The 56,310-nt window shown below is 53.5% G+C and carries 55 protein-coding genes and 5 tRNA genes (1 of these 60 only partly in view); 23 read left to right on the top strand and 37 right to left on the bottom strand.

Annotation, left to right across the window (positions count from 1 at the left end):
* Nucleotides 1–1,209, bottom strand: partial view of a beta-ketoacyl-ACP synthase I gene (gene fabB / locus AC2FC2_RS15345; protein ID WP_209638817.1) — the 5' portion only. Its footprint begins 6 nt before the window's first position; the window shows 1,209 of its 1,215 coding nt (coding positions 1–1,209); the start codon lies at nt 1,207–1,209; its stop codon lies beyond the left edge, outside the window.
* Between the two features lie 170 nt (nt 1,210–1,379).
* Between fabB and mnmC the strand changes: the two genes are divergently transcribed.
* Complete coding sequence (mnmC, locus tag AC2FC2_RS15340; RefSeq protein ID WP_490659477.1) at nt 1,380–3,401, top strand: bifunctional tRNA (5-methylaminomethyl-2-thiouridine)(34)-methyltransferase MnmC2/FAD-dependent 5-carboxymethylaminomethyl-2-thiouridine(34) oxidoreductase MnmC1; 2,022 nt, start codon at nt 1,380–1,382, stop codon at nt 3,399–3,401.
* 49 nt (nt 3,402–3,450) lie between these two features.
* On the opposite strand, the gene AC2FC2_RS15335 is transcribed toward mnmC, so the two are convergent.
* From AC2FC2_RS15335 to prmB, 6 genes are all read right to left on the bottom strand, one after another.
* Entirely contained in the window at nt 3,451–3,732 is a 282-nt protein-coding gene (locus AC2FC2_RS15335; protein WP_209638813.1) for a YfcL family protein, read from the bottom strand.
* A 94-nt stretch (nt 3,733–3,826) separates the two neighbouring features.
* Nucleotides 3,827–4,375 carry an elongation factor P hydroxylase gene (locus tag AC2FC2_RS15330; protein ID WP_265555586.1) on the bottom strand — a complete coding sequence of 183 codons (549 nt, stop codon included), beginning with the start codon at nt 4,373–4,375 and terminating at the stop codon, nt 3,827–3,829.
* Between the two features lie 62 nt (nt 4,376–4,437).
* Nucleotides 4,438–5,238 carry a sulfite exporter TauE/SafE family protein gene (locus AC2FC2_RS15325; protein WP_209638809.1) on the bottom strand — a complete coding sequence of 267 codons (801 nt, stop codon included), beginning with the start codon at nt 5,236–5,238 and terminating at the stop codon, nt 4,438–4,440.
* A 202-nt stretch (nt 5,239–5,440) separates the two neighbouring features.
* Nucleotides 5,441–6,268, bottom strand: a complete 828-nt coding sequence (gene mepA / locus AC2FC2_RS15320) for a penicillin-insensitive murein endopeptidase (protein ID WP_209638807.1) — start codon at nt 6,266–6,268, stop codon at nt 5,441–5,443.
* Between the two features lie 5 nt (nt 6,269–6,273).
* Entirely contained in the window at nt 6,274–7,359 is a 1,086-nt protein-coding gene (aroC, locus tag AC2FC2_RS15315) for a chorismate synthase (protein ID WP_209638805.1), read from the bottom strand.
* A gap of 62 nt (nt 7,360–7,421) precedes the next feature.
* Nucleotides 7,422–8,354: a 50S ribosomal protein L3 N(5)-glutamine methyltransferase gene (gene prmB, locus AC2FC2_RS15310; RefSeq protein ID WP_209638803.1), complete on the bottom strand. Its 933-nt coding sequence runs from the start codon at nt 8,352–8,354 to the stop codon at nt 7,422–7,424.
* A gap of 170 nt (nt 8,355–8,524) precedes the next feature.
* Here prmB and smrB point away from each other — a divergent pair, with 170 nt between their 5' ends.
* Nucleotides 8,525–9,055: an endonuclease SmrB gene (smrB, locus tag AC2FC2_RS15305; RefSeq protein ID WP_037423626.1), complete on the top strand. Its 531-nt coding sequence runs from the start codon at nt 8,525–8,527 to the stop codon at nt 9,053–9,055.
* A gap of 65 nt (nt 9,056–9,120) precedes the next feature.
* Here the strand turns inward: smrB and sixA are convergent, their stop codons facing one another.
* From sixA to AC2FC2_RS15285, 4 genes are all read right to left on the bottom strand, one after another.
* The gene (sixA, locus tag AC2FC2_RS15300; RefSeq protein ID WP_209638801.1) at nt 9,121–9,603 is read right to left on the bottom strand and encodes a phosphohistidine phosphatase SixA; all 483 of its coding nucleotides are present in this window, start codon (nt 9,601–9,603) and stop codon (nt 9,121–9,123) included.
* Between the two features lie 406 nt (nt 9,604–10,009).
* A complete protein-coding gene (gene fadJ, locus AC2FC2_RS15295) occupies nt 10,010–12,175 on the bottom strand; it encodes a fatty acid oxidation complex subunit alpha FadJ (protein ID WP_490659476.1) in 2,166 nt (721 codons plus the stop codon).
* A complete protein-coding gene (gene fadI, locus AC2FC2_RS15290) occupies nt 12,175–13,485 on the bottom strand; it encodes an acetyl-CoA C-acyltransferase FadI (RefSeq protein ID WP_209638796.1) in 1,311 nt (436 codons plus the stop codon). The genes fadJ and fadI overlap by 1 nt, the downstream gene beginning before the upstream one ends.
* Before the next feature lie 194 nt (nt 13,486–13,679).
* Nucleotides 13,680–13,976: a YfcZ/YiiS family protein gene (locus tag AC2FC2_RS15285; RefSeq protein ID WP_209638794.1), complete on the bottom strand. Its 297-nt coding sequence runs from the start codon at nt 13,974–13,976 to the stop codon at nt 13,680–13,682.
* Nucleotides 13,977–14,383: 407 nt separating this feature from the next.
* Here AC2FC2_RS15285 and fadL point away from each other — a divergent pair, with 407 nt between their 5' ends.
* Nucleotides 14,384–15,706 (top strand): long-chain fatty acid transporter FadL, encoded by a 1,323-nt coding sequence (gene fadL, locus AC2FC2_RS15280; RefSeq protein WP_490659475.1) that lies wholly within the window; start codon nt 14,384–14,386, stop codon nt 15,704–15,706.
* A gap of 125 nt (nt 15,707–15,831) precedes the next feature.
* On the opposite strand, the gene mlaA is transcribed toward fadL, so the two are convergent.
* The 10 genes from mlaA to ccmA form a co-directional block, all read right to left on the bottom strand.
* Nucleotides 15,832–16,590, bottom strand: a complete 759-nt coding sequence (mlaA, locus tag AC2FC2_RS15275; protein ID WP_209638790.1) for a phospholipid-binding lipoprotein MlaA — start codon at nt 16,588–16,590, stop codon at nt 15,832–15,834.
* Between the two features lie 35 nt (nt 16,591–16,625).
* Nucleotides 16,626–17,837: a c-type cytochrome biogenesis protein CcmI gene (gene ccmI, locus AC2FC2_RS15270; protein WP_490659474.1), complete on the bottom strand. Its 1,212-nt coding sequence runs from the start codon at nt 17,835–17,837 to the stop codon at nt 16,626–16,628.
* Nucleotides 17,837–18,310 carry a cytochrome c-type biogenesis protein gene (locus AC2FC2_RS15265; RefSeq protein ID WP_209638786.1) on the bottom strand — a complete coding sequence of 158 codons (474 nt, stop codon included), beginning with the start codon at nt 18,308–18,310 and terminating at the stop codon, nt 17,837–17,839. The genes ccmI and AC2FC2_RS15265 overlap by 1 nt, the downstream gene beginning before the upstream one ends.
* Nucleotides 18,307–18,858 carry a DsbE family thiol:disulfide interchange protein gene (locus AC2FC2_RS15260; RefSeq protein ID WP_209638784.1) on the bottom strand — a complete coding sequence of 184 codons (552 nt, stop codon included), beginning with the start codon at nt 18,856–18,858 and terminating at the stop codon, nt 18,307–18,309. Before AC2FC2_RS15260 ends, AC2FC2_RS15265 begins: the two co-directional genes overlap by 4 nt.
* Nucleotides 18,855–20,825, bottom strand: coding sequence for a heme lyase CcmF/NrfE family subunit (locus tag AC2FC2_RS15255; protein WP_209638782.1), 1,971 nt, complete (start codon nt 20,823–20,825; stop codon nt 18,855–18,857). Before AC2FC2_RS15255 ends, AC2FC2_RS15260 begins: the two co-directional genes overlap by 4 nt.
* Nucleotides 20,822–21,316, bottom strand: a complete 495-nt coding sequence (gene ccmE / locus AC2FC2_RS15250) for a cytochrome c maturation protein CcmE (protein WP_037423650.1) — start codon at nt 21,314–21,316, stop codon at nt 20,822–20,824. The genes AC2FC2_RS15255 and ccmE overlap by 4 nt, the downstream gene beginning before the upstream one ends.
* A complete protein-coding gene (gene ccmD, locus AC2FC2_RS15245; RefSeq protein WP_209638780.1) occupies nt 21,313–21,549 on the bottom strand; it encodes a heme exporter protein CcmD in 237 nt (78 codons plus the stop codon). The genes ccmE and ccmD overlap by 4 nt, the downstream gene beginning before the upstream one ends.
* Nucleotides 21,546–22,283: a heme ABC transporter permease gene (locus AC2FC2_RS15240; RefSeq protein ID WP_209638778.1), complete on the bottom strand. Its 738-nt coding sequence runs from the start codon at nt 22,281–22,283 to the stop codon at nt 21,546–21,548. The genes ccmD and AC2FC2_RS15240 overlap by 4 nt, the downstream gene beginning before the upstream one ends.
* Before the next feature lie 118 nt (nt 22,284–22,401).
* Nucleotides 22,402–23,061, bottom strand: coding sequence for a heme exporter protein CcmB (gene ccmB, locus AC2FC2_RS15235; RefSeq protein ID WP_209638776.1), 660 nt, complete (start codon nt 23,059–23,061; stop codon nt 22,402–22,404).
* Nucleotides 23,061–23,693, bottom strand: coding sequence for a cytochrome c biogenesis heme-transporting ATPase CcmA (ccmA, locus tag AC2FC2_RS15230; RefSeq protein WP_209638774.1), 633 nt, complete (start codon nt 23,691–23,693; stop codon nt 23,061–23,063). Before ccmA ends, ccmB begins: the two co-directional genes overlap by 1 nt.
* A gap of 251 nt (nt 23,694–23,944) precedes the next feature.
* On the opposite strand from ccmA, the gene AC2FC2_RS15225 reads away from it, so the two are divergent.
* Nucleotides 23,945–24,874: a formate/nitrite transporter family protein gene (locus AC2FC2_RS15225; RefSeq protein WP_490659473.1), complete on the top strand. Its 930-nt coding sequence runs from the start codon at nt 23,945–23,947 to the stop codon at nt 24,872–24,874.
* Nucleotides 24,875–25,004: 130 nt separating this feature from the next.
* Nucleotides 25,005–25,079: transfer RNA gene (locus AC2FC2_RS15220), tRNA-Arg, on the top strand.
* A 211-nt stretch (nt 25,080–25,290) separates the two neighbouring features.
* Here AC2FC2_RS15220 and AC2FC2_RS15215 read toward each other — a convergent pair.
* The gene (locus AC2FC2_RS15215; RefSeq protein ID WP_404759193.1) at nt 25,291–25,722 is read right to left on the bottom strand and encodes a DoxX family protein; all 432 of its coding nucleotides are present in this window, start codon (nt 25,720–25,722) and stop codon (nt 25,291–25,293) included.
* A 334-nt stretch (nt 25,723–26,056) separates the two neighbouring features.
* Between AC2FC2_RS15215 and AC2FC2_RS15210 the strand changes: the two genes are divergently transcribed.
* The gene (locus tag AC2FC2_RS15210; protein WP_209638770.1) at nt 26,057–26,596 is read left to right on the top strand and encodes a DUF2058 domain-containing protein; all 540 of its coding nucleotides are present in this window, start codon (nt 26,057–26,059) and stop codon (nt 26,594–26,596) included.
* Between the two features lie 192 nt (nt 26,597–26,788).
* Nucleotides 26,789–27,718 (top strand): DNA-binding transcriptional regulator DsdC, encoded by a 930-nt coding sequence (gene dsdC, locus AC2FC2_RS15205; protein ID WP_490659472.1) that lies wholly within the window; start codon nt 26,789–26,791, stop codon nt 27,716–27,718.
* Between the two features lie 27 nt (nt 27,719–27,745).
* On the opposite strand, the gene AC2FC2_RS15200 is transcribed toward dsdC, so the two are convergent.
* Together AC2FC2_RS15200 and AC2FC2_RS15195 are read right to left on the bottom strand one after the other, a co-directional pair.
* Nucleotides 27,746–28,045 carry a hypothetical protein gene (locus AC2FC2_RS15200; RefSeq protein ID WP_209638766.1) on the bottom strand — a complete coding sequence of 100 codons (300 nt, stop codon included), beginning with the start codon at nt 28,043–28,045 and terminating at the stop codon, nt 27,746–27,748.
* A 111-nt stretch (nt 28,046–28,156) separates the two neighbouring features.
* Nucleotides 28,157–28,447: a hypothetical protein gene (locus AC2FC2_RS15195; RefSeq protein WP_490659471.1), complete on the bottom strand. Its 291-nt coding sequence runs from the start codon at nt 28,445–28,447 to the stop codon at nt 28,157–28,159.
* A 412-nt stretch (nt 28,448–28,859) separates the two neighbouring features.
* Here AC2FC2_RS15195 and AC2FC2_RS15190 point away from each other — a divergent pair, with 412 nt between their 5' ends.
* Nucleotides 28,860–30,011: a porin gene (locus tag AC2FC2_RS15190; RefSeq protein ID WP_209638764.1), complete on the top strand. Its 1,152-nt coding sequence runs from the start codon at nt 28,860–28,862 to the stop codon at nt 30,009–30,011.
* Nucleotides 30,012–30,068: 57 nt separating this feature from the next.
* On the opposite strand, the gene mltB is transcribed toward AC2FC2_RS15190, so the two are convergent.
* Complete coding sequence (gene mltB / locus AC2FC2_RS15185) at nt 30,069–31,154, bottom strand: lytic murein transglycosylase B (RefSeq protein WP_209638762.1); 1,086 nt, start codon at nt 31,152–31,154, stop codon at nt 30,069–30,071.
* Between the two features lie 293 nt (nt 31,155–31,447).
* On the opposite strand from mltB, the gene AC2FC2_RS15180 reads away from it, so the two are divergent.
* The 3 genes from AC2FC2_RS15180 to ypdK all read left to right on the top strand — a co-directional run bounded on the left by AC2FC2_RS15180 (nt 31,448) and on the right by ypdK (nt 33,040).
* On the top strand, nt 31,448–31,894 hold the full coding sequence (locus AC2FC2_RS15180) for a DUF805 domain-containing protein (RefSeq protein WP_490659470.1): 447 nt from the start codon (nt 31,448–31,450) through the stop codon (nt 31,892–31,894).
* Between the two features lie 71 nt (nt 31,895–31,965).
* A complete protein-coding gene (locus AC2FC2_RS15175; RefSeq protein WP_265555555.1) occupies nt 31,966–32,406 on the top strand; it encodes a type II toxin-antitoxin system HicB family antitoxin in 441 nt (146 codons plus the stop codon).
* 559 nt (nt 32,407–32,965) lie between these two features.
* Entirely contained in the window at nt 32,966–33,040 is a 75-nt protein-coding gene (gene ypdK / locus AC2FC2_RS15170) for a membrane protein YpdK (RefSeq protein WP_104410986.1), read from the top strand.
* Nucleotides 33,041–33,106: 66 nt separating this feature from the next.
* Here the strand turns inward: ypdK and AC2FC2_RS15165 are convergent, their stop codons facing one another.
* The 3 genes from AC2FC2_RS15165 to AC2FC2_RS15155 form a co-directional block, all read right to left on the bottom strand.
* On the bottom strand, nt 33,107–33,631 hold the full coding sequence (locus AC2FC2_RS15165; protein WP_404759189.1) for a cytochrome b: 525 nt from the start codon (nt 33,629–33,631) through the stop codon (nt 33,107–33,109).
* Between the two features lie 111 nt (nt 33,632–33,742).
* Complete coding sequence (gene alaC / locus AC2FC2_RS15160; RefSeq protein ID WP_404759188.1) at nt 33,743–34,978, bottom strand: alanine transaminase; 1,236 nt, start codon at nt 34,976–34,978, stop codon at nt 33,743–33,745.
* Between the two features lie 120 nt (nt 34,979–35,098).
* Entirely contained in the window at nt 35,099–35,638 is a 540-nt protein-coding gene (locus AC2FC2_RS15155; protein ID WP_265555550.1) for a GNAT family N-acetyltransferase, read from the bottom strand.
* Nucleotides 35,639–35,826: 188 nt separating this feature from the next.
* On the opposite strand from AC2FC2_RS15155, the gene AC2FC2_RS15150 reads away from it, so the two are divergent.
* From AC2FC2_RS15150 to AC2FC2_RS15140, 3 genes are all read left to right on the top strand, one after another.
* Nucleotides 35,827–37,071, top strand: coding sequence for a DUF1479 domain-containing protein (locus tag AC2FC2_RS15150; protein ID WP_404759187.1), 1,245 nt, complete (start codon nt 35,827–35,829; stop codon nt 37,069–37,071).
* A 110-nt stretch (nt 37,072–37,181) separates the two neighbouring features.
* Nucleotides 37,182–38,873, top strand: a complete 1,692-nt coding sequence (locus AC2FC2_RS15145; protein WP_245210056.1) for a sensor histidine kinase — start codon at nt 37,182–37,184, stop codon at nt 38,871–38,873.
* Nucleotides 38,870–39,604, top strand: coding sequence for a LytR/AlgR family response regulator transcription factor (locus AC2FC2_RS15140; RefSeq protein ID WP_209638747.1), 735 nt, complete (start codon nt 38,870–38,872; stop codon nt 39,602–39,604). The genes AC2FC2_RS15145 and AC2FC2_RS15140 overlap by 4 nt, the downstream gene beginning before the upstream one ends.
* A 10-nt stretch (nt 39,605–39,614) precedes the next feature.
* Here AC2FC2_RS15140 and AC2FC2_RS15135 read toward each other — a convergent pair whose 3' ends face one another.
* Nucleotides 39,615–39,947, bottom strand: coding sequence for a DUF2502 domain-containing protein (locus tag AC2FC2_RS15135; protein WP_209638745.1), 333 nt, complete (start codon nt 39,945–39,947; stop codon nt 39,615–39,617).
* 397 nt (nt 39,948–40,344) lie between these two features.
* On the opposite strand from AC2FC2_RS15135, the gene AC2FC2_RS15130 reads away from it, so the two are divergent.
* Nucleotides 40,345–41,571, top strand: coding sequence for an L-lactate MFS transporter (locus AC2FC2_RS15130; protein ID WP_265555544.1), 1,227 nt, complete (start codon nt 40,345–40,347; stop codon nt 41,569–41,571).
* A 64-nt stretch (nt 41,572–41,635) separates the two neighbouring features.
* Here the strand turns inward: AC2FC2_RS15130 and glk are convergent, their stop codons facing one another.
* A complete protein-coding gene (gene glk / locus AC2FC2_RS15125) occupies nt 41,636–42,601 on the bottom strand; it encodes a glucokinase (protein ID WP_265555751.1) in 966 nt (321 codons plus the stop codon).
* Between the two features lie 340 nt (nt 42,602–42,941).
* Here glk and AC2FC2_RS15120 point away from each other — a divergent pair, with 340 nt between their 5' ends.
* Entirely contained in the window at nt 42,942–44,189 is a 1,248-nt protein-coding gene (locus tag AC2FC2_RS15120) for an ion channel protein (RefSeq protein WP_490659469.1), read from the top strand.
* Here AC2FC2_RS15120 and AC2FC2_RS15115 read toward each other — a convergent pair.
* Together AC2FC2_RS15115 and AC2FC2_RS15110 are read right to left on the bottom strand one after the other, a co-directional pair.
* On the bottom strand, nt 44,186–44,878 hold the full coding sequence (locus AC2FC2_RS15115; protein WP_209638739.1) for an aspartate/glutamate racemase family protein: 693 nt from the start codon (nt 44,876–44,878) through the stop codon (nt 44,186–44,188). The two genes, AC2FC2_RS15120 and AC2FC2_RS15115, sit on opposite strands and share 4 nt — an antisense overlap.
* A 68-nt stretch (nt 44,879–44,946) precedes the next feature.
* The gene (locus AC2FC2_RS15110) at nt 44,947–45,399 is read right to left on the bottom strand and encodes a multidrug/biocide efflux PACE transporter (RefSeq protein ID WP_209638737.1); all 453 of its coding nucleotides are present in this window, start codon (nt 45,397–45,399) and stop codon (nt 44,947–44,949) included.
* A 157-nt stretch (nt 45,400–45,556) separates the two neighbouring features.
* On the opposite strand from AC2FC2_RS15110, the gene AC2FC2_RS15105 reads away from it, so the two are divergent.
* Entirely contained in the window at nt 45,557–46,447 is an 891-nt protein-coding gene (locus AC2FC2_RS15105; RefSeq protein WP_209638735.1) for a LysR family transcriptional regulator, read from the top strand.
* Here AC2FC2_RS15105 and AC2FC2_RS15100 read toward each other — a convergent pair.
* Entirely contained in the window at nt 46,423–48,084 is a 1,662-nt protein-coding gene (locus AC2FC2_RS15100) for an alpha-keto acid decarboxylase family protein (protein ID WP_490659468.1), read from the bottom strand. The genes AC2FC2_RS15105 and AC2FC2_RS15100 overlap by 25 nt on opposite strands.
* Nucleotides 48,085–48,325: 241 nt before the next feature.
* On the opposite strand from AC2FC2_RS15100, the gene mgrA reads away from it, so the two are divergent.
* The gene (gene mgrA, locus AC2FC2_RS15095) at nt 48,326–49,315 is read left to right on the top strand and encodes an L-glyceraldehyde 3-phosphate reductase (protein ID WP_265555535.1); all 990 of its coding nucleotides are present in this window, start codon (nt 48,326–48,328) and stop codon (nt 49,313–49,315) included.
* Nucleotides 49,316–49,545: 230 nt separating this feature from the next.
* A complete protein-coding gene (locus AC2FC2_RS15090) occupies nt 49,546–49,956 on the top strand; it encodes a DUF2502 domain-containing protein (RefSeq protein ID WP_490659467.1) in 411 nt (136 codons plus the stop codon).
* A gap of 164 nt (nt 49,957–50,120) precedes the next feature.
* Here the strand turns inward: AC2FC2_RS15090 and AC2FC2_RS15085 are convergent, their stop codons facing one another.
* Nucleotides 50,121–51,353: an Nramp family divalent metal transporter gene (locus AC2FC2_RS15085; protein WP_209638728.1), complete on the bottom strand. Its 1,233-nt coding sequence runs from the start codon at nt 51,351–51,353 to the stop codon at nt 50,121–50,123.
* Nucleotides 51,354–51,731: 378 nt separating this feature from the next.
* On the opposite strand from AC2FC2_RS15085, the gene AC2FC2_RS15080 reads away from it, so the two are divergent.
* A complete protein-coding gene (locus tag AC2FC2_RS15080) occupies nt 51,732–52,919 on the top strand; it encodes a NupC/NupG family nucleoside CNT transporter (protein WP_037423734.1) in 1,188 nt (395 codons plus the stop codon).
* A gap of 117 nt (nt 52,920–53,036) precedes the next feature.
* On the opposite strand, the gene AC2FC2_RS15075 is transcribed toward AC2FC2_RS15080, so the two are convergent.
* Nucleotides 53,037–53,112 (bottom strand) — tRNA-Ala (locus AC2FC2_RS15075).
* Nucleotides 53,113–53,172: 60 nt separating this feature from the next.
* A tRNA-Ala gene (locus tag AC2FC2_RS15070) sits at nt 53,173–53,248 on the bottom strand.
* A 307-nt stretch (nt 53,249–53,555) separates the two neighbouring features.
* Here AC2FC2_RS15070 and AC2FC2_RS15065 point away from each other — a divergent pair.
* Entirely contained in the window at nt 53,556–54,341 is a 786-nt protein-coding gene (locus tag AC2FC2_RS15065) for a formate/nitrite transporter family protein (protein ID WP_404759183.1), read from the top strand.
* 68 nt (nt 54,342–54,409) lie between these two features.
* Here the strand turns inward: AC2FC2_RS15065 and gltX are convergent, their stop codons facing one another.
* On the bottom strand, nt 54,410–55,825 hold the full coding sequence (gene gltX / locus AC2FC2_RS15060; RefSeq protein ID WP_209638724.1) for a glutamate--tRNA ligase: 1,416 nt from the start codon (nt 55,823–55,825) through the stop codon (nt 54,410–54,412).
* 292 nt (nt 55,826–56,117) lie between these two features.
* Here gltX and AC2FC2_RS15055 point away from each other — a divergent pair.
* Both AC2FC2_RS15055 and AC2FC2_RS15050 read left to right on the top strand, forming a co-directional pair.
* Nucleotides 56,118–56,193: transfer RNA gene (locus AC2FC2_RS15055), tRNA-Val, on the top strand.
* Between the two features lie 40 nt (nt 56,194–56,233).
* Nucleotides 56,234–56,309: transfer RNA gene (locus AC2FC2_RS15050), tRNA-Val, on the top strand.
* Nucleotide 56,310 lies beyond the last annotated feature (1 nt).

The following is a 56,310-nucleotide window of genomic DNA, read 5'->3' as shown; positions in this document are numbered from 1 at the left end:
CTGCAGTTTACGCATCACCAGCGTGGCGTTAGTACCACCGAAACCGAAGCTGTTAGACATAACAGTGGTCAGCTCACGTTGAGTCGGCTGAGTCACAATGTTCATGCCTACGGCTTTCTCATCCAGGTTTTCGATATTGATACTTGGCGCAATAAAGCCGTGCTCAACCATCAACAGGCTGTAGATCGCTTCCTGCACGCCAGCGGCGCCCAGTGAGTGACCGGTCATGGCCTTGGTGGACGAAATTGCCGGGGTGTTATCGCCAAACACTTCGCGGATAGCGCCCAATTCTTTCACGTCGCCAACCGGCGTTGAAGTGCCGTGCACGTTCATGTAGTCGATTGGCGTATCAACGCCCTGCATCGCCATCTTCATGCAACGCACTGCGCCTTCGCCAGATGGAGCTACCATGTCTGCGCCGTCGGACGTTGCACCGTAGCCGATGATTTCAGCATAAATGTGCGCGCCACGTGCCAGAGCGTGTTCCAGTTCTTCTACCACGACCATACCGCCGCCGCCTGCAATGACGAAACCATCGCGCGCTGCGTCATAAGTACGGGAGGCTTTTTCTGGGGTGTCGTTGTAGCTGGTGGACAGTGCGCCCATCGCATCAAACTCACAGGCCATTTCCCAGCACAGTTCTTCACCGCCGCCGGCAAAGACAACGTCCTGCTTACCCAGTTGGATCAGTTCAACCGCGTGGCCAATGCAGTGTGCAGAGGTTGCGCAGGCAGAGCTGATGGAGTAGTTAACGCCACGAATTTTGAAGGGGGTTGCCAGGCAGGCAGAAACGCCTGAAGCCATCGCCTTGGTCACCATATAAGGGCCAACGCCACGCAGGCCTTTGGCGCGCATACCGTCAGATCCAGCAACCTGGTTGCGCGGTGAACCGCCACCTGAGCCAACCACCAGACCGGTGCGATCGTTGGAAACCTGATCGGCAGCCAGACCGGAGTCTTTAATGGCTTCTTCCATGGAAAGATAGGCATAAACGGACGCATCACTCATAAAGCGCATGACTTTACGGTCGATCAGACCCGTGGTGTCCAGTTTAACATCGCCCCATACGTGACTACGCATGCCGGAATCTTTCAGCTCCTGGGAGAACGTGATCCCAGAACGACCTTCCTGCAGGCTCGCCAGGACCTCCTGTTGGTTGTTACCAATGCTGGAGACGATTCCCAGGCCAGTAATCACTGCACGTTTCATTCAATACCTCTTCCACAATTTTACATTCGGGATTTTGCATCGCACTTTAGCGTACAGATGTACGCCGAACAAGTCCGATCAGCGTTTTTCAGCTTTATTCTTATCCAGTTTGCGCCATAGCGCCAGCGCCGTTAGAATCCCGTCACCCCTTGAGTTATGAGCAACTAACCGTGAGCCACGCCCCGATCCAAACCGCAGCGTTATCCTGGAATGAACAGGGTACACCTGTTTCGAAACAGTTTGATGACGTCTACTTTTCTAATCAGGATGGGCTGGAAGAAACCCGCTACGTATTTCTCAAGGGCAACCAACTCCCTCAACGTTTTAGCTGCCACCCCCGCCCCCTGTTTCTTGTGGCGGAAACGGGCTTTGGCACCGGGCTTAATTTTCTCACCTTGTGGCAGGCTTTTGCCAGCTTCCGTGAGACAACGCCTAACGCCACGTTGCAACGGCTGCACTTTATCAGTTTTGAAAAATTCCCTCTCGTGCAGGCCGACCTCGCCGCTGCGCACGCACGCTGGCCGGAGCTGGCTCCCTTTGCCGATGAGTTACGCGCCCAATGGCCATTGCCGCTGCCGGGCTGCCACCGTCTATTGCTGGCGGAAGGCCGCATTACGCTCGATCTGTGGTTCGGCGACGTTAACGCGTTATTACCGCACGTCGACCCCAGCATGAACCGCCAAATCGATGCCTGGTTCCTCGACGGCTTTGCGCCGGCGAAAAATCCGGACATGTGGACGGAACAGCTGTTCGCCGCGATGGCTCGTTTCGCCAGGCCTGGCGGCAGCCTTGCCACTTTCACCGCCGCAGGCTTTGTGCGACGCGGATTGCAACAGGCCGGATTTGAAGTAATAAAGAGCAAAGGCTTCGGCCAAAAACGTGAAATGCTGATTGGCACGCTGCCTGAAGATGCCACCACCATCACGCATCCTTTCCCTTGGTCACTCCGCCCGGCGGCGGACAGTACCGACGACATTGCGATCGTCGGTGGTGGTATCGCCAGCGCATTAACCGCACTTGCGTTGTTACGCCGCGGTGCGAAGGTCAGGCTGTATTGTGCCGATCCTCACCCCGCCGAGGGGGCTTCCGGCAACCGACAGGGCGCGCTTTACCCCCTGCTGAATGGCCGTGGGGACGCGTTGGAAAACTTCTTCAGCGCGGCTTTCCCTTTTGCCCGCCGCCAGTACGATGCGTTAGTGCAACAAGGTGTCGAGTTTGACCATCAATGGTGTGGCGTCAGTCAGTTGGCCTTTGACGAGAAGAGTGCCGGGAAAATTGCAAAAATGCAGGCGGTTGAATGGCCTCCGGCGCTGGCAATGCCCGCCGATCGCGCCACGCTCAGCGCATTGTGTGGTATCGACAGCGGTTTTGGCGGCATTAACTACCCGCAAGGCGGTTGGTTGTGCCCTGCCGAACTGACACGCAATGCCCTTGCGCTGGCACAACGTCAGGGGCTGGGCTGCCATTATGGGTTTACGCTCAGGACGCTGACAGCCACTGAGACCGGTTGGCAACTCAGCTTCAGCAACGGTGAAAGCCGGCAGCATGCAACAGTGATTTTGGCCAACGGCCACCGCCTTTCTGAACTGGCGCAAGGTGAAGCCCTGCCGGTTTATGCCGTACGCGGTCAGGTATCCCATATTCCCACAACCCCGGCGCTAAGCGAATTGAAGCAGGTGTTGTGTTACGACGGCTACCTGACCCCGGTCAACGCCAATAACCAACAGCACTGTATAGGCGCCAGCTACCAGCGTGGCGAAACCGCCACCGAATATCGCGAAGAAGAACAGCAGGACAATCGCGCTCGTCTGTTACGCTGCCTGCCGGACCAGGCCTGGCCACGAGAGGTAGACGTCAGCGGTCGTCAGGCCCGTTGCGGCGTACGTAGCGCCACGCGCGATCATTTACCGATGATCGGTGCAGTACCGGATTATCAAGCCACGTTGGCGCAGTATCAGGATCTCCAGCGCCAGCATCAACGCGGCGAAGTTATCGCCAATGCTCCGGTTTATCCGAATCTGTTTATGATTGGCGCATTAGGCTCACGTGGGCTGTGCTCGGCGCCGCTGGCGGCTGAAATTTTGGCAGCGCAGCTGTTCGACGAACCCTTGCCAGGCAGCGCAAACATGTTGGCAGCATTGAATCCGAACCGGATGTGGGTAAGAAAACTACTGAAGGGACGTGCGGTTTAATCGCAGTTTTACAGGGCGCTGTTATGTGAACTGCGCCCTGCAAACGGGCTCAGGCGGTCGGCAATGCCGTTTGGTACAGGTTTTCCCACATGCCATACACCAATGCCTGGTCCGGTGGGGACAGCTCGCCGGCAGCGATGGCTTTATGCAGGCTGCCTTCCACCTGTGCCTTCAGCGCTTCGGCGGTGTGTTCACCCTGTTCTTCCACCTCGGCAACCGCCAACGTCAGATGACCGCGCAGGTAGCCACCGGCAAACAGTTCATCATCGCTGGCGTGCTCTACCATGTCATCAATCAGCGCCAAAATGCGCGCTTCGAATTCTGCGATCATCAAATTTCCTCTATTACCCTGCATCTTTCAAACCGCCACGTTGTCGGCTGCGGCTTGAAAGCTATTGGGTATCTATTTCCAGTTAAATATACAGTCAGTTGAGATCTTCCGGATAGGGGAAAAGCTCAGCCGTCAGCGGTGGCGTATTGTAAAACGATTGTAACGCCTGAATAAAGCGCGCAGGTCTTGTGGGTATTCCCTGCTCTAAGAGCAGCAGCACCCGCTCGCGTACCTTACGCTGGAAGGCGATGCGATCCGGTTCACAGTCGCCGTTCAGGTTGTCACAACTGACGTTGAACGGGAAACCGGCCGCGACGCAGAACATCCACTCCAGCGACTGCGGTTTAATTTCTACCGCTTCGAATTCACTTTGCGTCTGCGCATCTCGCCCGTCCGGGCAGTACCAGTAACCGAAATCGACCTGTTTGCGGCGCTGTTCACCGGCAATACACCAGTGTGAAATTTCATGCATGCCGCTGGCATAATAGCCGTGAGCAAAGACAATACGGTTGTACGGCAATTCGTCATCGGCTGGCAGGTAGATGGGTTCATCGTCACCTTTAACCAGCCGGGTGTTGTAGTCATCACTGAAGCACTGATTAAAAATCTCAATCAGTTGGGAATATTGGTGTGTATCAGACATAAAAGACTCAAATAACCACAAATTTAAAGTGGTAATTATACCCTAACCGCGCTTTTGGCATACTACATATGCAACGCCAGCCACTGGTGAATTTCTGTACCGTGATTGTCGTACAGCAACTTACAGCTCATCACCAGCGAAACGATGACGATCATCGGGCGGATCAGCTTTTGCCCACGGGTCATGACCATATGTGCCCCGAGACGGGCGCCCAGCACCTGCCCCACCAACATCACCAGGCCTATCCCCCACAGCACTTTGCCACCGATGATAAACAACACCAGGCTGCCAAAGTTGGACGTGAAGTTCAGTACCTTGGCGTGTGCGGTAGATTTGGCCAGGTTAAAGCCACACAGCGTCACATAGGCCAACGCGTAAAATGAACCGGCACCGGGCCCAAAAAAGCCATCGTAAAAACCCACGCAGCCACCGGCCACCAGGCCGAACGGCAAGGCGCTCAAACGGCGCTGCCGATCGTTTTCCCCCAGACGCGGAGTCAGCAGGAAGTAAAGACCGATACCGATCACCAATAACGGCAGCATTTGCCGCAGCAAATCGGCGCGCATGTGCTGCACCAGGATCGCCCCGGCGACGGAGCCGATCAGCGCCAACAGAATAGTCAGTTTTTGATCGTTAAGATCAACGGCTCGTCGGCGGATGAAGTACAGGCTGGCGGATAAAGAACCACCCACCGACTGCAACTTGTTGGTCGCCAGCGCCTGCGCCGGGGGAACGCCCACCGCCAGCAGTGCCGGCACGGTCAACAGCCCACCACCACCGGCAATGGAATCGATAAAGCCTGCCAGCAATGCCACCACAAACAAAACCCCGAGCATCTCGGGGCCAACGACGAACCACTCCATTTATATCCCTCTGACTTGAAGCCGCATCTGTGTTGATTGCACTTACTCACCCGAATCACTTACTGACGTGAGACCATCGGGATATATGAGCCTCTTCCCTGAGGCTCACCCTTCGGGCCAGCGTAAACACTGTTCAAATCGGTTCCCGACCGATTTGTCATTCCCTTACTGCCTTGATGCAACTCCAATGACTTTGGATATATTATTCCGCAGCGAAATGGTTATTCAGCAAGGCCTGACAGGTAGGCGGTAATGGCGGCGGCACCGGTTTACCCGGTTTGGCGCTTGGCTGGTGCGGGACGAACCAGCTTGCTAGTTCTGCACCACAGCCGTCACCCGGTGGCGGCGTATCCTGTTCTTTACACTCCAGGCTGCCTGCCGGGCAACGCAGCCGCACATGCATGTGCGCACGGTGACCGAACCACGGGCGCACCTTGTGCAACCAATCGCGATCGGCACCGGCATCCAAACACAGGCGCTGCTTGATCGCCGGGTTGACGAAGATCCGCGTCACTTCCTGATCTTGAGCCGCCATTTTGATCAGTGATTCAATCTGCGGCTGCCACTGGCGTGCAACCACCTGCTTGCCGTCGCTGGAAACCAAATCGATGGGCTGCGGTTTCAACAGTTGTTGTGCACTCCAACGCTGGCGCGGCAGCTGTAACCAGATATCGACATCAAGGCCGGATTGATGACTGGCATGGCCGCTACTGAAGCGCCCGCCAGCCGGCATTGCCATATCACCGATCAACACCGTACCGAGGTTTTTTTGGTTCGCCTTATTGCTCAGACGTTGAATAAACGCCAGCAGATCAGGGTGACCGAAATAACGACGTTGATCGGGGCGCATCACCTGATAATCCGGTGAATTCAACGGCAACGGTTGGGCACCGATGATACAACCGTTGGCAAAACCCCCCACGGCCTGTGGTGCGCCGGCCACCGGGTGATCAATTTTCTGCCAAGGCGTCAACGCCATGGCAGAGCCCGATGCCATCAGGGCAACGATACCTAACATCCAGTTTTTCATGGTGATTACCAGCGAGGAACGTTAGAAACCACATCACCGTTCTGCGCACGCTGGCGCAATAGGTGATCCATCAGCACAATCGCCATCATCGCTTCGGCGATCGGTACCGCACGGATGCCTACGCAAGGATCGTGACGGCCACGGGTAACCATTTCCACGGCTTCGCCCTGGCGATTGATGGTTTTACCCGGCACCATGATGCTGGAAGTCGGTTTCAATGCCAGGTGGGCAATCACCGCCTGGCCGCTGCTGATACCGCCGAGAATACCGCCCGCATGGTTGCTCTGGAAACCTTCCGGGGTGATTTCATCGCGGTTTTCACTGCCACGCTTGGTCACGACGGCAAAGCCGTCACCAATTTCTACGCCTTTCACCGCATTGATGCTCATTAGCGCATGCGCCAGATCTGCATCGAGGCGGTCAAAAACGGGCTCGCCGAGGCCAACCGGCACATTTTCGGCAATGACGCTGACCTTGGCGCCAATCGAATCGCCCTCTTTCTTCAGCGCACGCATCAGTTCGTCCAACGCTTCCAGCTTGTCCGGATCCGGACAGAAGAACGGGTTCTGTTCGACCTGTTCCCAGTCTTTCAGCTCGCAAACTACGTCGCCGATTTGAGCTAAATAACCGCGCACCTGCACGCCGAATTTCTGCTGCAGGTATTTCTTGGCAATCGCCCCTGCCGCAACGCGCATTGCGGTTTCACGCGCCGAAGAACGGCCGCCGCCACGATAGTCGCGCACGCCGTATTTTTGTTCGTAGGTGTAGTCTGCATGTCCCGGGCGGAACACGTCTTTGATTGCACCGTAGTCCTGCGAACGCTGGTCGGTGTTTTCAATCATCAGCCCAATACTGGTACCGGTGGTCACGCCTTCAAACACGCCAGAAAGAATACGCACCTGATCCGGCTCGCGGCGTTGGGTGGTATAACGCGAGGTGCCCGGACGGCGACGGTCCAGATCGTGCTGCAAATCAGCTTCGGTAAGCGGAATGCCTGGCGGCACACCGTCTACGATACATCCCAGCGCCACGCCGTGAGATTCACCAAATGTGGTGACGCGGAAAATCTGCCCAATACTGTTTCCTGCCATCGCGGCTCCTTACCCTTAATTATTATCTTTGTGGGGCCCGCCAAAGCAGGCCCGAAGAATGCTTAGCTGCGGTAGAGGCTGAAATGTTCTTTGCAATCCACCAATTGCTGCTTGGTCAGCATAAACACGCCGTCACCGCCGTTTTCAAACTCCAGCCAGGTGAACGGAATGTCTGGATACTGTTCCATCAGATGTACCATGCTGTTACCCACTTCACAAATCAGCACGCCGTCGTCGCTCAGGTAATCCGGTGCACAGGCCAGAATACGACGCACCAGCTTCAGGCCGTCGCTGCCCGCCGCCAGACCCAGCTCAGGTTCAAAGCGGAACTCCTGCGGCAGATCGGACATGTCTTCTGCATCGACGTACGGTGGGTTGGTGACAATCAGATCGTACTGGATCGCGGGAACGTCGCGGAACAGATCGGAACGGATTGGGGTCACTTGCTGTTCAACACCGAGCGCCTGAATATTGCGTTCGGTCACTGCCAGCACGTCGGCGGAGATGTCTACTGCGTCCACTTCCGCTTCCGGGAAAGCGTAGCCGCAGGCAATGGCGATACAGCCGCTGCCGGTACACATGTCGAGAATATGGCTCGGCGGGTGCGGGATCAGTGCGCTAAAGCGATCGTTGATCAGTTCGCCAATCGGGGAACGCGGTACCAGCACGCGCTCATCGACATAAAATTCCAGATCGCAGAACCAGGCTTTGTTAGTCAGATAGGCGACTGGGATACGCTCGTTGACGCGGCGGATCACGCGCTCAACGATGCGGTGGCGCTCGCTGGAGGTTAAACGTGCGGTGTGCATGTCCTCAGGAATATCCAGTGGCAGGAACAGGCTTGGCAGCACCAATTGCACCGCTTCGTCCCACGGATTGTCGGTTCCGTGACCATAGTAGATATCGGCGGCATTAAAACGGCTTACCGTCCAACGCAGCATATCTTGAATGGTGTGCAGTTCACTCACTGCTTCCTCGACGAAAATTTTGTCCAATTTGCCCTCCGGCAGGCACTGTGATTCATGATTTAGCCGCATAGTTTGCCATGAAGCCCGCGACAAATCACGCTAACCGCTTGCGCTTTTCAATTTGGCGCGAATTTTGCGTCGACAGATACCCGTGACACGGTAAACTACCGCGATAAATGATTTCCGGTGAATAAAAAATGAAGAACAAGCACCCTCTGAGTAAAGATGAATTGCAGCTCTTCAGAGAGTCAGTAGTAGACGCAAAGAAGCTGCGTCAGGACACCATTGTCCACCGTAAACCCAAACCAAAAACCAAACAGATTGCGCCGCAGCGCCTGCTGCAGGAACAAGTCGACGCCAGCTACTATTTTTCGGATGAATACCAACCACAGTTGGAAGAGGAAGGCCCAACACGCTACGTGCGTCCGGGATACAGTGCGTTTGAACTCAAGAAGCTCCGCCGTGGCGATTATTCGCCAGAGCTGTTTCTCGATCTGCACGGGCTGACCCAGATGCAAGCCAAGCAGGAACTGGGGGCGCTGATCGCCGCTTGCAAGCGCGAACACGTACACTGTGCCTGCGTCATGCACGGCCACGGCAAGCATATTCTGAAACAACAAACCCCACTGTGGTTGGCTCAGCATCCCGACGTGCTGGTGTTCCATCAGGCCCCCAAAGAATGGGGCGGTACCGCAGCGATTTTATTGCTGGTCGAACTGGCCGAGTAAACAGCAGAAATGACAAAGGGCGATGGTAACATCGCCCTTTCGTTTTGGAGCCGGCATGCGGCGCCCTACACTTTAGCCATCACCTGCGATGGGCTGACTTGCCATTCAAACTTACCGTAGCTGCCATCTGCCGCCAGATCAACGTTGGCGATCGCAGAGGTCGCGAACATTGGCGGGCATTCTCCCGGGCAAAGTTCAGCCACCAGGTAACCCACGAGCGGTAAGTGAGAGACGATAAGCACGGCGTTGATCCCCTGCTGCGCCAGCACCTGCAAATAACTGCCCACCAGGCTGGCATCCCCACCCGGCGTCAGCTCGGGCAACACTTCTTCGCTTGCCGGCAACGTTAAAGCTTCCCGTACCGTAGCCAGCGTCTGCTCTGCCCGCAGATAAGGGCTGACCAGCACGCGTTCAATATCCACAGACTTGGTGTTTAACCAGGCCGCCATCTGACGTGACTCATCACGGCCACAAACAGTAAGAGGTCTTACCGAATCGCTGGCCGCATCGAGTGCCGCCTCTCCGTGACGCATAATCAAAACTTGCATATTGCACCGCTGTTGTTGACAAAATAACGCTATACAGAAACGCCGAGCGTGCTGTATCGCCGAGTTTTACAACCCTAAAGCAAAAGCTTTGAAACGATAACGCGCCGTCTCTTTATGGCGGCCGGGCATTTTGCCTGAAAGTTCACGTAAAGAAAACGCTGTTTTTTACATCAATGGCGCCTTGATACGGATTTGACGCTCACATAACAACCAATTCAACAGGTTAAATTTCAACCTTCTTAGCATGAATTTTATTGATGGCGGCCAGTTTTTCACCGCCATCAGGCTACGTTACCCCGTCCTCATCTCCCTGTATAGAGTCCGGAATTGCCGGTATTCCAAGGAGTGATAACGATCACAATGCATCCTTGATCCTACTCTAGTACAAATCACATCACCGCGCCGCTCACGTGCCCTGCGGATAGAAGCGTTCACCCTGCTGCGCCATGCGTTGCAAGCGTTCGCAAGGTGCAAAATGTTCACCGTACTGGCGCTGCAGGTACTCCAGCGTTTTAACCACCTTATCGGCACCAAGCTGGTCCATATAGCGGAAGGGGCCCCCCAGGAACGGCGGGAAACCAATACCGAAGACGGCACCAATATCACCATCACGCGCACTGCGGATCACGCCCTCATCCAAACAACGCGCCGCTTCATTGAGCATCATCATCACGCAGCGTTGGGCAATAACCGCCTGCTGCAAATGTGACTTAGGCGTAATACCCAATAAAATATACACTGACGTATCGGCACGTTTATTCCGCTGCCGTTGCTGGCCTTCACTCGGATACAGATAAAAACCACGGGCATTTTTGCGCCCTTTGCGCCCATCTTTCAGTACGGCATCAAAGGCAGCGGGTGCAGAAAAGCGAGGTCCCAACTGTTCAACCAGCACCGGGATGATTTTGGTGCCAACGTCAATGCCGACTTCATCAAGCAGCGTTATCGGACCGACCGGGAAACCAAAGTCCACTAAGGCTTTGTCCAACGCCTCAATCGGCTCACCCTCCAGCAGACAACGTGCAGCTTCATTTATATAAGGCGCCAAAATACGGTTAACGTAGAAACCTGCGCGATCGGCAACCACAATCGCCGTCTTGCCCTGCTTGTGTGCCAACGCCACAGTGGTGGCAATCGTTTCTTCGCTGGTTGTAGCGTGCGGGATAACCTCAACCAACGGCATTTTGTCCACCGGGCTGAAATAGTGCAGCCCAATCACCTGCTCTGGACGCTGTGCCTTGGCAGCGATCTGGCCAATAGGCAGCGATGACGTATTGGAGGCAAAAATGGTGTGAGCGGCAGCGTGCTGTTCTATTTCCGCCACCATCTGTTGCTTCAGGGCAAGATCTTCAAATACGGCTTCGATCACCACGTCCACCCGCTCAAAGCCGGTGTAATCCGTCGAACCGGAGATCAACATCATCTGTTTTTGCCGCTCTGCCGGACGCATACGCTTGTTACGTACCCGCTTGCTGAGCACATCCCAACTGTATTTCAACGCGTGGTTAATACCCGTTTCATTAACGTCTTTAATGCGTACCGGCAGGCCACCGCGCGTGGCTGTGACGCAGGCAATGCCTCCCCCCATCAAACCACCGCCTAAAATACCAATCCGGTGAAGGGCATGAGGTAGCGCATTGGCACCCCGCTCTTTCTTCAATGCCGTGGATGCAAAGAACAAACTGCGTAACGCTGCCGATTGCGGCGTCATGGCTAACTCACCAAAGGCCCGGGCCTCGGCCTCATAACCGCTGGCGCTGCCGTGATCCAGACCGGTGCGCACCACCTGAATGATCCGTTCCGCCGCCGGATAATTGCCGTGGGTTTTCGCCAATGTTTTTTTACGCACGATGCTGAACAGCAAACTCTTGCCCAGCGGGCCATTGAGCAGCCGTTCCTGCCAGGGTAAATCGCGTTTGGTTCGCCAACCCAGCTTCGCCAGTTCAATCGCGGTCTGCAACAAAATGGATTGGGGTACGGCATCGTCAACCAGCCCCATGCGCAGCGCCTGACGCGCACGAATATGTTTGCCGGTCAAGATCATATCCAGCGCCTTACTGGCGCCGATCAGACGTGGCAAGCGCTGAGTGCCGCCCGACCCCGGCAGTAACCCCAGCTGCACTTCCGGCAGGCCAAGTGCCGTTTTATCGTCCAATGAACAAACGCGGCTGTGGCAAGCCAACGCCAGCTCGAGTCCACCACCGAGGCAAGCACCATGAATGGCCGCCACGACCGGGACCTGGAACGCAGCAATCTGCGCCAGTGTGCTTTGTCCTTTTTTTGCCAACGCCTCTGCTTCTTTGGCCGTTGTACAAGCGGCAATCATGGTGATGTCCGCACCGGCAATAAACGAATCAGGTTTGCCTGAAATGATCACCAGCCCTTCCAGGGCCGGATGTTGCTGTGCACGAATCAGAACATCATTGACCTGATCAATAAACTCCGCCTTCAGCGTATTCACCCGCTCGTCTGGGACATCGATAGTAATCACACCAATGTTGTCTGGACGTAACGTCAGCTGAAAGGCCGAGGGTTTGGCGCGCTGTTCGTGCAATGCGTTTTCAAAACTCATTATTCCACCTCTACGATCATTGCTGCCCCTAACCCCCCAGCCGCGCAGGCCGTGGTCAACCCCAGCCCGCCACCGCGGCGCTTCAGCTCGTGCAGCGTTTGGGTGATCATGCGCGCGCCGGTAGCGGCAAACGGGTGGCCGTAGGCTATCGAGCCACCCAATACGTTAAACTTGTCCATATCCACTTCACCAATCGCCCGGCTGCGCCCCAGTTTTTTCTGGGCAAACTCGTCACTGGCAAACATTTTCAGGTTCGCCAATGTCTGCGCAGCAAACGCTTCGTGCATGTCGATGAGTTGCAGATCGGCCAAGCCGATGCCAGCGCGATCCAACGCCAGCGGCGTGGCGTAGGACGGCCCAAGCAGCATGTCTTCCCATACGTCGATAGCGGCAAAAGCAAAACTGCGTAGATAGCCCAAGGGTTGCAGGCCCAGCTCTTTTGCACGCGACTCGCTCATCATCAACACGGCGGCTGCACCGTCAGTCAACGGCGTGCTGTTCGCGGCAGTGACGCTGCCATGCTTACGGTCAAAGGCCGGTTTTAGTTTCGCGTAGGAAGCCAGGCTGGAGTCTTTACGGACGTTATTGTCTTCAGCAATCTGTGTGCGATACGGCGGTACGTAGGCGGTCATCACTTCATCATGCAACAGCCCTTGCTCCCAGGCTTTGGCCGCCAATTGGTGAGAACGGTGCGCCAGCGCGTCCTGCTCTTCCCGGGTGATACCGTGGCTTTTCGCCATTTGCTCGGCAGTATCGCCCATGCGCAAGCCGGTTGAGTATTCAGCCACTGCCGGCGGTACTGGCATCAGATCGCGGAATTTCAATCGGCTGAACAACTTGAGACGCTGTGACAGGGTGCGTGCTTTGTTGACGTCCACCAGCGTACGCGCCAGCGCTTTGCTGACGCCAATAGGCAATACCGAAGAGGAATCAGCGCCGCCGGCAATACCAATACTGATACTGCCCGCCATAATGCTTTCCGCCACGTTGGCAATCGCCTGGAAACTGGTGGCGCACGCGCGCGACACGCTGTACGCATCGGTATGCACACTCATGCCGGTGCCCAACACGATTTCACGCGCAATGTTCGGCGCTTCTGGCATTTGTACGACCTGGCCGAACACCAATTGTTCGATCAGGGCCGGATCAATCCCGCTGCGGGCCAACAGTTCGCTCACCGCCGTTTTACCCAAATCCACCGCAGGAATACCGTGATAAGCGGTTGCCTGCTTGGCAAAGGGGGTACGCAGTCCATTTACAATAGCAATACGGTCACCGTGACGGGTCACCAACGGCAGTGCCTTACTCATAAACGCTCCTGAAGAAAATAACGTCAGCGCAACGGCCAAAAAAAGAGGTCTGACCTGATGAGGTCATTGTTAACCAAATGTTTACATTTGGCAAACCGTCAGAAGTGAAAACTGAGAGCAGGAGCAACTTTCTACAGAGGGATAAAGGGAAAGGCAGCGGTGCGGGTTTGCCCCACACCGTTTTACAGCAGTGATTAACGCAGGCCGAGCTGGAAAATCAGGGTTTCAGCCTGGCAGGCAAAGGTGAAATCCGCCGCCAGTTCCACGCCACCGTCAACCGGTTTAATGCTACTGCTGATGTCACAAGGATCAGATTCCACGTTGCGGGCTTTTTCGGTCAACACGGCCAGCATTTTCTCCGCATCCTGCTGATTAGCAAATACCTGGCTGTAGGAAGCGGTGCAATCCGTATTGTCCATCACGGTACCCACATCGACACAGCAACAGGCGGCCGTTTCCTGGGCACTACATTTATTCAGCGAATTTGACATGGTTGATTCTCCTCAGGGACCGCCATCACGCGAGTCCAAATTGCCATTTAGCGAATGGCGCAAAGATACAAGATTCTGCGCTTATTTTACTCTGCGGCGAAACCGATCACTAGCACTTACTTTTTATGGGTGTTTTAAGTGATGGAAATCACAAACGAAAATCGTTGTCTGCTAAGGAATGGTAAGAATTTTGTTATGTAGGGGTGGTTTTTTGTTAGCCAGATCTCTCTTTTGATATCAATTTGGAAATATTTAAAAAACAATGTTGCAACATTCTCACAGGTCGGACCTATAATTCAGCCACTGGTCTGATTTGTCTGAATGAGATCGGACCCTACAATCGCGCGCTTCCTTGTTACTTTATGTAACATGTTTAAATAATAAACACATAAAATGAGGTTTTGGTCATGAGCCAGAAAAACCTATTTACTAAATCAGCTCTCGCAGCTGCAGTGGCAATTATTTCTTCAAACGTGTCTGCCGCCGGATTCCAGCTGAATGAGTTCTCATCAGCTGGTTTAGGACGTGCGTATTCTGGCGAAGGCGCCATGGCAGATACCGCGGCTTCTGCCAGCCGCAACCCGGCCCTCCTGATGATGTACACCCGCCCAGAGCTCTCTATCGGTGCGGTGTTTATCGATCCGGACGTAGATATTTCAGGCAAGTCACCTTCTGGTGCCAGCCTGGATGCAAAAAACATCGCTCCAACAGCCTGGGTGCCAAACCTGCACTACGTTCAGCCGATTAACGATCAGTTTGCCGTGGGCGGCTCGGTAACGAGCAACTATGGCTTGGCTACCGAATTTAACGACGGTTACACCGCAGGTGCTTACGGCGGTAAAACCGACCTGACCACCGTGAACCTGAACCTGAGCGGTGCTTATCGCCTCAATCAACACTTCAGCTTCGGCCTGGGCTTCGATGCCGTTTATGCCAAAGCCAAACTCGAGCGTTATGCTGGCGAACTGCCGAAACTGATCGCTGGTTCTGGCCAATTGCCACCTCAGTTAGCAGGCCCGGTTTCACAAATCCCGGCAGATACCCAAATATCTCATCTGAAGGGTGACAAATGGGGTTATGGCTGGAACGCCGGTATCCTGTACGAAGTGGATGAAAACAACCGTTACGGTTTCACCTACCGCTCTGAAGTGAAAATTAAGTTCGACGGTGATTACAAAAGCAGCCTGCCATCCGCCTATAACCCACTCTTGGGGGCTCTCGGCCTGCCTATGGGCACCAATGGCAGCACCATCCCAGGCTCTTTGGACCTGAACCTGCCGGAAATGTGGGAAATCTCAGGTTATAACAAAGTTGCACCTCAGTGGGCGGTCCACTACAGCATGGCTTACACCAGCTGGAGCCAGTTCCAGGAGCTGAAGGCTACCGGCAACGGCGGTCAGACCCTGTTTGAGAAACATGAAGGCTTCAGAGACTCTTACCGTATTGCCTTGGGTACCAGCTACTTCTACGACGACAACTGGACCTTCCGTACCGGTATCGCCTTCGATGACAGCCCGGTGCCCGCGCAAAACCGTTCTATCTCAATTCCGGATCAGGACCGTCTGTGGCTGAGCGCAGGTACCACCTACGCGTTCAACAAAGACGCCTCGGTTGACGTCGGCATTTCCTACATGCACGGCCAGAAAGTGACCATCAAAGAAGGCCCATACACCTTCGACTCCGTGGGCAAGGCCTGGTTGTACGGTGCTAACTTCAACTATCGCTTCTAATACTATCGATACTGTCGATACAGAAGCCAAAAGCGCCCTTCGGGGCGCTTTTTTATTGCCGGTTATCCGCGCGTATAAAAAAACCCGCCAGGGGCGGGTTTTTTCATTCCATTCGCTAACCGAGGTTATTGCGAGTCTATCTCGTCCAGGTCGCCCTGAATCGCTTGAGCATTCGGGTTGATTTCCGGTTTCAATGACCCACCGTTCGCCAGGAAGTCGTTCCGCTGGAAATAAGCTTCACGCACCATCAAGTACGGATCAGAAGAGTTGCGCAACAGGCCATCTGAATCCAACAGCTCGGCGCGGGTTTCAATCCCTTCGATGACCCATTTGCCTGCTGACATCCAGAAGGTCAGGTAGCTCAGCACGGGATAAACCGTATCCGCCCAGTCGCCACCCTCTTCACGCAAGGTGAAACTGCCGTAGCCCGGTAACATCACATAAGGGCCATAGCCAACACCATAGTGCCCTAAGGTGCTGCCGAAACGGTTCGGCTCTTCGCGCGCCAGTTTCGGGTTAGCCATCCCTGCAACGTCGATCAAACCGCCCATCCCCAAAAGGGTGTTGAGGAAGAAACGGTTAAAGTGGATCATCCCCTTGTAGGGATCGCCTTTCAGGAAGGAGTTTACCATGCTGGCCGGCTCTTCCAGGTTGGACGTGAAATTGCTGATGCCATTACGCGCAGGCATCGGCAAATAGTTGCGCCATGCCACTGCGACAGGACGCAGAACGTACGGATCCAGGACGTTATAGTTAAAGTTGAACATCGTCCGGTTAAATCCTTCCAGAGGATCGGATCGCCCTTGTGGTTCATCTTGTGGCGTGCTGGCACAGCCCACCAATAATACCGTTGTGAAAGCCAGCCCAGTCAGGCGAAAGTTCATATTCTTCTCCATGAAAACGCGTTCGGTCTTTTTATTCAGGGGACCTGCTTGTTTATCTGAACGTCAATCTGCTCTTTACCGCTGAAATTCTGCAGCGCGCTTTCACCGAACCAGTCACCCGCCTGCGGCGTGGCCAGACCATCCTGAGAAATTCGTACCCGCACCTTGACCTGATGCTGGGCCGAAAGCAGCCGTTCAGGCATCATGGCGTTACTGTCATCCAACGAAAACGACAGTGGGAAGCGGCTTAAAGGCAGTTGTTTTACTGCAACCGGCACCGGATTGGTGCCATCGGTCACCGAGATTACCAGCGTACCCTGCTGCGGCAAAGCGTTAGTCGCCTGCGGCGATAACGTCACGTTAACAGCAAGTTTAACAGTTTCTCCGCCCGCCTGGGTTTTTGCTTGTTCAATGCTGCGCTTTATCACTTCAGCACGTTGATCGTTAGCCGGCAGCAGCTTCAACATCACCTGCCAGGCACCGATCGCCTGTTTGAAATCCCCTTGCTCGAAGGCGTTAAACGCCAACAGGCTCAGCACCCGCAAATTGGTATGATCTTCGGCGATCATCTTGCGCAGCATCTGTGTGGCTTGCTTGTTATCCTCTGGATCATTGGATCGCGTCAAGACTTCTGCGTAACCGAGGCGCACTTCCAGACTATTCGGATCCAGTTGATAAGCATGCGCAAATGCTTGGGTCGCCGTGGTCGCATTATTCAGCGCCATGCCGACACGCCCCAACATCATCCAGTCATTGATATTGCGATCGTCCTGCTGCAACGCAGTACGTAGGCCCAATCCAAGACGGGCGATCTCTTCCATACTTAGCGGCTGGGCGCGTTCATTGGCAACGCGCGCGCGCAGTTCTGGCATTTGGGTTTCCACCTGTTGCCAGTCCAGCACCTGCGCCAATCCGCCGGTTTTCAGATAAAAACCCACAGTGACCACAACCAGCAGCACAACACCCGGCACCAAAGCCCAACGGTTGATCGGCTTGGCCTGCGTTTCTTGCTGGCCAGGTATGTCGTTCAGCAGGTTTTGCTGCAACTCCTTCACCAACTCCGGGCGCTCTGCAACCACGCCCTGCTCTTCGTCCTGCTCAAGCTCGTGCAGGCGATCCTGGTAAAATGCCTTGTTCAACGCATCCCGGCTCGCGGCCGTGTTTTTGCCGCTGTGGCGCATTGCCGGCACCACCAGCAACGCCGCAGCGCCAACCAGCAACACAATAATAATCAGCCAAAAAGCCATTAGGGTTTCTTCCTGTCAGTCTCTTTCAGCAGCGCCGCCAGACGCTGTTGCTCTTGCTCGGAGAATTCATCGCTCGCATTAGCGGTACCGGCACGGCGATGGCGAGTGCGCAGTATCACCACCGCCCCGCCAATCAGTACGAACAGCAACGGGCCAACCCACAAGATCAACGTCGCCGGGGTCACCGGGGGCTCGTAGGTAACAAAATTGCCGTAGCGCGCGACCATGTAATCGATGATCTGCTGCTTATTCTGTCCCTGCATCATCAATTCGTACACTTTGGTACGCATGTCTGCCGCGATGATGGCGTTAGAGTCGGCAATGCTGTTGTTCTGGCATTTCGGGCAGCGCAGTTGTTCTGTCAGTTCACGGTATTGCTGTTCCTGCTCCACCGATGTGAACTGATAGGTATCGATAGCCGCTGCTGCGCTCCAGCTCAGCAATGCGGCAAATACCAAGACAATCAGCTTCATGCCTCACCCCCGTACTTTCTGTACAGTGGTAATACTTCCTGCTGCCACACGCGTTCGTTCATATCCCCAGCGTGGCGATAGCGAATAATGCCTTGTCCGTCGATCAAGAACGTTTCCGGTGCACCGTACACCCCCAAATCCAGCCCCAGCATGCCATCCCCGTCATACAGGCTCAGCGCGTAAGGGTTGCCCAGCGAGTTCAACCAAGTGACTGCTTTGCTACGATCATCTTTGTAGTTCAATCCCACTACGCGGATGCCACGCGTGGCCAGGGTATTGAGATATTGGTGCTCGGCGCGGCAGGTTGGGCACCAGGTCGCCCAGACGTTTAGCAACATCGGTTTACCGTTGCGCAGCACGGCCTGATCGTAGGTCTTGCCGGGTTGATCGAGGGATTCCAGCTTGAAGGCCGGTACAGGTTTGCCGATCAACGCCGATTCCAGCATCGTCGGGTCTTCACCACCGGCGTTACGCGTCAACTGCACCATAAATGCCGCCACTAACAGCAAGAACAGGATTAACGGAATAAACAGCAGTTTACGGTTCATGCCTGCTCCTCCAGTTTGCCTTCACGCTTGAGTTTCTTGCTCATACGATAGCGTGGATCGAGTATGCACAGGATGCCGCCCAGCGCCATAAACACCCCACCGAACCAGATCCAGCGTACGAAAGGTTTGTAGTACAACCGCACGGCCCAAGAGCCGTCGTCCAGCTCCTCACCCAATGCCGCATACAGATCGCGGCTAAAACCGCCGTCAATCGCCGCTTCGGTCATCATGCTGCGTGCCACACTGTAGTAGCGCTTTTCTGCGTGCAGAGTCGCTTCCGGCTTGCCGTTTCGGGTGACATCGATGATGCCAACACCACCGCTGTAGTTCGGTCCGCGAATATCATGCACGTCACGGAATACAAAGTGATAGTTATGAATGTCTACGCTGTCGCCGGCCTTCATGCGCACATCGCGTTCCACACTGTAGTTCTGGCTAAATGCGATGCCGATCACCGTCACCGCGACACCAAGGTGGCCCAACACCATGCCCCAGTGGCTACGGGAAAGATGGCGCAGGCCGCGCCAGAACCCGTGACGATGCGTCGCACGTTCGTGCAACTCCATCAGCGTCAGAATAATCACCCAAACCGCCATGATCAGCCCTACCACCGTCATCCCGGCAATGCTGTCTTGCAACAGCCACGGCAACAGAATGGACAGCACCAGCGTAATCACCAGCGCTACGCTCAGACGGCGCCACAGCTTGGTCGGCTCATCACGGCGCCAGCGCACCAAAGGCCCGATGCCCATTAACAGCGCCATCGGCGCCATTAGCCAGGTGAACATGGTATTAAAGAAGGGCTCGCCAATTGAGATGCTACCCAGCCCCAACTGTTTGTGCACCAGCGGTAACAACGTACCCAACAGCACCACCAGCATGGCGGCGATCAACAGCACATTGTTACCTAACAGGAAGGTTTCACGCGAGAAGGTTTCGTGCTGCACCCGGCTACGCACTTGCCCGCCCTTGACCGCATACAGCAGTAAAGAACCACCGATTACGATGACCAGATAGGCGAGGATAAACATGCCACGCGCCGGATCGGACGCAAAGGAGTGCACCGAAACCAACACGCCTGAACGCACCAGGAAGGTCCCCAGCAGGCACAGCGAGAAAGCGGTAATGGCCAGCAATACCGTCCAGGCCTTGAAGGTACCGCGCTTCTCAGTCACTGCCAGTGAATGCATGAGCGCCGTACCGGCCAACCACGGCATAAATGACGCGTTTTCGACCGGATCCCAGAACCACCAGCCCCCCCAGCCCAGCTCGTAGTACGCCCAGGCAGAACCCAGCACGATTCCCATGGTGAGGAACACCCAGGCCGCCGTAGTCCAGGGGCGTGACCAGCGTGCCCAGGCGGTATCGAGCCGGCCGGCCATCAATGAAGCGATGGCAAACGCGAACGCCACCGAGAAACCGACATACCCCATGTACAACAACGGGGGATGGAAAATCAGACCGATATCCTGCAGCAGCGGATTGAGATCGCTGCCGTCGATCGGGAAGTTCGGCAGTGTGCGGGTGAACGGATTGGACGTCATGATGATAAACAACAGGAAACCTGCGGTGATCATGCCCATCACAGACAACACGCGCGCCACGGCATCCTGTGGCATCGAACGGCTGCACAATGCCACGGCCAGCGACCAGCAGCTCAGCAACAGCACCCACAGTAACAGCGACCCCTCATGGGCGCCCCAGGTAGCGGCAATGCGGTAATACACCGGCAATTGGGTGTTAGAGTTGGCGGCCACATAGGCCACGGTAAAGTCATTGACGACAAAAGCATATACCAGGCAGATGAAAGCCATCGCAATGGCGGCAAACATACCGTAGGTCAACGGGCGGGCGACCGCCATCATGCGACGGTCCTGACGCGCAGCGCCCCATTGTGGATAAATACTCAGCAGGAGCGAGATCGCTAATGCCAGGCACAGCAGAAAACTTCCCGTTTCCGGCATCATGATTTAGCGCCCTCATTCTGCGGAGCCGCATAGGTCGACGCCGGTCCTTTATGGTTTTCTTTCATTGCATCAGCCACTTCCGGCGGTGTGTATTTTTCATCATGTTTCGCCAGCACTTCACGGGCATTGACCACGTTGCCTTCACCCAGCACACCTTGTGCCACCACACCCTGCCCTTCGCGGAACAGGTCCGGCAGGATGCCGGTGTAGGTGACATCAATCGCGCCACGTGCATCGTAGACTTTGAAGCTGACCTGTAATGTTTTCTGATCGCGCTTCACCGATCCTGGCATCACCATGCCACCGATACGCAGGCGTTGCCCCACTTCCGGTTTTTCATGATTTTCGCCCTTGCCCAGCAGAATTTCACTCGGGGTATAAAACAGATCGATGTTGGAACGCAGCGCATACAGCATCAGGGTTGCAGTAAGCGCGACGCCGATCAGCACTACAATCGCCAGGTACAGGCGACTTTTACGACGTGGATTCACAATGATTTCTCCCGCGAGTTAGCGGATTTTTGTTTCGACTGCTGCGACTGACGAATCCGTCGTTCGCGCGCCTGACGACGGCCAATCTCACCCAGCAATTGCCGGCGCTGCCAGAAGGTGTGGACGACCAGGCCCAACAACGAGAGCAGCGTAATAGACACCGCCAGCCAGACGTAAAAGGCATACCCCCCCATAGCGAAGAACGCCTGCCAGCTCGTAAATGCGGCATTCATGATTGGCGCTCCTTATTGATCAGGCTGGCAACCCACGGACGCTGACGTTCCTGAGACAGGATCAGATTACGCAAACGCATCAGCGTGAGGGTGATAAAGAAAAGCAGGTAACCGAGGATTGCCCAGCGCAGCGGGGTTCGCATGCTTGGCGCTATACTCTGTTGCATATTAGTCGAACCCTGATGAAGCGTATTCCACCATTCGACAGAGAAATGAATAATCGGGATATTCACCACCCCGACCAGCACCAAAATGCCCGCGGCGCGGCCTGCCAGACGCCGGTCTTCGAAGGCGTTGTACAGCGCAATAATGCCGATATAAAGGAACAGCAGCACCAACTCGGACGTCAGACGCGCATCCCACACCCACCAGGTCCCCCACATCGGCTTACCCCAGGCAGAGCCGGTGACCAGGGCAATAAAAGTAAATACCGCCCCCACGGGCGCCATCGCAGCGACAACGGTATCCGACATTTTCATCTGCCACACCAGACCGATAAAGGCGGCAACGGCCATCGAACCGTAGATCCCCATCGACCACATGGCAGCCGGCACATGGATATACATGATGCGGAAGCTATCACCCTGCTGATAGTCCTTCGGGGCGAAGCCAAAGCCCCATACCCAACCCAGCAGCAGACAGGCTGCACCGGCTAGCCCCAGCCAGGGGATAAAACGTCCACAGACGTGATACAGCCGTTCAGGCTGGGCAAATTGATGTAACCATTTCCACATTGTCGTCATTGCTCACGGTAAATTTATACGGTGGCCGCCCCGTCTACCGAGGCGACGAAAATTACTTGTGCGGTGGAACACGCTCTTTGTGGCGTTAACCCGCGTTTCAATAAGTTAGCTAGTGCACGCTCACTCGCAGCGCTGCTGCGGTGGCAAAAGGCGCCAGCGTGATGCTGCCCGCCAACATCGCCCCCAGAATTGCCAGGTAACCGTCTATTGGCATGCCCATAGAGGCGGCGTCGATGGCGGCGGTGGAAAATATCAGCACCGGTATATACAGTGGCAATACCAGCAGACTCAGCAGCACGCCACCTTTGCGTAACCCAACGGTCAACGCCACGCCGATAGCACCAATCAAGCTTAGCGTCGGCGTACCCAGCAACAGCGTCAACGCAACCGCCTGCCAGGTATTTATGTTCAACGACAGCAACAAGGCCACCAGCGGCGACAGGATTAATAAGGGCAAACCGGTGACGACCCAGTGAGCACACACTTTGCCTAACACCGTCATTGGCAGCGGCGTCGGCAACAGCAGAAGTTGCTCTAGCGAACCATCAAGAAAGTCATCGCGGAACAAGCGCTCCAACGACAACAACGCCGCCAACAACGCAGCGACCCAAATTATCCCCGGCGAAATGCGCGCCAGCAGCTGTGGTTCTGGCCCAATACCTAACGGAAACAGCGTGATAACGATCAGGAAGAACCACAGTGGATTGACGATTTCCGACCCTTTGCGAAAGGCAATCTTCAGCTCACGGCGCAATACAGTCAGAAACATCAAAAGTTCTCCACGCGGTTTTCCGTCAGGCTGATTTTCCTTACAGCCTGTGTCGCGCCAGCCAAATCCTGATGCGTAGTCAACAATACCATGCCGCCCTGCTGCGCATGTTGCTCAAAAAGGCTAATCAATTCAGCCACGCCTTGCTTATCGATTGCCGTTAGTGGCTCATCCAGGATCCAAAGTGGGCTGTCGCTGAGCCACAGGCGAGCCAACGCAACCCGGCGCTGCTGCCCAGCGGAAAGCTGCGCCACCGGTAAATCTTCATAGCCCACCAATCCCACTTGCTCCAACGCCTGCCAAATCGCCTGGCGATCGGGTGACGTGCGCACTGCCTGGTAAAACTGCAGGTTCTCAAAAGGGGTCAACATGGTTTTAATCCCCGGCTGATGGCCGAGAAACAGTAAATCCTGATGGTAGCGTTCGCGCTGGCGTAACGTATTTTGTCCGTGCCAGCAGACCTCTCCGCTATCTGGCCGAGCCAAACCGGCCAAAATGCGTAACAGGCTGGTCTTACCCGCACCGTTTGGCCCTTCAACCTGAATAATATCGCCCGGCGTTACCCTAAAGCTTAACGCGCTAAACAGGGTGCGTTCATCTCGGACGCAACTCAGATTTTTAGCTTCCAGCATCGGGAGAACTCATATTTTTCTTTGGGATAGCGATCATAGCATAAGCCATCTGCGGCACGTACCCCGCGACAGGCCGCTCAGCTACTCCAATAGGGGTAATATTGCGTACCAGATCAAGAATGCGTAGAAAAAAACGGCGGCGTTAAAGTCTTGTTACTTTTTTCTGCCATTTGCAGCATGGCTTTCGCGGGAGCGCTGGGCCAACTACGCTTAATGCGTGGCCTTGGCAGCATCAATGGAGAGAGCAGATAATGAGCGACCAACACCCTCACCCGCAGGCAGATACGGATAATGACGTGCAAGTCGAAAGCAAGGAGCATGAGCAGGGCAAGAGCGAAATCGAGATAAAAGAAGAGAATTTACCTTCACGCGCGGCGGCAGTGCATGAGCAGATCCGCATGGAAGGTGAGAAAGAGCTGGAACGCGACGGGTGGGCGTTGCTGTGGTCAGCGGTGGCGGCCGGGCTGTCGATGGGCGCCTCGTTGATGGCGAAAGGCATTTTTCACGCCCGCTTGCCGGACGACCCCAGCCGCTTCTTTATCGAAAATATTGGCTACACCTTTGGCTTTATCATCGTGATCATGGCGCGTCAGCAGTTGTTTACCGAGAATACCGTGACCGCCGTACTGCCGATCATGCATAAACCGACACCGAGAAATATCATCATCCTGCTTCGCCTGTGGGGTGTCGTGTTGCTGGGTAACCTGATTGGCACCGGGCTGGCGTCGCTGGCATTTATCCATATGCCGATTTTTGATGAAAATACCCGGAACGCCTTCGTTAGCCTGTCTGAAGAGGTCATGCAAAACTCACCGTCGGAAATGTTCGCTAACGGCATTCTGGCCGGTTGGATCATTGCAACCATGGTGTGGATGTTTCCGTCCGCTGGCGCAGCCAAGATTTGGGTGATCGTACTCATGACCTACCTGGTGGCGATTTGCGATCTCACCCATATCGTGGTCGGATCGGTAGAGATCCTTTATCTGGTGTTTAGCGGCATCATTCCGTGGCACGATTTTATCTACCCGTTCGCTATCCCTACGCTAGCAGGCAACATTATTGGCGGCACCTTTATCTTTGCGTTAATCAGTCATGCGCAGATCCGCAACGACATGAGTGACAAAAACAAGGCTGTGCGGCTAAAGGCAGAAAAACAAACCGACAAGGCAAGAAAACCGTGATCGCGATCAGCGCAGCAGGCAAAATTCAACGCATATTGGCGATGTAATGAGCAAACGCACCGCTAAGCGCTTATTCTGCGGGTAAAAAAAGGTATACTGCCCCGGCAGCCTCAGGTTGCCAGCCCGCAGCGTCCCCGTAGTTAAACGGATATAACAAGCCCCTCCTAAGGGCTAGTTACTGGTTCGATTCCAGTCGGGGACACCATTCCGATGCCGAACAAAATCTACTTTACTCAAAAAACAATGAGTTAACCAACTCACTTTGTCTTCTATACTCTACCGGATTCTACCCACAGCCACGCTTAATTGTCGGTACAAAAGTTGGTATGGCAGGTTCGAGTTACGCCACACAGCCATAAATCACGTTAAATGGAAAACTCAGCGTGTTTCATTAGAAAACACGCTGAGAGAGAAAATCAGCGATATACCGGGTTACTCATAACGGAATAACGGCCACTGCCGTACAGCGCAATCACAACGGCTGCCATGAAGTAATACACGATATCTTCAATCGCCCACGCGCCGACCGGTGACAGCGCGAAAGTTTGGTGGATACCGACCATCAACCACGCAACAACCATAGTGGCTGCGGCTGACAGCGCTGCAAGACGGGTGAAAATGCCCAGCATAATCATGATCGGGGCAATGACTTCCCCGATGATCACACCATACGCCACGAACGCCGGGACTCCATAGCCTGCCAGCATGCCTTCAATCCCGGCGAGGCCATCGTGCACCTTGTGCCAGCCATGGAAAATCAGCAGACCGTAGGTGATTCTCAGCAGTAAAATGGCCAGATCAGGTTTGTTCAGCGCAGTGGTAAAGCGGATATAAAGTTGCCTCATCATTATCACTCCCGAAGACGTTTTCTTGTTTCTATAAAGTAATTGCTAATCGCTAAACGAGTGGAGAATTATTCTCATTTGGGTTGATCTGGGTTAAGTTTTGTCCAGTTAATCCAGTGGCATAAAGGGATTTGAGGGGCATTGAAACGAAAACATTGCATTGCAGCATTCTACAACGGCACCCGCCACAGTCATTTCAGTGGCATTGGTCCTGAAGCCTTCGAAAGGCCTCTCCAGGGTTACCAGGATAACGCATGACCCGGTTTCAGAATCTGGCACAGTGTCGACTATTAAAGGTATAATCCCAGACACGATTTAATCGATTTTAGAAACGAACATGACAAAACTCACATTACAAGAGCAGATGCTTAAAGCTGGACTCGTCAGCAGCAAGAAGCTAGAAAAAGTGCAAAGAACGGCTAAAAAGTCACGCGTCCAGGCTCGTGAGGCGAGAGAAGCCGTAGAATTAAACAAGAAGACGCAAATCGAGCGTGACAAACAGTTAAGTGAGCAACAAAAACAAGCGGCCTTATCGAAAGAGTATAAAGCGCAGATTAAACAACTCATTGAAATGAACAGAATCGTTATTTCAAAGGGTGATATTAGCTATAACTTCACAGATAATAATCTGATCAAAAATATCTCTGTAGATAAGGCGACTCAAACCCAATTGATCAATGGTCGCCTCGCCATTGCCCGCCTGATTACTGACAATAACAGTGAGGGTGAGTATGCGATTATACCTGCGGTCGTAGCCAATAAAATCGCACAACGGGATGCGAGCTACATTGTATTAAGCGCTGAACTCACTCAGGAAGCGCAAGACGAGGAAGATCCTTACGCTGATTTTGTTGTCCCTGATGATTTGATGTGGTAACCAAGCTCCTTAGGGCAATGGACTGTCATCCTTGCCCGCCCCCTTCCGTACCGTTGAATTTTCTGCATAAAAAACACGTCATAAAAAATATTACCCCCACATGCCAGCGTGGCTAAAAAACACGTCAATTCGTATTTTAGTTACCTTCATTAAAATGTTACCATTATTACATCACGTGAATGGAGTAATAACATGTTCCCCAATAAGAAGTATTCAAAAAGAGCAAGTCCACTGACGAGCTATCAATTTTCTCGCTTGCATACTTTTGAATGTGTTGCCCGCCACTTATCCTTTTCATTGGCGGCAGAGGAACTTTCAATTACCCCCAGCGCTGTAAGTCATAGAATTAACCTGTTAGAAAAAGAACTGGGTTTTCTTTTATTTCAACGATTTCATCGCAGAATTACGCTAACACCTGAAGGCGAGCGTATGCAGTGGTCGTTAAGCCATTCCTTCGACGCCCTAACCCAAGAAATTCTTGATATTAGAAACCGTGAATTGACGGGCACCTTGACCATTTACTCGCATCCTTCGATTGTACAATGTTTACTGATACCCAGAATCAGCGATTTTACTGCTCAGTATCCCACCATTCATTTAAACATTCTCACCGGCCAAGAAAATATCAATCTGGCCAATCGAGGCGTTGATTTAGCGCTGTATTTCGGTCGCCTGCCATCGGGCAAGCAACTGGACGAAGCCTTTATGCACGAGTCTATGGTCCCAATCTGCACTGCGCAATACGCCCAAAAGCATAATCTCTACAATGCGCCTGAAAACCTGGCCGATTGCACTCTGCTGCACGACCGATACAACTCGGGTGAAGACGAGTGGCTAACCTGGTCACAACATTTTGAACTGGGGTTGGATACTGACAGCAAAAGCATGGAATTCGATCGCTCAGATCTGGCCGTGCTGGCGGCAACGCATCATCTTGGCGTCGCAATGGGCCGGCTTAATCTGGTGCAAGACTGGATTAAAAGCGGAGAGCTGATTATTCCGTTTACCGATATGACTCTGCCTTGCGAACATTGTTATTTTATTTCAACCACCACCGAACGCCAGTGGCCGAAGATCATCGCTTTCAAACAGTGGATGATGAAGATAGCACCTCTGGCCTGATGGCCGGAGGTATGAGCAGAGTGCGTATTACCATTTCTTTGGAACATAGGAAAAATCCAGCGCACAGCTGTACAAACGCCCTGACTTCGAATAATAAATATGCTTACGGTTGTTATCCCATGCTACAGAGTCATTATTAGTAAAGGTTATTATTTCCACCGGCATCTGATTAGGCAATCGCCCTCGCCGGGTGTTTTCCATCACAAAAAAATCACCGTTATCACTTAAGGTTATTAAAGGATAACCCCAGGCATATTTGGATATTTGCAGAGTAATAGTGAATTGGCTTTCGCAGATCATTTGGTAGCTGTGAATATCAACATCCATAATTTATATTTTTTTGGTACTATCCTTCTGTCAACATGGAAAAAAAGAATATGACACATCCTCACCACGAATAAAAAATGGCGATATGTGAACCTGATAAACACGTAGTCTTTATTCTTTATAGACGACTATTTCCTGGTACATTTTAATCACCTCACTATCACTGTCCACGTCACCGGTATATTCCGTCTGCTGTGCCACGTGAATAACCTTCCAACCACGCTTAGCTAAGTCAGGAATAGTGAACTGACCGACTCCGTGGCAAGTAAAAGTCGTATCATCGCTCAACCTTAACTTGCCAATACTCGCATAATCATATGACTGCGAATGGCAGACGTGAGACTCCGCCGCCATTAGCGGCAATGAAAAAAGCCCTATCAACAGTGCGAAATAAAATCTCATAGCGTTCTAAACGTCCCTTGTTAGCTCGGTAAATTTTGTAAAATAAAACGAAAAAACCACGTATTAAACTGTCTCTGGCCGCAATGAAATTACACGGCATATGGCATTCTCTGACAAGTGAAAAATATAATGCTTTGTGTTAGCTGAGTTCATCCGAACGCTGTCCCCCTAACCGGTCGATACGTTGAAGCCCGCCATAACGCCGGTTTCTTGCACGCCCGCCCTTGCAGGTGATTAAAAACAAATCAAATAATTAGCAAGAAAAGTAACTTTTTGTGATCAAAATCGTGTTAAATATGCGCCCGCTTTTACAAAACCAAGAAAAGCGATGAAAACGCTCAGGAAATTTACTGAGCCAATCACTGATACCCGAAGGTCCAGTGAGAGTGGCAAGCATACACAGGGATATAAAATGACATACACATTGCGCGCATTAACCCAGGCCGTTGCTCTGGGACTGATCGTGGGTAGTACTTCTTTTGCTGCCCAAGCTGAAATCACTTTGCTGAAGCAGGACCCGCAGGCGGGCGATCCGCTGAGCCGTCTTAACTTTACGGTCGGTGGCAGTATCCGTCCGCAGTTCAACAATATGACCGGCGATGGCGATAAGGGCTCTTACAAGCGTAACGGGTTCGACGGAGGCACCCGCTTCCGCTTTGCCGCTGATTACTACCTGTTCGATGACATTAGCTGGATCAGCTATTACGAGCTGGGCGTGAACATTCCTGCACTCTTCAACTGGGATAATCACTATGCCGATGGTGCCAACAACACCAGCCGCCGCATGCTATATACCGGTCTGAAAAGTAAAACCTGGGGACAATTGACCTTTGGTCAGCAAAACAGCGTGTACTATGACGTAGTCGGCGCCAAAACCGATATCTGGGACTATGACATGCTGGCCCAGGCTCCGGGGAACGGCATCAACGGCGATTACGACGGTTCTTACCGCTCACGCAAAATGCTGAAGTACAAAAATACCTTCGGTGACGCGGACGTTTATGCGTCCTATCTGTTCAGCGACAACGAATATCTGCCGGGTAATGGCCTGCGCTACAAGCGTGAAGGCGGCGGTTCATTGGGTGTGGATTACCACCTGACGCCGGATCTGACCTGGGGCACCGCGTGGAACTATACCCGTGCAGAGATGCGCGATCCCGCTACCCACACCACCAAAGATTATGACCAAAACATTCTGGGTACTGCGCTGAGCTGGAAACCAGATAACTGGACACTGACCTTCGGCGGCGGTTGGTACAACAACTTCCTGACCACCAAGAAAGCCAACGTTAACGACTACTTCGCCGGTGACGCTTGGGGCATTGAGTATCTGGCCGGTTACACCCTACCTGTGGGGCAATATGCGGTGAAATCCGTGATGCCATACTTTATGGGTGACCGCCTGCAGTACGTGAGTGGCCGCGATTATCAGCGTATCGATAACGGCCTGGGCGTTACCGTACAGTTTGATTACGGCTTCCGCGTCGATGTGGAACACGTGCTGACGTCAAGCACCGACAATCTCGGTGATATGACACTGGTACGCCTGCGTTACGATTTCTAATCCCTACCGACGTAAAAAAGGCCGCTTCAGCGGCCTTTTTCATCAGTGCTCACGAGTTTAGAACCCGCCGCGCGCCGAACGGCCCACCGCCTCTCCCAACTGCCACACAGCCATCGCATAGTGGGTGCTGTGGTTATAGCGGGTAATGGTGTAGAAGTTAGGTAATCCATACCAATACTGATAGCCGGTGCCAATATCCAGACGCAGCAGGCTGGCCTCTTGGTTATCGCCCAAGGAACCCTGTGGAGTCAGGCCTGCCGCTGCCAGGCTGGCAACGGAGTAACGCGTTTTAAACCCATTTTCCAACCCTGGCGCCTGGCCGTTAGCCTGCACCGCAACAGGTTCGCCCTTGGCCCAGCCGTGTGCTTTAAAGTAGTTAGCCACACTGCCAATCGCATCCACCGGATCCCACAAGTTAATGTGACCATCACCGTTAAAGTCTACAGCGTAACTTTTGAATGAGGATGGCATAAACTGGCCGTACCCCATCGCTCCGGCAAATGAACCACGTAGATCCAGCGGATCATCCCCTTCAGTGCGTGACATCAGCAGGAAGGTTTCCAGCTCGCCGGCAAAATAATCGGCACGGCGGGGATAGTCGAAGGCCAAGGTAGCCAGCGCATCAATAATACGGGTTTTACCCATCACGCGGCCCCAGCGGGTTTCAACACCGATAATACCGACAATGATTTCGGGTGGTACGCCATAGACCTGATAAGCACGCTGCAGCGCATCCTGATACTGGTTCCAGAACTGCACGCCATTTTGCACGTTATCCGGCGTAATAAATTTATTGCGATAGCGCAGCCAGGAGCCGTTCGGTCCTGAAGGTGCCTGTGTGGATGGCGTTGGCGCCTGGCGATCCATCAACCGCAACACGGAATCCAGTCGCTTGGCTTGGGCCAGTACATCATGCAGCTGTTGACGATCAAAACCGTGTTCCTGAACCATTTTATCGATAAAACGGGCCGTATTGGGGTTATTGGCAAAATCACCGCCCAGTGGCTGACCGGAATGCGCTGGCGTCAGCAGGAACCCACCTTTCACCGTGCTGTCCTGAGGCGTAGCTGGGGTCGGCTTCGGCCCGCTGCTACAGGCAGTGAGTAAGGTAAGCAGGGGGAGAAGAGCAACTAAATGACGCATCGGATATCCATATAAGCCAGGCCAGTGATAAGTGGTGATTATGTTAATCCATTGTCTGGTGCGAACAAACTGGATTATGTCGCTCATCACAAGGCGGTAAGCCAAAATAGCCAAAAACGTGATTTGAAGCACAGAAGCAAAGAATTAGTTAGGGTAAGCAACTATTCCGTCGAAACGTAAACCTTGATTAAATGAGAACAATTATCATATTGACACGCCACAGCGCATCACTACACTGCCCCTCTTTTTGGCTGCAACCCTGTCAGCAATGACGGATACAACGGAATGTTATTTTGGATTCTCTCGGACAGATCGCTAAAAATGTCTTTAAACGCCGCATAGCACGCAAGGCGTATGTTTTCTCCGTGATGGCGTTCGCCGCGGGCCTGGCACTGTTGTTATACCTGTCACCTTATCTCGATCAAAATCTCTTCCGAAATTACGCGCACAGTGATATCAGCACGTTTTTTGCGGTGTTTGTCTACCTGCTGTGCATTATGCTGTGGTCACTGTGTTGGATAGGTTTAACCCTTTGGCTGGTAGCCCGCACCGCATTTCGCCTTAATGACATAGGTACACCTGGTTGGCCTCTGGCGTTAGCCCTGTATCTGCTCAGCGTGGTGAATAATTATTACCCCGGCCCGGTGACGCGCTGGCTCATCGTTATTAGCCTGATTGGCCTATTATGCGCGTTGTTGTTACCTACGGGATTATGCACGCGTAAACCGATGAAGGCCTGACCATCGCCACTGGCTATCTGCACGCCGAGCGGTCACAATGCCGCATCACTTCGCGCCAAACAGGAAATACCATGTCTTGCCACTACCCCGCCCATTACAGCTTTGATAACGATAGCGATGCCTGGCAGATCCACTTTCGTGATTTTCCTGAACAACAGGCCGCCTGCTATAAGCGTGAAGATGTAGAGCTTGAAGCCCAGGAAAGCCTGTTGATTGCCATCAAGCTGGAAATGGAAGAGGGCCGACCGGTACCTCCCCCTTCCCGCGCCTTACCGGAAGAATTAGCGATCCATGTGCCCGTATTGGTCAAACTCAAACTCGAACTGCATAACATTATGCTGTCCACCAGCGCCTCTAAAGCCTCTCTGGCACGTCAATTAGGGTTTAACGCTGGGCAGATGGATCGCCTGCTGGACGTCGCCTACGCCTCAAAAGTGGAAGCGCTGGAGCAAGCCCTCTACCTGTTAGGATATGAAGTCCAAACCTCGGTAGCAGAGATTCGCCAGCAATAAGATAAATATTTTTTGCGGGGGCTAAATATTCTTCATTTTTCGCCGATGTGTTCATTACCGAACCATCAAGAGCAAAAGTGAAGGCTAAAAATGGAGTGGAGTCGCCGTAATATTTGGACCGTTATTCTGCTGTCGTGCCTTGTCTTCTGGGTCATCTTGTTGACGGGCGCAAACGCCGTCGCCTGATCCCTTTTCATAACATCACAGCAAACATAATCATAAAGCCCGTTTCAACGGGCTATTCCCTTCTTTTACCTGATAAAAAAGGTAAATAAAAATCGTTTCAAAACAGTAACCATTGGTTAATAAACCGTCAAAAAGTGTGATCAAAAACACAGTATTGTAATCATGCTCATATTGGGAGTACATTAGCCCCGATCCTGTCGTGGTTCATGTTTTACCTCACGGACGTTGAAACACGACAACCGGATAATCTGTGGCCAAGGACGTTGTTCTTCATGTTGAAGGATCCGCCTAATCGCCACAAAGTATCCACAAAATACTCAGCACAACAATCGGGATCATTGGCTTGCGAGGGACTCCAAAAGGGAGTTGTTCAGTGAAATATTTTGTTATGGGCGTTTCATTCATGTTGGTTACATGGATTGGCACCTTTATGCTGATGGTTGCATAACCAAGGCATGACCAGGAACATAGATAAAGGGGCGCATAAGCGCCCCTTTGTTGTTTCTGCACGCGGCTATTTTCCCGGCATCATGCGGCGCAAGGTGTCATCCTTGCGCAGATAATGGTGGTATAGCGCCGCCAGCGTATGTGCGCCAATAATAAAATAGCCGGTATTGGCGAGCGTTTCGTGCGTGCTTTTAATCACGCTACGCAGCACCGGATTCGGTGTGACGACTTGCGGAACTTGCCAGCCCAGCAACACCCACTCTTTACCCCCATAAGCCAGCGTCAGAACACCCAGCACCGGTAAGGCCAGGAATAGCACATAAAGCAGCACGTGGAAAATCTTGGCCCCCCACTCCTGCCATTCCTCAAGGGGTGGCGTGGTCGGCGGTGTGGCATAACGCCGACGCAATCCAAGCCGGATGAACATCAACAAGAAGACCATCAGGCCAAAGTTAAAATGCAGATTTTTGACCAGTGACGCCATATCATCCGGTACCGAATCTTTCAGCAGCATGGCTGAGTAAGTGAGGATCACCATCAATAACGTCAGCCAGTGCAAAACAATCTGTGATTTCGCGTAACGTTTGCCCATACACTCGTCCTGATAAATAAAGAAAATCTTATTGAAGGATAGTGGGTAAATGATGAAGAAAACCTTAGCAGAAAGAAAAAAGGCCGGAGCGAATGCACCGGCCTAGAGGAATTATTTGGTTGCCGTCGGGCTACTTTTGGCTGGCTTAATCAGCCCGTCAGCCCGGAACATGGCTTTGATACCGCGCACGGCCTGGCGGATACGGTCCTGGTTTTCGATCAGCGCGAAACGCACGTGGGTATCACCGTAGTCACCAAAACCGATGCCTGGCGATACGCAGACCTTGGCTTCCGCCAGCAGACGCTTGGCAAACTCCAGTGAACCAAGGTGCGCATAAGGCTCTGGGATTTTTGCCCAAACGTACATTGAGGCTTTCGGGTTCTCCACCATCCAGCCCGCTTCATGCAGCCCTTTTACCAGCACATTACGGCGTTGACGATATTGCTCTGCAATATCCAACACGCATTGCTGATCGCCTTCCAGTGCCGCAATAGCCGCTACCTGTAAGGGGGTGAAGGTGCCATAGTCATGATAACTCTTGATACGCGCCAGCGCGTTGACCAGCTCAGGATTACCGACCATGAAACCAATTCGCCAGCCTGCCATATTGTAGCTTTTCGACAGCGTGAAAAACTCCACCGCAATGTCCTTGGCACCAGGAACCTGCATAATGGATGGCGCTTTCCAGCCGTCATACACGATGTCGGCATAGGCCAGATCGTGGATCACCAGTACATTGTATTGTTTAGCCAGCGCAACTACGCGCTCAAAAAAGTCCAGCTCTACGCATTGCGCCGTCGGATTCGATGGGAAGCCGAGGATCATCATTTTCGGGCGCGGAATGGTTTCGCGTATGGCACGCTCCAGCTCACCAAAGAAATCCACACCGTCCACCAGCGGTACCGAACGCACCTGGGCACCGGCAATCACCGCACCGTAAATGTGGATCGGGTAGCTTGGATTTGGTACCAGCACGGTGTCGCCGTGATCGAGCGTCGCCAACATCAGGTGCGCCAGCCCTTCTTTTGACCCTATGGTGACAATGGCTTCGCTTTCGGGGTCGATCTCCACCTGGTAGCGATCGGCGTACCAGCGTGAAATAGCACGGCGTAAACGCGGGATGCCGCGCGAGGTGGAATAACCGTGGGTGTCGTCACGTTGTGCAACGGTGCAGAGTTTTTCCACAATGTGCGGCGGCGTTGGCCCGTCGGGGTTGCCCATGCTGAAATCGATAATATCCTCGCCGCGACGGCGTGCGGCCATCTTCAGTTCGGCGGTGATGTTAAATACATAAGGGGGGAGACGTTCAATACGCGTGAAACGGCGTTGCGGACTATTATCAGCCATAGATACCTCGAAGAGACGTTAGCGCCCGGACCATCCGAGCGACGCTGGCCAACCTAAGATTGACCGGATATTGAACATATCTCAGCCTTGGCAGGCTTGTCGATACCCGGCACAACATTTTTATTTGACGCCCCTAAACTCCGACACCAATAACCCGAACTGCCAGTCATCGCGCCATTGCCCCGCCAACTGGTAGTTATCGCGCAACGTGCCCTCCAACAGAAAGCCACAGGATTCCAGCAGTCGGCGCGAGGCAATATTGCCCTCGGTCACCGTGGCTGTCAGCTTATGAAAATCGCAGGCGTTAAAAGCAAAATCCAGCACTGCCCGCAGAGATTCCTTGCCATAACCCTTACCCTGCGCGAGCGGCAGGCTGCCATATCCCACTTCTGCCTGCCGGTAGGGGTGCCATTGTGGGCGAAAACCGGTCATACCAACCGCGTCTTCACTGGCCTTTTCTCTCATCACCAGGCACAGCCACTGCTCCCCATATTTGTCCCAGGCGGGGAGTCGGGCCTCAAAACGCGTGCGAATTTCTGCTTCACTGAGCGGGTCGGCAATATAACGAATCACCTCTGGATCCTGATACAGACGCAGGAACAGCGGCCAATCGTCGGCAGTGATTGACTCCAGGATCAAACGTTCAGTGACCAGTTTCATTGTTTCTATCTCCTAAAAACATAAACCTCCGAAAAACGAAAATGAGGAAGTTACGAATGAAAGATATCCCTTTATTTTCCCCTATTAAATCCAGATAATCATTAACGTTAAAACAACAAAACCATAACGCCTTACCCGCTCCCCTACAACCGTTCGTCGTTGCCTGCTGGCAGCGAGAGGAGAACACCATGGCTTCTTTACGCATTGACGATATTCCAAGCGCGATTAAAAGCGTCAAACAGCAACTGCGGCAAGCATTACCAAATTACCGAGAGACTTTCCTGGCGCTGGAGGACAATATCCGCCAGCAAGTCGAGAAAATCCGCCAGGAATTGGCGGCGGGTGAGAACCCGGTTCCGCAAATCGATGCCGAAGATATCCTGCAACAACGCGTCAGCGAACAGCAAAAAAAACTGATTAAACAGCGTGGCGCGTGCGCTATCCGTGGCGTATTTCCCCGTGACAAAGCCGCGGCCTGGAACCGTGAAATCGGTCACTACCTCGATCGCAACAATTTCGTCGAACGCTTGAAAGGCGCGGCCGAAGACAACTATTTCGGCAAACTCGCTGCCAGCAAGCCGCAGATTTACGGTATTTACTGGTCAAAACCGCAGGTAGAAGCGCGCCAGGACGCACGCATGCACGCGGTACAAGTATTCCTCAACAGCCTGTGGGAAACCGAAAGCAACGGTAGACAACATTTTGATCCAACGCGCGTCACGACCTATGCCGATCGTACTCGTCGCCGTCCGCCAAACTCTTCATCGCTGGGCCTGTCGCCGCACGTAGACAGCGGCACCATTGAGCGTTGGCTGGATGAGAACTTCCGCTATGTCTATCGTCACGTGTTCTCCGGCAATTGGCAATCGTATGACCCGTTCGCCGCCGATGGCCGTACTGAAGTGCGTGAGATCGCCTCTCCGGCTGTGTGTTCGATGTTCCGTACCTTTCAGGGATGGACGGCATTGACGCCACAGCGAACCAACGCAGGCACACTGAATCTGGTCCCCATCGCCAACGCCATGGCCTATGTGCTGCTGCGTGCGCTGCAAGATGACGTCGCCGATGACGATCTGTGCGATGCCGCGCCTGGCCGCGCACTGTCAATCTCGGAAAAATGGCATCCCCTTTTATTAAGTGGGATTTCCCCTATTCCTGATTTAGAGCCCGGCGACACCGTTTTTTGGCATTGCGACGTCATCCATGCGGTAGAAAACGAACATAACGGCGAGTTCGACAGCAACGTGATGTACATCGCCGCCGCGCCAGGTTGCGAGAAAAACGATGCCTACCTGCAACGCCAGCTGCCCAGTTTTATCTCGGGCAGAACACCGCCGGATTTTGCGCCAGATGATTTCGAAGTGGATTTCATTGGCCGTGCCACCGTCGATTTACTGACGCCGCTCGGCAAGGAACAGTTAGGCATCAAGTAACGTTCCCCCCCGTGGTGCGCCGCTCGGCCGCCACGGGGTCACTAGGCTGTGATATACTTCCCTCCCTATTCCCACCGCAACGAGAGCCTGTCGTGCACCCTTTTTTTGAAATGCTGCTAGCGGTGTTTGACCGCGCCGCGTTGATGCTAATTTGCCTGTTCTTCCTCACCCGCACCCGGCTGTTCCGCCAATTGCTGCAAAAAGAGGACCATACGCCGCTTGAGCTGGGCATGGTTACCGCCATTTTCTCGCTGTTTGCGCTGTTCAGTACTTACTCCGGTGTCAATGTTGAAGGCTCGCTGGTCAACGTGCGGGTGATTGCCATTATGGCTGGCGGCATTTTGTTCGGGCCTTGGGTGGGGGTCATCACCGGCATCATCGCCGGGGTGCACCGCTACCTGATCGATATCGACGGCATTACCTCCATTCCTTGCCTGATCACCAGCATTATTGCCGGTATCAGCGCCGGTTATATCAATCTGAAGGTAAAAAAGGAGCAGCGTTGGCGCGCCGGGATCCTCGGCGGCATGTTGTGCGAATGCCTGACCATGCTGTTGATTGTGCTGTGGGCTAAGCCGACCGAGTTAGGGCTGGATATCGTTTCCAAAATTGCGCTACCGATGATCCTTGGCACGGTGTGTATCGGCCTTATCGTGCTGCTGGTGCAAAGCGTTGAAGACGAAAAAGAAGTGATCGCCGCCCGCCAGGCCAAGCTGGCGTTGGACATTGCCCGCAAAACCCTGCCCTATTTCCGCAATATAAACAGCGAATCGCTGGCGACCATCTGCGACATCATCCGCCATGATATTCAGGCCGATGCGGTAGCCATCACCGATACTCACCAGGTGTTGGCTTACGTTGGCGTGGGCGAAGAAGCTTATCCGATGGGCCGTGAAGGGTTGAGCCGAGTGACGCGGGAAAGTATCCGACACGGCAAGATCATCATCAAAAACAACCTGGAGAACCCCGCTACGCCGCAAATCCACTCGCAGCTGGTGATCCCGCTGTGGGAAAAAGGTGAAGTGACTGGCGCGCTGAAAATTTACTACTGCCATGCCCACCAAATCACCAATACGCTGAAAGTCATGGCCGTTGGCCTGTCGCAGATTATCTCGACCCAGATGGAGGTATCGCGTATTGAACATCTACGCCAGATGGCGGATAAAGCGGAAATGCGCGCCCTGCAGAGCAAGATTAACCCGCACTTTCTGTTTAATGCGCTGAACGCCATTTCCTCTTCAATCCGCCTCAATCCAGACACCGCGCGGCAGTTGATTATCAATCTGTCACGCTACCTGCGTTATAACCTGGAACTGAACGACGAACTGATCGACATCCGTAAGGAACTGCATCAGATCCAAGACTATATCGCGATCGAACAAGCGCGGTTTGGCGCCAAATTGACGGTGATTTATGACATCGATGACGATATTTCGGTGCGTATTCCCAGCCTGCTGATCCAGCCATTGGTGGAGAATGCCATTGTACACGGCATCCAACCCTGTAAAGGCAAAGGTGTCGTGGTGATTGCCGTGAAAGATCAGGGCGACAGGGTTAAAATTTCGGTCAAAGACACGGGGCACGGTATCGATCAGAAGGTCATCGACCGCGTCGCCCGCAACGAAATGCCGGGGCACAATATTGGCTTACTGAACGTACATCATCGGGTCTCTTTGCTGTACGGTGAGGGGCTGCGTATCCGCCGCCTGGAACCCGGCACTGAAATTGCCTTTTACATCAGCAAAAATGGCGGCAAACTGCAGGTGGAAAACGGCGGACTGCCGGCCGGGGAGCCATCATGAAAGCCATCATTGTTGAAGACGAGTTCCTCGCCCAGGAAGAACTCAGCTACCTGATCAAAAAACACAGCAATATTGTCATCGAAGCCACCTTCGAGGATGGATTGGATGTGTTGAAATACCTGCAAAACCATCAGGTCGATGCAATTTTCCTCGACATCAACATCCCGTCGTTGGATGGGGTTCTGCTGGCGCAAAACATCAGTAAGTTTGCCCACCGCCCTTCGATCGTATTTATCACCGCCTATAAAGAGCACGCGGTAGAAGCCTTCGAGATAGAAGCGTTTGATTACATCCTCAAGCCTTATCATGAAGCGCGTATCGTCACCATGTTGCAAAAGCTCGAAGCGTTGCATAACCGCCCCGCGGCCCTGCCGGAACAAGCCAGCGCACCAAGCCGCAACAAGAACAGCATTAATTTAATCAAAGACGAACGGATTATCGTTACCGACATTAACGACATCTATTATGCCGCTGCCGATGAAAAAGTGACGCGGGTCTACACCCGGCGCGAAGAGTTTGTGATGCCGATGAACCTCACCGAGTTTTACGGCCGCCTGCCTGAAGAACATTTCTTCCGTTGCCACCGCTCTTATTGCGTCAATCTGTCGAAGATTCGCGAAATTGTGCCTTGGTTCAACAATACCTATATTCTGCGGCTGAGCGACCTGGATTTCGAAGTGCCGGTCAGCCGCAGCAAGGTCAAAGAGTTTCGCAAACTCATGCGGTTATGATCGCCAGCGATTACCAGCGCGGCCCAGGAGCATAGTAATAGCCCGGAGGGGGTGGCGGTGGCATACGGTAATGCGGTCGATCGCGCCATTCACGCCGTGGCGGGCCGTAATAAATCACCCGTGGCGGCGGGCCATAATAATAACCGCGCGGGCGTTCATAAACCCGATGTTCAGACCACCAGCGAGGATCGCGCCAGCGGTAACCGTCCCAATAATGGCCACGGTTATCACGATCGCCAATGTGCAATGACAAACCTGGCACATTCACGCCGATGGAGACGTCCGCATGGCTCACCAACGGCAGTGACAGCAATGCGGCCAATAACAACACTATTTTCTTCATTTCAACGACTCCTGCAGAGCGGAACCCGTCCGTTCACAGATAACATAGATCTGCGCCAAGCCCCGCTCTATAGGAACAATGCCCATTTACGCCATTCACACACATCCTTCACAATTCGAACACAATCGTAATGGGGAGATGCGCGATAAATCGCTAACATTCTTGATGTAGATCACGTGGCATCAGGTGCATTTCATCCCGTTTTAGCCCCTAAAACGGCAACTCATGCACCGCCAGATGCATTTCATTCCTTCCCCTGTGCAACTCATTCCCGATCCGCCGTCGTGTGGTACTACCAGCCATATAATATGCCCATACCGCGGGGTTCACGACACCGCCCGCAAATTTCAGCCAACGGCTAACGCCCGGCAATGCACACACAGGAAGGAGCCCGGCCATGAACACCAAACCGGCAAATCGCAGCTTAATCGTTCTGGGTACCATCATCTGTCAGATGGGCCTCGGCACTATCTACACCTGGAGCCTGTTCAACCAGCCGTTGGTCGACAAGTTTCACTGGGGCCTCGGCGACGTCGCAACCACCTTCTCCATCACCAGTTTCTTCCTGGCTTTCGCCACGCTGTTTGCCGGTAAGCTGCAAGAGCGTTTCGGTATCCGCAACCTGACACTGTGTTCGGGTATTTTGGTTGGCCTGGGTCTGATTGCCAGCGCTTACGTCAGCTCACTGGACATGATTTATCTGCTGGCCGGCGTAGTGGTCGGCTTTGCGGTCGGTATTGCTTATATCTCCACCCTGTCTAACCTGATCAAATGGTTCCCAGCCAACAAAGGGCTGATCTCCGGCATCTCTGTGGGTGCTTTCGGCAGCGGTAGCCTGTTGTTCAAATACGTTAACGCCGCGCTGATTGCCGACATCGGCGTCTCGTCCGCTTTCTTCTACTGGGGTGCCATTGTGATGGCGCTGATTGTACTGGGTTCCCTGCTGCTGAAAGAACCGGTGCTGGTGAGCAAATCTGCACATCAAAGCGCAGGCAGTTTGGGCAATGACTTCAGCGTACGTCAGATGTTGGCGACCAAAGAAGCCTACCTGCTGTTCACCATTTTCTTCGCGGCCTGCATGAGTGGCCTGTACCTGATTGGTATCGTGAAAGACATGGGCGTTCAACTTGCAGGGATGGATTTAGCGACCGCCGCCAATACCGTGTCCGCCGTTGCTATCTTCAACACCGCAGGGCGCATCATTCTGGGTACGCTGTCAGATAAAGTGGGCCGTATGCGCGTCATTAGCTTCACCATGCTGGTTACCGTGCTGGCGATTGTGGCGCTGAGCTTCCTTACCCTGAACCACACGCTGTTCTTCATCTGCGTCGGCGCCGTCGCCTTCTGCTTTGGTGGCAACATTACCGTATTCCCAGCGATTGTCGGTGACTTCTTCGGCCTGAAAAACCACAGCAAAAACTACGGCATCATCTACCAAGGTTTCGGTTTGGGCGCACTGGCCGGTTCGTTTGTCGCCAAATACTTCGGCGGCTTCCACGCGACCTTTATGGTGATTGGCGTACTGTCTGTTGTTTCTCTGGCTATCACCCTGTTCATCAAGGCACCAAAAGCGGTGGCGCAGGAAGAAGAAGACTTCCCACAGGCGGATCTGGTCAAAGCCTAATCCCTTGAATGACAAAAGGGGCGCAACCCACGGGTTGCGCCCCTTTTTTTATCACGGCTTTCGGTTACAAATGCATACCCAGCGTCTGGCGCAAGTGAGCGCCAGCACCCAGTAAACCGGGTTGCCCATGGGTGATCATAAATACTGGGATATCCTGTACGTAATCCTTGAAACGCCCTTTATCCTCGAACGCCGCACGGAAACCGGAGGCTTTGAAGAACGCCATAAAGCGCGGCACGATACCACCGGCAATATAAACACCGCCAAAGGTGCCCAAATTCAGCGCCAGGTTGCCGCCAAAGCGGCCCATGATCACGCAGAACAACGACAGGGCACGGCGGCAGTCAATGCAGCTATCAGCCAAGGCGCGTTCGGTAATGTCCTTCGGCTCCAGTTTTTCTGGCAGACGCTTATCTGACTTGACGATAGCGCGGTAGAGATTGACCAATCCTGGCCCAGATAGCACACGTTCTGCGGAGACATGCCCAACTTCAGCGCGTAACACTTGCAGAATGATATCTTCTTCTTCACTGTTCGGTGCGAAATCAACGTGCCCCCCCTCGCCCGGCAAGCTCACCCAGCGACGGTCAACATGCACCAGATGCGCGACCCCTAACCCGGTACCGGCACCATATACCGCGATCGGTTTATCTTTCTGCGCACTGCTACCGCCAAACTGCAATACGTCGTCTTGCGACAACATCGGGATCGCCATCGACACGGCGGTAAAGTCATTGATCACTTCCAGATGACTCAGCCCCAGATTGGCCTTCATCTCTTTGATTGAGAATGCCCAGGTATGATTGGTCATGGCCACCCAGTCTTCAGTGACAGGACAGGCAATCGCAATACAGGCATCCTGAACCTGGATATTCTGCTCTTTTAAATATTGGCGGATCACGGCTTCCAGGCTGTCGAACTCCAGGCCGGAATAGGTTTTCGCCTGGGTAATTTCACCCGTCGCCACAGTGCACAACGCAAGGCGGGCATTGGTGCCGCCTACATCACCTACGAGGGCATAAGTCATCAGTATCTTCTCCGCAAAATGAATAATAGAAAGCTGCCCACACTGTAAAATCCCACTGCAAAAACAACAATCACCATCCTCTGCGCGGCCATCCATTAGCGATCTTGATCACAAAAAACGGTTCAGCCAACCCTTTCCAACCCCATTTGAAACAAATTGCGGCAAAAAACGGGCCACGGTCACTGTTAACCGTCATGACAGAAAGGCACTATTAACCGGCTGCGGCCTTTACGCCCGGCCAGAAATATCTTTGCGTGCCTGCGTGCCGATTGTCTGGCAAGCTGTGGCCACAACCATCACCCGTTCGGCCTGCCATCCAGGGCCATTGATAAGGGATCCCTGCATGCTGCACCCGCGCGCCAATGCCATGTTGGCTTTCGCTCTGCCCGCTCTCGTTATCGGTTCGGCCTCAAGCCTGGTCCTCATTCTGGTGATGAAATTCGCCGATGCATTGCAGCGGCTGCTCTGGGTGAATATTCCTGCGGCGATGAATATCGATACCCATTCGCCCTGGTGGCTGATCGGCATTCTGACGCTGACCGGCGTCGCCGTTGGGCTGATTATCCGCTACATGCCTGGCCATGCGGGGCCTGATCCGGCCACTGAATCGCTGATTGGCATGCCACTGCCGCTTTCGGCACTGCCGGGTCTTGCGCTGGCACTGATCGTTGGCCTGGTGGGCGGCGTCAGTCTGGGGCCGGAAAATCCGATCACCGCCATCAATATTGCGCTTGTCGTGGCCATGGGCTCGCGTCTGCTACCCAAGGTCCCACGAATGGACTGGATTATTCTGGCTGCGGCCGGCACCATCGGCGCACTGTTTGGTACCCCAGTCGCGGCAGCCTTGATCTTCTCCCAAACCCTGGCGGGCAATAATGATGTACCGCTGTGGGACAGGCTGTTTGCGCCGTTGATGGCGGCGGCGGCCGGTGCCGTCACCACGCAGCTCTTTTTCACCCCAAACTTTGCACTGCAGATCGATGCTTATGCCGCTACCCGGCTGACGGATATTTTCAGTGGCTCGATCGTCGCCCTCATCGCCGTCGCACTGGGCATGGTGGCCGTATGGAGCTTTCCTCATGCCCATCGCCTATTCCACTCCATTAAAAATCCGGTGCTGATGTTGGGGCTAGGTGGCTTTGTACTGGGATTGCTGGCGTTGATCGGCGGTGATATCACCCTGTTTAAAGGGCTTGATGAAATGAAACGGCTGGCGATTGGCGAAAGTTTCTCCGTCACGGAGCTGTTGCTGATTACACTGACCAAACTGGCAGCACTGGTGATTGCTGCCGCCAGCGGTTTTCGCGGCGGACGTATTTTCCCTGCGGTCTTTATCGGGGTGGCGTTGGGCCTGATGCTGCATCAGCACGTCCCGGCGGTACCGGCTGCCATTACCGTATCCTGCGCCATTATGGGGTTAGTGCTGGTGGTAACGCGTGATGGTTGGCTTAGCCTGTTTATGGCCGTTGCCGTCGTGCCAGAATTGCACCTGCTGCCAGTGTTATGCGTCGTGATGTTGCCCGCATGGCTGGTACTGGCGGGCAAACCCCTGATGTTGGTGGGGAGACGCCAACCGCCCCACGACGATTAGGCCAGCGCGTATTCCGCCGCAGCGCGCGCATGGATGGCGGTCGTGTCAAATACCGGCACTGACGCATCCTGCGCGCCAACCAGCAAACCAATCTCGGTGCAGCCGAAAATAATGCCTTGCGCCCCCTGCTGTTCCAGGTCACCGATAATACGGCGATATTCGTCGCGTGACGTATCGCGGATTTTCCCCAGGCACAATTCTTCATAAATAATGCGGTGCACAATGTCACGATCGGCCGCCACCGGGGTCACGACTTCTATGCCAAACTTTTCCTGCAGCCGCCCGCGATAAAACGCCTGCTCCATAGTAAAGCGCGTACCGAGCAGCCCGACACGGCGAATATCCTGTTGCCGTACCTGCAGCGCCGTTGCGTCGGCGATGTGAATGAGCGGTAATCCGCTTGCCTGTTCAACCGCATCCGCCACCTTGTGCATCGTGTTGGTGCAAATGACGATGGCCTGCGCACCCGCGGCACGTAGTGAGGCCGCCGCCGAGGCTAACAAGCGCCCCGCGCCGTCCCAATCGCCCTGATGCTGCAGGCGTTCCACCTCGTGGAAATCAACACTGTAGAGAACGATTTTGGCCGAATGCAGACCCCCAAGCCGGTCTTTCACCTGCTCATTGATCATGCGGTAATAGGGAATGGTCGATTCCCAACTCATTCCCCCCAGCAGGCCCAATACTTTCATCGTTTTCTCCTCAGTCATATTGCGGTCACTGCTCGACATTACCTGAGAATGACAGCGATGACGACGCCTTATTTAGCGGAAGAGTTGGCGGGTTGACGCGCATCAAACCAACGCTGGCGCAGCGTATCGTAGACCCAGTTATAAAGCATGGTGTACGGCAGGAAGAACAGGAAGAAACCGATCTCCAGCATAAACGCCTGCAGTAAAGAAATACTTAACATCCAGGCGGCGATAGGTACACCGATCAACACGAATCCCGCCTCAAAGCCCAGGGCATGAAACACCCGCACTTTAAGGTTACGTACCACACGGCCCACAGGCCACAAACGGTCAAAAAGGGTGTTATAAACCATATTCCACACCATAGCGACGGTGGACAACATCACCGCCAACGCACCGACCTGCACCATCGAACGGTTAAGCAACCACGCACCCAATGGGGCACAGATCATCACTGCGATGGCTTCAAACCCGACGGCATGGACGATACGTTCAATGAAAGACTTGTTTTGCAGTTGCATACATCACCTATTTTTTACCCTATTCATTGGTAAGGGCGCTGTAATCCGCGCCCCTATGACCAGGAACGAACTTATTCGCCCCTGACGAAAACCAGGTGATTATTATCGTATTTTTGATTAGATTAAAGATAGGTTCCATCGATAAAGTAGATACATCATGCGTTATTCCCCCGAAGCCTTACAGGCGTTTGTCGAAGCGGCCGCCCTCGGTTCCTTCTCTGCCGCCGCCCGCAAACTGCGCAAAAGCCAGTCAACGGTCAGCACGGCCATCGCCAACCTGGAAGCCGATCTCGGGTTAATCCTGTTCGATCGCCAGGCCCGGCAACCGGTCTTGACCGCTGCCGGGCACAAAGTCTTGGGTCACGTGCAGGAAATCCTCGCCGCCAGCGAGCGATTGGACGCACTGAGCATTCGGTTGGCGGACAACATCGAGCCGCGCCTCAGCCTGGTGTTCTCCGACACCTATCAGCCGAAGCACCATGACCGACTGATGCAACTTTTCGAGCAACGCTATCAGGATATCGAGCTGGAGTGGATGATCGCCGAAGAAGGCGACGTGCTAGATCTGCTACAAAGCGGTCGCGCGCACATTGGCATGGTTGAAGTACAGGCCAGTTACCCACCTGACATTGGTTTTGCACGGCTGCCGGAGCAGACGGAAATGGGGTTGTTCATCGCGCATACGCACCCATTGGCGCAGACTGTCACCCCAACGCCTGAACAACTGTCCAGTACGCGTCAACTTATTTTGAACACCTATACCGGGGCTGTTCCCCCCCGCTCTGGCGGTTTGGTATGGTCTGCACCCAGCTACCTGCTGTTGCTGGAAATGGCAGAGCAAGGGTTCGGTTGGGCGGTACTGCCACACTGGCTGGTTAAGCAATATGGCCACAACAAACTGACCGAGTTACGCCCGCGCGGCTGGCCCAAGCTGATATCGGTGGATGCGGTGTGGTCAAAGCTGACCCCGCCGGGGCCGGCGGGGTATTGGATGTTGGAGCGGCTACTGGAAAGCGATCAAGATCAGGCCGCCACGTTACGTGACTGAATCGCGCGCGAGATGGTGTCCAGTAATTCGGGGATATCCATCTTCGGCAGCACCACTTCAACAAAAGCCAGTTGCTGGCTGTCCGCTAACGCTTTTAAAGCCTGGCGTAGCTGTTCCGGTTCGGTGACTCGCAGCGTTTTCACCGGATGCTCACCCGCCAATGCCTGCGGCAGCAGTGTCCAGTTCCACTGAGCGATATCGTTATAACGCTGCTGCGGGCCGTGGATTGCCCGTTCAACGGTATAACCGTCATTATTCAGCAGGAAGATCACCGGTTTTAGCCCGTCACGCAACATCGATCCCAGTTCTTGCGCCGTAAGCTGCGCCGAACCGTCGCCGATCAACAGCACCACCCGCCGATCTGGCTCCGCCGTTTGTGCGCCGAACGCCGCCGGCAGGGTATAACCGATAGACCCCCACAGCGACTGGACGATAAACCTGCATCCCTGAGGCAGGCTAAGCCCCGCAGCGCCAAAACAGGCGGTACCCTGTTCGACGATCAGGATATCGTTTGGCCGTAAAAAGTCCTGAATCTGCTGCCAAAAGCCATGTTGATCCAACCCTGTCCCCGTGGGGTCCGGCAAAGTTGGGCGCTCGATGGCCGGTAATTGCCACTGTGTTGCCAGCGACAACGTTAATTGGTGTAGGGCGCTGATCGCATCATGCATCGGGATCTGGCTGAATACCTGATGCCCTACGCGTGTTTCAAATGGCTGAACATCAATGCGTTTCTCCACAGGCAAATGATGGGTGAAACCAGCCGTAATGGTATCGGTGAAACGCACGCCGACGGTTATCACCACGTCTGCATTCTCAATCAGCTGTTTCACCTGCGGATCGCTGGCTGCCCCAGCATAGGTACCCGTAAAGCAGGCATGCGATTCGTCCAACACGCTCTTTCCCATCAGCATCGTTGAATGCGGCATGTCGACCTCCGCCATCCACTGTTCCAACCCCCTTTCAGCACCAAAACGTTCCGCCAAAAAATCGGCCAGCAAAGAAACCCGTCGTGCAGGAAGCAACATCTCACGTGCGGCCGCGACAAATGCCTGCAGTGATGCCTGTGAAAGATTTGCCTGCCGCAACATAAGCGGTGTAGGTCGGGACGCCAACGGCGCTTCTGCCACCTCACTCGGCAGCAACAGGTAGACAGGGCGATGCTCAAACAGCGCGGTGGTCAGCAGGCGATCGATCTCTGCTTCTGCGTTGTCGGCAGTGAGGCTGGCCTGCGCCACTGTCACTTCTCTCGCCATCCGGGCAAAATGACCAAAATCCCCATCCCCCAGCGAATGGTGCAGTAAATCCCCAGCACGCTGCGCGCGTAGCGCCGGGGCACCAACGACATGGATCACCGGCAAATATTCTGCATAGCTGCCCGCAATGCCGTTGACCGCACTGAGTTCACCGACGCCAAAAGTGGTCAACAAGGCCGCCGCCGGTTTGCAACGCGCATAACCATCTGCTGCATAGGCAGCGTTAAGTTCATTGGCACATCCCACCCAGGTGATCTGCGGGTGAGCGATAACGTGATCGAGAAACTGCAGATTGTAATCCCCAGGCACACCGAAGAAATGTCGGATACCAATCTGAGCTAAACGATCGAGTAGATAATCAGCCACCGTATAGTTTTTACTCATGATCATCACCTACCAATGGTTGTAATTTCTACTACTAAGTATCGAAGAAATTGCACAAATTTCGAACTTTGCGCTTAAAAGGCAATTGGCAACCTTGCGTTACATCCCCCCTTTGGCATTTATGATAAATTCCCCATCAACGGGGTGAGTCGTCACCCGCCAAGCGTGATCAAGCGCTCTGACAAAGACAGTGAAAACGCATACACTAAAATTCATTTCATCTCTGCTGAAAAGGGTTTGTATGCTTTATCAGGCTGATTCTTCACGCTATCAAAGTATGGAATACCGCCGCTGCGGACGCAGTGGTCTAAAACTCCCGGCAATCTCACTGGGCTTATGGCACAACTTTGGTGACACGACGCTGTATGACAATGCGCGTAAACTGATCCACTGCGCGTTCGATCACGGCATCACGCACTTTGATTTGGCAAACAATTATGGCCCGCCTCCCGGCTCCGCCGAGGAAAACTTCGGCCGCATTCTTAACGCGGATTTGAAGCCCTGGCGTGATGAACTGATCGTCTCCTCAAAAGCCGGTTACACCATGTGGCCGGGCCCTTATGGCGACTGGGGATCGAAAAAGTACCTGGTTGCCAGTCTGGATCAAAGCCTGCGGCGCATGGGCCTGGAATACGTCGACATTTTCTACCACCATCGCCCTGATCCAGATACACCACTGGAAGAAACCATGGCCGCGCTGGATCTGCTGGTACGTCAGGGCAAGGCGCTCTATATCGGGTTGTCCAACTACCCCGCCGACCGTGCGCGCCAGGCGTTCGGCATTCTGCAAAAGCTGGGCACGCCCTGTGTCATCCACCAGCCCAAATACTCTCTGTTCGAGCGTTGGGTTGAACCCGAATTATTGGATACGCTGGAAGAGCACGGCGTGGGTTCCATTGCCTTTTCACCGCTGGCAGGTGGCCTGTTAACCGATCGCTACCTGCATGGCATCCCGCAAGACTCGCGCGCCGCCAGCAGCAGCCAGTTCCTTCAACCCGGTCAGCTGACAGAGGAAAAGCTAGAGAAAGTCCGCAGACTCAATGCGCTGGCACAACAACGGGGGCAGAAGCTGTCGCAGATGGCATTGGCCTGGGTATTGCGTGGCGATCGCGTTACCTCAGTGCTGATTGGTGCCAGTAAAACCAGCCAGATTGAAGACGCCGTTGGCATGCTGAACAACCGCACCTTCAGCGAAGATGAAATCGCCCAAATTGAACAGATTCTAATGTAATCGCTTACAGTTATCGCCGGAATACCTCCCGGCGATAACCCCACGACGACAGACAAATCTTAAATCGTTCGCCCCACCCCGCTTTTCAGAATCCCTCTAAGATTCAACCCTATCCGCAACGGTTAATATGCCAATATTGCAGGTAAAACTATAAGGCTGTTTTATAAACTGATGAACGCGCTTCATTATCGATAAAACCGGCCAAACCGCTGCGGCGGATAGGAGTATTCATGTTTAAACCTCTGTTATTGGCCGCCCTCTTGGTGGTATCGACGGTGCCCGCCATACAGCAGGCAAAGGCTGAAGGCATCAGTATCGATTTGATGCCAGGCGTTTCACTACGTATAGGCGAACAAGACAACCGCGGCCGCTATTGGGACGGTTACGACTGGCGCGACCGTGACTGGTGGCAAGGCCACCAAGGCCGCTATCTGGGCGACCGTAGCCGGCGGGGATATTACTGGGACGGTTATCGCTGGCGCGACAACGACTACTGGCGCAAAAATTATTACTATCATGATGGTCGCTATCGTAAATACGATAAGCACTACTATAAGCATCATGATAAGCACCATTGGAAAGATCGGCGTCATGATGACCGTGATTATCGCCGCCATGGCAATGACGATCGCGACGATTAACGGCAAAAACCGGCATGATCCCCTAATGCCGGTAAGTTAATGTTTATCCAAAATGTGGGCAACGTTTCGGTCGAGCAAGGCCCCTAAGAACTTCAGGGTACCTTGCTCGTTTATCGACCGGAAATAACGTGACACTCGCTAAAAACACCTTATCGGGTGCCCGCTCAAAGAACACTGCTCACCAACAGATAACCATTTAGCCCAATCACCACCAGCACAATCAACTTACCTGTCGCCTGTATAGTGCGGCTGTTCACCATATCCCCCATCAGCTCACGATTACCGGTGAACGACAGCAGCGGCACCAGAGCCAATGCAATACCGAAACTCAGTAAAACCTGGCTCAACACTAGAATGCGCGTCGCATCCATCCCCAACATAATGACGATAAACGACGGCAACATGGTAACGACCCGACGTACCCACAGCGGTATGTAAAAGCGAACAAAACCTTGCATCACCACTTGCCCCGCCAGTGTTCCCACTACGGTGGAAGACAACCCAGCAGCTACCAGGCTCAGCCCGAAAATGGTTGCCGCCGCCTGGCCCAACAAGGGTTGTAGCGTCAAATAGGCCTGATCGAGGTCGGTAATCCCGCTGTGGCCATTAAAGTGGAAAGCCGCAGCGGCGGTAGCCATCATCGCCAGATTTACAAACCCAGCAATGGTCATGGCAATAGCAACGTCAACCTTGGTGGCCGCGTAACGATCGGCCTTTGAGTTTTCCCCTGCGGTCTGGGTTAACGATGAATGCAGATAAATAACATGCGGCATGATGGTCGCCCCCAGCACACCTGCCGCCAGAAATACCGCATCGCCGTTCGGCAAATCCGGTATCGCCATGCCTTTTAATAATGGCCCCAACTGCGGCTGCGAAAACACCAGTTCCACCATGTACGCCAACGCGACAAACAATAGAAGGCTGCCGATCACCCATTCCAAGGGTTTCTCACCGCGTTTTTGCAACATCAGGATCAGGAAGGTGGCAATACCTGTCAGGATCGCGCCCTCCAGCAGCGTAACGCCCAACAACAGTTTGAAGCCGATCGCCGCACCGATAAACTCGGCCAGATCGGTTGCCATTGCAATGATTTCTGCCTGCACCCAATAGGCCCAGACGGCCGGACGAGGGAAACGATCGCGAATATGCTCCGCAAGGTTTTTACCGGTAGCAATACCCAGTTTGGCGGACAACAGCTGGATCAGCATCGCCATGACATTGGCCCACACCACCACCCAGAGCAAGGTATAACCAAAAGAGGCACCGGACTGGATATTGGTGGCAAAGTTGCCAGGATCGATATAGCCGATAGCCGCGATAAAGGCGGGCCCCATCAGAGAAAGTTTGATCTTCCTGGATGAGCCCTGGGGACTTTCAGCCACACGACTGTTCAGCATTTTCTGAACCCTTACTTCTAATAAGCCTGTGGTTATCTTATGTAAATGATAATAATTATCAAGTGCATTTAGAGCGGTAATACTTATCTCTGTAATAGAGGAAAACGACGGGTTTAACGAAGGGTTTCGGCCAGAGGTGAACATTTTCCGCACTCTTCCGGGCCGAATTCAGAGCATAAAAGGACTTATAATCAAATTTATGCATGAATAGGAATTTCATATGCATTCATTAACCTATTGATTTTTTATGCTTTACCGTACTATTTTAAGACGTTTCCCACTATGATTTTCCATATTTGCAATAGAGCTCTCGTTTTTAAACGTGGCGTTACATAAAATGACATCCGAAATTCAGCCTGCCTCAAGTTTGGAGCAAACATGTCCCATATTGCGCACTTTGCGTTGGCGTTAGTGGTGGTCGCGATCCTGGCACTCTTGGTGTGCCGCGATCGTAAAAGCATCCGCATTCGCTACGTTATTCAACTGTTGGTTATTGAAGTACTGCTGGCCTATTTTTTCCTGCATTCGGAAGCGGGTTTAGGCTTTGTAAAAGGATTCGCAGCGCTGTTTGACAAGCTGCTCGGGTTTGCTGGGCAAGGGACTGAGTTTGTATTCGGTGGCATGGGTGATAAAGGTCTGGCCTTCTTCTTCCTGAAGGTTCTGTGTCCAATCGTCTTCATCTCCGCACTGATCGGTATTCTGCAATACATTAAAGTACTGCCGTTTATCATCCGGATTATTGGTACCGTGCTGTCAAAAGTAAACGGTATGGGCAAGCTGGAATCGTTCAACGCCGTTAGCTCATTGATCCTGGGCCAGTCTGAGAACTTCATTGCCTATAAAGATATTCTGGGCAAGATGTCAGAAAAACGCATGTACACCATGGCGGCAACCGCGATGTCTACGGTTTCCATGTCCATCGTTGGTGCTTACATGACCATGCTGGATGCCAAGTTCGTGGTCGCGGCACTGGTTCTGAACATGTTCAGCACCTTTATTGTGCTGTCATTGGTCAACCCGTACGACACCAGTAAAGAAGAAGAACTGCATCTGGGCAATTTGCACGAGGGCCAGAGCTTCTTCGAAATGCTGGGTGAATACATCCTGGCTGGTTTCAAGGTAGCTATTATCGTTGCCGCAATGCTGATCGGCTTTATCGCCCTGATCGCCGCGCTCAACGGCCTGTTCAGCGCCATCTTTGGCCTGAGCTTCCAGGAAATTCTGGGCTACTTCTTCTATCCATTCGCTTGGATTATGGGTATTCCTAAGCACGAAGCGTTGCAGGTTGGCAGCATCATGGCGACCAAACTGGTTTCCAACGAATTCGTCGCGATGATGGAACTGCAGAAAGTCTCTGCTGAACTGTCACCACGCAGCATGGGTATTCTGTCCGTGTTCCTGGTGTCCTTCGCCAACTTCTCTTCCATCGGTATCGTTGCCGGTGCGATTAAAGGGCTGAATGAGCATCAGGGCAACGTGGTGTCTCGCTTCGGTCTGAAGCTGGTTTATGGTTCTACACTGGTCAGCATCCTGTCTGCATCCATCGCAGGCCTGGTTCTGGGCTAAGCCAAAACCCTATGACACAAAGGTCGCTTCGGCGGCCTTTTTTATTGTCTGGGATTCAACATCAGGCAGGAAAGACAGAAAGCAAAAAGCCGACCCTAAGGTCGGCTTTTCAAATGGTGGTGGAGCTAGACGGGATCGAACCGTCGACCTCTTGCATGCCATGCAAGCGCTCTCCCAGCTGAGCTATAGCCCCACAAAAGTGGTACGCTTTAACCGGCGTTACGGTATTCCCCAACCTTTCTGAGATAAAGGTTGGTGGAGCTAGACGGGATCGAACCGTCGACCTCTTGCATGCCATGCAAGCGCTCTCCCAGCTGAGCTATAGCCCCAATCCACAATCACAAAATCCTGTGAACGGGGCGCATAATATGAAACCCCTGAAACACTGTCAACGGCTAAATTGAATTACTCAGCCAAGCGCTGAAAAAGCCGCCAAATCAGCGCGTTTCACGCTAAAAAATCGCGTTTATGGGTAAAAATCAGCCGCAGCAAGCGCCGCATCACAAAAACCAAAAAACCTTATCCAATGTGTTGATTTTTAATTAACGGAATGTTAGCGATTTAGGCTTGAGTCACCCGCCCCACAGGCATAGACTGCCCCCGTCGTAAATTCCACAACTATAAACCGAGTCAGTTATGTCGTTGCATTCACCAAAAGAAATCGCTGCGCTAGCCATTCAGGCAGGCGTAAACAAAAGCCAGGCGTCACTCGCCAACCTGCTCATTCTGGGCTTTCTCGCCGGGGCCTTTATCGCGACCGGCTTCCTGCTGGACATCCACGTTATCGGCACCTTACCGGCCGAATGGGGCTCCTTCGGCGCATTGCTTGGCGCCGCTGTCTTCCCGATCGGGCTGATCCTGACCCTTCTTGCCGGTGGTGAGTTACTGACCGGTAATATGATGACATTACCGATAGCCTGGTTTGCTCGCCAGATTTCGTTTTTCGCCATTTTGCGCAACTGGTTCTGGGTCACGCTGGCCAACTTCGTCGGCAGCGTGGCTGTCGCCTATTTCTTTGGCCACCTGCTTGGCCTGACAGAGGGCGCATTCCTGCACAAAACCCTGTCCATCGCACAAGCCAAGGTCGATGCCGATTTCCTGCACGCATTCATTTCCGGCGTCGGCTGCAATTGGCTGGTGTGTTTGGCAGTATGGTTAGCCTTTGCCAGCAAAGACGTGCCGGGCAAAGTGATTGGCATGTGGTTCCCGGTGATGGCTTTTGTGGCTATTGGTTTTCAACACGTGGTGGCAAACATGTTTATAATCCCGGCCGCTATCTTTGCCGGTGGCATGAGCTGGGGCCAATATCTGCCCAACTTCACCGCCGTATTCCTCGGTAACGCATTGGGAGGTGCAGGCTTCGTCGGTTTGATGTACTTCCTCGCTTACCGCCCCGCCGTTCCTGCCAGCGAACAGGCCTGATCGGCGCAGATAAAAAAAAGCCCCGGGATAACTCCACGGGGCTTTTTTATTTACAGGCTCAGAAACGATCAGGCCTGGGCTTCACGTCCGGCGATGTAAGCCAGCGCCAGATCAATACGCTGCAGAGAACGTGCCTGACCAATAGCATGTACGGTAACATCCATACCCGGTGACTGGCCGGCACCCGTGACCGCTACGCGCAGCGGCATACCGACCTTGCCCATACCGACACCCAGCTCATCAGCCGTGCCCTGAATGGCGTCATGCACGTTTTCTGGCGTCCAGGTAGTGATAGCCGCCAATTTGGCACGTACGGCCTCCAGCGGCTGGCGTGCAACCGGACGCAGGTGTTTTTTGGCAGCGTCAGCATCGAACTCACTGAAGTCTTCGTAGAAGTAACGGCAAGACTCCGCCATTTCCTTCAGGGTTTTACAACGCTCGCCCAACAGCTTAACGATGTCTTTCAGCTCAGGGCCATTACGGGTTTCGATACCCTGTTGTTCCACGTGCCACGCCAGGTACACCGCCACTTCTTCAGCCGGCATATGGTTAATGTAATGGTGGTTCAGCCACTGCAGCTTCTCTGTATTGAAGGCACTGGCAGATTTGTTGATCGCTTCCAGAGTGAAATACTCTTTCATCTCATCAATAGAGAAGATTTCCTGGTCGCCATGGGACCAGCCCAAACGTACCAGGTAGTTCAGCAGCGCCTGCGGCAGATAGCCGTCGTCACGATACTGCATCACACCTACTGCCCCATGACGTTTAGACAGTTTTTTGCCGTCGTCGCCCAGGATCATCGAAACGTGCGCGTATTCGGGTACCGGTGCGCCCAGCGCTTTCAGAATGTTGATCTGGCGCGGGGTGTTGTTGATGTGGTCTTCACCGCGGATCACGTGGCTGATTTCCATATCCCAGTCGTCTACAACTACGCAGAAGTTGTAGGTCGGTGAACCGTCGGTACGACGGATGATCAGATCATCCAGTTCTTGGTTGCTGAATTCGATCGGGCCACGGATCTTGTCATCAAAGATGACCGAACCTTCCTGCGGGTTACGGAAACGTACCACGTGTGGCTCGTCATCTGTATGGCTGCACTGGCTGTCCCGGCAGTGACCGTCGTAACGCGGTTTTTCGCCGTTTTCCATTTGCTTTTCACGCAGCGCTTCCAGACGTTCCTTCGAGCAATAGCATTTATAGGCGGTACCCTGCACCAGCATGTCGTCAATTACCGCGTTATAGCGATCAAAACGCTTGGTCTGGAAGTACGGGCCTTCGTTCCAATCCAGGTTTAACCAGTTCATGCCATCCATAATTGCGTCGATCGCATCCTGGGTTGAACGTTCCAGGTCGGTATCTTCGATACGCAGAACGAACTCACCGCCCGCATGGCGAGTGAATAACCAGGAATAAAGCGCAGTACGGGCGCCACCGACGTGAAGATAGCCGGTTGGGCTCGGTGCAAAACGGGTTTTGATTTTCATTGGGTTCACTGCCTTATTACGCAACGCGTGTCAGCGGTTGCCGACGATTGCTCGGAATTTAAAAAAGTGGGCAACATTGTATCACCACGCGCTAATTCCTCAACGCCGACACGATATTGCTACGCCTGATTTCGCTCTCTCTGAAACGCGTTTCGCATAACAATGTGCAAAGAATCATCATTGCCGGTTATAAATATCGCATCCTGTTTAAATTTGCGGCGAACGATTGAAATCATTTTAAAAACCGTTGACTCACTTTCAACTATCCCTATAATGCGACTCCAACAAGACGGGGCGATTAGCTCAGTTGGTAGAGCATCTCCTTTACACGGAGGGGGTCGGCGGTTCGAGCCCGTCATCGCCCACCATCTTGTTGAGCAGTAAAGCAGTAAGAAATGAGAAGAATGAGGGTGATTAGCTCAGTTGGTAGAGCATCTCCTTTACACGGAGGGGGTCGGCGGTTCGAGCCCGTCATCACCCACCAC

It is taken from the genome of Serratia sp. CoH_122_TC_1, from assembly GCF_058191755.1.
Note: the sequence above shows the minus strand (reverse complement) of the source record. Positions and strands in the feature narration are given on the sequence as shown.

What these genes read in the sequence shown, in the direction of transcription:
- AC2FC2_RS15335 (WP_209638813.1), bottom strand. Translation starts at nt 3,732, where the DNA reads ATGATCGCAGAATTCGAAGCGCGCATTTTGGCGCTGATTGATGACATG.
- AC2FC2_RS15330 (WP_265555586.1), bottom strand. Translation starts at nt 4,375, where the DNA reads ATGTCTGATACACACCAATATTCCCAACTGATTGAGATTTTTAATCAG.
- AC2FC2_RS15325 (WP_209638809.1), bottom strand. Translation starts at nt 5,238, where the DNA reads ATGGAGTGGTTCGTCGTTGGCCCCGAGATGCTCGGGGTTTTGTTTGTG.
- mepA (WP_209638807.1), bottom strand. Translation starts at nt 6,268, where the DNA reads ATGAAAAACTGGATGTTAGGTATCGTTGCCCTGATGGCATCGGGCTCT.
- aroC (WP_209638805.1), bottom strand. Translation starts at nt 7,359, where the DNA reads ATGGCAGGAAACAGTATTGGGCAGATTTTCCGCGTCACCACATTTGGT.
- smrB (WP_037423626.1), top strand. Translation starts at nt 8,525, where the DNA reads ATGAAGAACAAGCACCCTCTGAGTAAAGATGAATTGCAGCTCTTCAGA.
- sixA (WP_209638801.1), bottom strand. Translation starts at nt 9,603, where the DNA reads ATGCAAGTTTTGATTATGCGTCACGGAGAGGCGGCACTCGATGCGGCC.
- fadJ (WP_490659476.1), bottom strand. Translation starts at nt 12,175, where the DNA reads ATGAGTTTTGAAAACGCATTGCACGAACAGCGCGCCAAACCCTCGGCC.
- fadI (WP_209638796.1), bottom strand. Translation starts at nt 13,485, where the DNA reads ATGAGTAAGGCACTGCCGTTGGTGACCCGTCACGGTGACCGTATTGCT.
- AC2FC2_RS15285 (WP_209638794.1), bottom strand. Translation starts at nt 13,976, where the DNA reads ATGTCAAATTCGCTGAATAAATGTAGTGCCCAGGAAACGGCCGCCTGT.
- fadL (WP_490659475.1), top strand. Translation starts at nt 14,384, where the DNA reads ATGAGCCAGAAAAACCTATTTACTAAATCAGCTCTCGCAGCTGCAGTG.
- mlaA (WP_209638790.1), bottom strand. Translation starts at nt 16,590, where the DNA reads ATGAACTTTCGCCTGACTGGGCTGGCTTTCACAACGGTATTATTGGTG.
- ccmI (WP_490659474.1), bottom strand. Translation starts at nt 17,837, where the DNA reads ATGGCTTTTTGGCTGATTATTATTGTGTTGCTGGTTGGCGCTGCGGCG.
- AC2FC2_RS15265 (WP_209638786.1), bottom strand. Translation starts at nt 18,310, where the DNA reads ATGAAGCTGATTGTCTTGGTATTTGCCGCATTGCTGAGCTGGAGCGCA.
- AC2FC2_RS15260 (WP_209638784.1), bottom strand. Translation starts at nt 18,858, where the DNA reads ATGAACCGTAAACTGCTGTTTATTCCGTTAATCCTGTTCTTGCTGTTA.
- AC2FC2_RS15255 (WP_209638782.1), bottom strand. Translation starts at nt 20,825, where the DNA reads ATGATGCCGGAAACGGGAAGTTTTCTGCTGTGCCTGGCATTAGCGATC.
- ccmD (WP_209638780.1), bottom strand. Translation starts at nt 21,549, where the DNA reads ATGAATGCCGCATTTACGAGCTGGCAGGCGTTCTTCGCTATGGGGGGG.
- AC2FC2_RS15240 (WP_209638778.1), bottom strand. Translation starts at nt 22,283, where the DNA reads ATGTGGAAATGGTTACATCAATTTGCCCAGCCTGAACGGCTGTATCAC.
- ccmB (WP_209638776.1), bottom strand. Translation starts at nt 23,061, where the DNA reads ATGTTTCTGACTGTATTGCGCCGTGAGCTGAAGATTGCCTTTCGCAAA.
- ccmA (WP_209638774.1), bottom strand. Translation starts at nt 23,693, where the DNA reads ATGCTGGAAGCTAAAAATCTGAGTTGCGTCCGAGATGAACGCACCCTG.
- AC2FC2_RS15225 (WP_490659473.1), top strand. Translation starts at nt 23,945, where the DNA reads ATGAGCGACCAACACCCTCACCCGCAGGCAGATACGGATAATGACGTG.
- AC2FC2_RS15215 (WP_404759193.1), bottom strand. Translation starts at nt 25,722, where the DNA reads ATGATGAGGCAACTTTATATCCGCTTTACCACTGCGCTGAACAAACCT.
- AC2FC2_RS15210 (WP_209638770.1), top strand. Translation starts at nt 26,057, where the DNA reads ATGACAAAACTCACATTACAAGAGCAGATGCTTAAAGCTGGACTCGTC.
- dsdC (WP_490659472.1), top strand. Translation starts at nt 26,789, where the DNA reads ATGTTCCCCAATAAGAAGTATTCAAAAAGAGCAAGTCCACTGACGAGC.
- AC2FC2_RS15200 (WP_209638766.1), bottom strand. Translation starts at nt 28,045, where the DNA reads ATGGATGTTGATATTCACAGCTACCAAATGATCTGCGAAAGCCAATTC.
- AC2FC2_RS15195 (WP_490659471.1), bottom strand. Translation starts at nt 28,447, where the DNA reads ATGAGATTTTATTTCGCACTGTTGATAGGGCTTTTTTCATTGCCGCTA.
- AC2FC2_RS15190 (WP_209638764.1), top strand. Translation starts at nt 28,860, where the DNA reads ATGACATACACATTGCGCGCATTAACCCAGGCCGTTGCTCTGGGACTG.
- mltB (WP_209638762.1), bottom strand. Translation starts at nt 31,154, where the DNA reads ATGCGTCATTTAGTTGCTCTTCTCCCCCTGCTTACCTTACTCACTGCC.
- AC2FC2_RS15175 (WP_265555555.1), top strand. Translation starts at nt 31,966, where the DNA reads ATGTCTTGCCACTACCCCGCCCATTACAGCTTTGATAACGATAGCGAT.
- AC2FC2_RS15165 (WP_404759189.1), bottom strand. Translation starts at nt 33,631, where the DNA reads ATGGGCAAACGTTACGCGAAATCACAGATTGTTTTGCACTGGCTGACG.
- alaC (WP_404759188.1), bottom strand. Translation starts at nt 34,978, where the DNA reads ATGGCTGATAATAGTCCGCAACGCCGTTTCACGCGTATTGAACGTCTC.
- AC2FC2_RS15155 (WP_265555550.1), bottom strand. Translation starts at nt 35,638, where the DNA reads ATGAAACTGGTCACTGAACGTTTGATCCTGGAGTCAATCACTGCCGAC.
- AC2FC2_RS15150 (WP_404759187.1), top strand. Translation starts at nt 35,827, where the DNA reads ATGGCTTCTTTACGCATTGACGATATTCCAAGCGCGATTAAAAGCGTC.
- AC2FC2_RS15145 (WP_245210056.1), top strand. Translation starts at nt 37,182, where the DNA reads ATGCTGCTAGCGGTGTTTGACCGCGCCGCGTTGATGCTAATTTGCCTG.
- AC2FC2_RS15140 (WP_209638747.1), top strand. Translation starts at nt 38,870, where the DNA reads ATGAAAGCCATCATTGTTGAAGACGAGTTCCTCGCCCAGGAAGAACTC.
- AC2FC2_RS15135 (WP_209638745.1), bottom strand. Translation starts at nt 39,947, where the DNA reads ATGAAGAAAATAGTGTTGTTATTGGCCGCATTGCTGTCACTGCCGTTG.
- AC2FC2_RS15130 (WP_265555544.1), top strand. Translation starts at nt 40,345, where the DNA reads ATGAACACCAAACCGGCAAATCGCAGCTTAATCGTTCTGGGTACCATC.
- AC2FC2_RS15120 (WP_490659469.1), top strand. Translation starts at nt 42,942, where the DNA reads ATGCTGCACCCGCGCGCCAATGCCATGTTGGCTTTCGCTCTGCCCGCT.
- AC2FC2_RS15115 (WP_209638739.1), bottom strand. Translation starts at nt 44,878, where the DNA reads ATGAAAGTATTGGGCCTGCTGGGGGGAATGAGTTGGGAATCGACCATT.
- AC2FC2_RS15110 (WP_209638737.1), bottom strand. Translation starts at nt 45,399, where the DNA reads ATGCAACTGCAAAACAAGTCTTTCATTGAACGTATCGTCCATGCCGTC.
- AC2FC2_RS15105 (WP_209638735.1), top strand. Translation starts at nt 45,557, where the DNA reads ATGCGTTATTCCCCCGAAGCCTTACAGGCGTTTGTCGAAGCGGCCGCC.
- AC2FC2_RS15100 (WP_490659468.1), bottom strand. Translation starts at nt 48,084, where the DNA reads ATGAGTAAAAACTATACGGTGGCTGATTATCTACTCGATCGTTTAGCT.
- mgrA (WP_265555535.1), top strand. Translation starts at nt 48,326, where the DNA reads ATGCTTTATCAGGCTGATTCTTCACGCTATCAAAGTATGGAATACCGC.
- AC2FC2_RS15090 (WP_490659467.1), top strand. Translation starts at nt 49,546, where the DNA reads ATGTTTAAACCTCTGTTATTGGCCGCCCTCTTGGTGGTATCGACGGTG.
- AC2FC2_RS15085 (WP_209638728.1), bottom strand. Translation starts at nt 51,353, where the DNA reads ATGCTGAACAGTCGTGTGGCTGAAAGTCCCCAGGGCTCATCCAGGAAG.
- AC2FC2_RS15080 (WP_037423734.1), top strand. Translation starts at nt 51,732, where the DNA reads ATGTCCCATATTGCGCACTTTGCGTTGGCGTTAGTGGTGGTCGCGATC.
- AC2FC2_RS15065 (WP_404759183.1), top strand. Translation starts at nt 53,556, where the DNA reads ATGTCGTTGCATTCACCAAAAGAAATCGCTGCGCTAGCCATTCAGGCA.
- gltX (WP_209638724.1), bottom strand. Translation starts at nt 55,825, where the DNA reads ATGAAAATCAAAACCCGTTTTGCACCGAGCCCAACCGGCTATCTTCAC.